Raw genomic sequence first — 57,671 nt, 5'->3', positions numbered from 1 at the left:
ATTTCTCGGAGTTTCCGAGACCATCCCCAGTTGAGCAAGTGCGTTCATCAACGTACCCCTAAACCAGTAGATAGCCTGTTGGGCTTTACGCCCCCTTGGGCCAAAAGAATTCGAAAAATTAGAATATATTTACTGTGATCAAAAAAATATCTAACATTACGAAAAACCAATTTTTTTAAATCACTCTATATTCCATGGAACAAATGACTAGCGTCATACTTGGGTTACTATATGACCCGTTCTCTAATGAATCACAAGTTTTTTTTTATTATTTTGATATTTTTTTTGTAAATTTATAAAAAAACACAATATTATATTATCTTATTTTTTTCGTATATTATTTTTTTTTCTTTAAAAATACATTTTTTTCTTGGCGTAAAGGTCAGTTAATATTATAACCCTTTAAAATCAAGTAGTAAGGATAGTTTATTTACATCAATCGTTTTTTTACTATATGCAAAAGTAGGTACAGAATATATGGATACGTTTTCATTTGACAATGACTACAAACCTTCTGATGACGAAGATTTTATGAACCCTCGTCAACAAGCATACTTTAAGGCGAAATTAGAAGCATGGCGCGATTCGATTCTTGAAAACTCCACAGAGGCTTTAACACACCTCTCACAAGATCGTACCACTGACATTGACCTTAATGACCGCGCCAGTTCAGAAACAGATCGTGCTTTAGAATTGCGCACACATGATCGTGCAAGAAAATTATTATCAAAAATTGAACAAGCATTACGAAAAATAGAAGATGGCAGTTACGGATATTGTGAAGTCACTGGTGAGCCCATCAGCTTAAAACGTTTAGAGGCCCGCCCTGTTGCAACATTATCAATTGAAGCTCAAGAGCAACATGAAAGAAAAGAAAAAGTCTATCGAGATGACCTCCCTGTAGATTAATTTGATCGTTTCTTCAAAAACCTTGTTACCCCATAGTAACAAGGTTTTTTTATAAATCACATATTATCTAATAAACGCACGGATCCTAATTTAGATGCCGTAATTAGCCGTGCATTCTGCTGCCATTCTGATATTTTACATAAAGAAGCACCATCAACTAAATTAAAATAATCAACCTCAAATCCATGATGAGATAAATTTTCAACAGCATCTTTTAATACCATAGAAACAGCATCTCCATTTAAGAGTCTTCGATGGCTTTCTTTTAATACTTGATATAATAAAGCTGACTTTTGATGCTCTTCTGGCGATAAAAAACGATTTCTGGAAGATTTCGCCAAACCATCTGTCTCACGAACAATGGGAACACCAAAAATTGAGATCGGGATGTTTAAATCTTCAACCATCCTACGAATTACTTGTAATTGTTGCCAATCTTTTTCACCAAAACAAGCAATTTGTGGTTTAATTAACGAAAATAAACGATAAACAACGGTTGCTACTCCTGAAAAATGTCCAGGTCTTTTTTCACCTTCCCACAATAAAGATGGTCCATCCACTGTAATATGTGTTGCAAAACCTTTTGGATAAATATCTCCAACACGTGGCAACCAAACAAGATCAACGCCATGTTGTTCTAATAACTTAATATCATGCTCCTCAGTCTTAGGATAACGAGCAAAGTCCTCATTCTGATCAAACTGAAGTTGATTCACAAAGATAGTTACAATACAATAATGAGATAATTCTTTGGCACGCTTTACCAAAGCCATATGCCCCTCATGCAGAGCCCCCATCGTTGGAACCAACGCAATCGAGTAATCTTTAAAACTTGCTCTAGCTTGTAAAAATTCTTGTAATGTACGCGCTACAATCATAAAAAAACCTTCATGATAAAATAATAAAAACCAACAAATTATTTATGTGCTGTTAGTAAAAATATCCTTCTACTCATACCACAAAAAAAGTGCTTAAAAGCAACAACATCGTTGTAATACGATTCCACTATAAACAAAAATGATTTCAAAAAAGTAAAAATTATCTTACACAATAATATACTAATTAATTTTACTTAAATATATTTTTAACATTTTCCTTTAGGATGGTTGATTATAAAATGCTTCGCAAACTATCCCCTTTCCTTTTATTAGGACTCCTCACCGCTTGTGGCGGCCCTCCTGCTGGTCAAGTTCGCCCAGTACAAGGAGGATCAATATACTCTCAACAACAGCAACAACAGGCAAATTCATACTATGATGATCGTGTGCCTGATTTTGCTACTAAAAATTTTGAACCTTTTGCTCGACAAGAAGTTGTCGCAATTGCAATGCGCGAATGGCGTTTATTTGGTCAACCTGTTGTAGATTATGATCCTTCACAACATCCCGACCCAACCATTCCAGATTTCAAGGCAGAACGTATGCCTGGATTATGGGAACGCGTTGGTGAATATTGGTGGATCGGTATGGACCCTGGTATGGCTGAAGGTAGCTATACTGGTAAACATAATTCTAATGGTAGCGTTTTTGACTTTCGCAATGACGGACATTACGCTTGGTCTGCCGCCTTTATTTCTTATGTGATGAGAATTGCTGGGGCTAATAATCGCTTCCCTTACTCTCCTAACCACTCAACCTATATTAATGCAGCAGCCTCTGGAGATTCTCCAATTTTGCGTGCACAAGACCCCGGGGCTTATGCTCCTAAATTAGGTGATATGATTTGTACAGCAAGAGGAAAAAATCGAGATAGTATTCGCTTCTCTAGCCTCCCAACAAGTTATGGTTTCCCTGCACATTGTGGAATTGTTGTAGCCGTTGACGAATCAGGACAACCTTTTGGACGTCAAATCAGCATTATTGGCGGGAATGTCGATGATTCTGTTGCGTTAACTCATGTTCCTGTTGATACAACAGGAAAAATTGCTGCTCCAGATGGAACTAGCTATGATACACGTTATCCATGGTGTGTTGTACTAGAAGTTCTTTATGATGCTGAAGCAGTAACAAACAAATAAAAATTATATTGGCTGAATTGCAGGTAGCTTTTCAGCCAACCACCCAGCAATAGTTCCTGTATTACCTGTTTGATCTGCTGGCCCTTCAAAACCATCAGTCACATTAATTACATTATGAAAACCAGCTTGCTGCGCTAGATCTGCAGCCAACAAACTACGCTTACCTGATCGACAGATAAAATAAAGCTTTTGTTCTGGCTGAATTCCTGCCGCTTTTAAATCTAGAACAAATTTATCGTTTCTTTCTCCAACAATATTTTGAACGCTCACTCGAACAACATCTTTTCCCAAAGAGAGTAAATCAGGATATCCAATTCTATCCCATTCTTGTGGTGTTCTCACATCAATTAAAATGGCATTCACATCACTTTTCAACTGTAACCACGTTTCCTGAGGCGTTTTTTCATCAATCATTTTTTATCTTTCACTTAATAATACTTTATACAACATAATAGATAGAACATTACTATATATTACTATAAAAACACTTAAAGTGTATGATAATACCTATCACTATTTTTCGATCAATATTCACTCAATAAAAAATAATTAACAAAATAGACATTATCTTATTTTATATTTAATTTATACCTATCAAAAGTAAATCTCTTTACCCTTTGAATATATAGTACGGAATACGGCAGATTAAATATGGAACATCCTGCACATTTATTAATTGTTGATGATGATCGTGAAATTGTTGAGCTTCTTTCTCAATTTCTAAAACGCCATCATTTCGAGATTAGCACTGCTTATAATGGCGAACAAACACGTCAAATATGGAAAAAGAATACATATGACCTTGTTATTTTAGATCTTATGCTGCCAGGAGAAAGCGGTTTTGAAATTGCACATTGGTTAAGACAGCAAGACGATGTTCCGATTATTATGCTAACTGCTATGGGGGAGGAGGCTGATAGAATTATTGGGCTGGAATTAGGAGCTGACGATTATTTAGCCAAACCCTTTAATCCTAGAGAATTACTTGCACGTATCCATTCAGTCTTGCATCGCTCTCGCCGTAGAAATCAAGCAAATAAAATTCAAGATAAAAAATCCATTCAATTTGGAGAATGGATTTTAAATACAACATCACGCCAGTTACTACGACTTGATAAAACAGAAGTGCCACTCACCGGAAAAGAATATGACTTACTCCTTGCTTTATTAGAGCATGCCCCTCAAATCGTTACAAGAGACCGTCTTTCTGATATTCTCTATGGACATGAGCTTCCTCCAACAGATCGTACTATTGACGTTACCCTCAGTCGCCTAAGACGTAAACTACAAGACGACGGACGACAATCTCAAATCATCAAAACCGTTCACAGAGGCGGTTACCTTATTGCAGTGCCTGTTCGCCATGTCTAAAAAAAAACATAAACCATGGCGTTTTTGGCCATACTCTCTTGCTGCCAGAACTGGCCTTCTCTTAATCATTGGGATTGGATTAGTCGAGGCATGCGGGTTAATGATTCATACATTAGATCGACTTGATTTTGATCGTATTACTCAAGAACAAGAAGCGGCTAACCGTGCAACTGCTATTTATAGAGACATTTCGGAAGTTGATAGTGTCGATCGTATTGATGAAATCAATGATCTAGATCCTATGCATGGATTTACTATTTTTCTTTCAAATCAACCTGATTTGCAAAAAATCTATCCTCGTTCACAAAAATTAGAACAAACCGTCTCTCATCTTTTAACCACGGTTCTTTTTCCACCTGAACTCCGTCCCGCACAAATTATTGCCGCTTCTGACCGTAATACCCACCGTAGTGCAATCGCTTTTCAATTACCTGATGATAAAAAATGGTTGAATATCAGCTATACGCTTACTTCACCTAACCCTTTTACTTCCGCAACTTTTCCGATTGCCTTTTTCGTCATGGCGACTGCTACAGGACTCTTAACCTTATGGGGCGTTCGTCGATTAATCGCTCCTGTTGGCACATTGGCCGCTGCTGCTGAACGATTAGGACAAGATGTAAACGCCCCCCCTCTACCCGAAGCAGGTCCATTAGAAGTTGCCCGTGCAGCACGTGCTTTTAATAATATGGCTCATCGAATTAATCGCTTTGTAAATGATCGTACACAACTCCTATTATCCATTGGACATGACCTACGCACCCCTATTACCCGATTAAAACTACGCTCTGAATTTATTGAAGATCCAGCTTTACAAACAAAATTCATCAAAGATCTAGACGAGTTAGAAGCCATGATTAAAGCCACTCTTGATTTTGGCAGAGACAATACACGTCATGAACCAATTGCTTCTTTGGATATAACAAAACTGTTAAAAACGCTTATCTATGAATTGCAAGAAACACACCCAGACAAAAAAGAAGCTATTCTTTTATGCGAACCAATCCCTCACCTTACCATTAAAGCACGCCCTATCAGTTTAAAAAGAGCGCTACAAAATCTTATGGAAAATGCTTTACATTACGCAGGCAATGTGTCTGTTACCCTGAAAATAGAACATCTTTCAACAGCTAAAGATCCGCATCATGATCAACGAGTTGTGATTTTAATTGAGGATAATGGCACAGGTATCGATGAAGACTCCTTAGATCAAGTATTTGAGCCTTTTGTTCGTATGGAAACCAGCCGTAACCGTGCAACAGGTGGAACAGGTTTAGGGCTATCAATTACACGTAATATTATTCATGGACAAGGTGGAGATATTACCCTAAGCAATCGACAACCTCATGGTTTATGCGCAAAAGTGACATTAATGGCATAAGCCTTATTCTATTCATATAAAACCTTGCAGATCCAAGATAAACATGGCAGAGCTATAACCATTCTTTGATAATCAGGAATAATTTTTCATGCTGAACCGTCTCTATCAACGAGCTATCCAATTAGCTGGAAGTCGTTATGCAACCATATGGCTTGCTTGCATTGCTTTTGCTGAAGCAAGTTTTTTCCCTATCCCTCCCGATGTCTTATTGTGCCCCATGATCTTAGCTAAAAGACATAAAGCATGGTTTTATGCGACAATTTGCACTATTTTTAGTGTTTTTGGAGGATTATTAGGTTGGATAATCGGTGCATTTTTATTGCAGTATTTAGCAATGCCTATTGTGCATTTTTATCATGCAGAGCAACAACTACTAAATCTTCAAGAAAAATTTAACCACTATGGTGTGTGGATTATCCTTATAAAAGGATTAACCCCTATTCCTTATAAATTTGTAACAATTGCTTCTGGTGCAGCACATTTTTCAATTATACCTTTTATGATTGCAAGTTTAGCGACACGTGGAATACGTTTTTTTGCAGAGGCTGCACTCTTATATAAATTTGGCCCACCTATTCAAGATTTCATAGAAAAACGTATGATTTGGGTTGCAACAGCATTTTGTATTTTATTAGCAGGCGGTGTCCTCGCCTTTAAATATATCTAATCGTTTTTGATATAAAATAAAAAAGCCTGTTTTAAGCAAGCAGGCTTTTTTGTAACATTAACCTTTTATCGGAGATCTCTTTACGCGCATACTTTTTTGTAATGCTTTTGTGTATTCTTTTATTTGCTGCTCAGATAAAACAAATCCCACAGCACCATAACCAGGATGTTGAAAAGCAAGCAATGTGCCAGCAGAATCTTTATCTTTTTGTATAGCCCAGTTGGTTTGATAAGCAGGCTTTATTTTTGCCCCTTTAATTTCAGGGATTGCCTTTCCTTCAGCCATAGACCAATGTAAAATTCCCAAAACGCGAATTAGATCCTCTAATTCAGCTTGTGTTAAATCAATCTTAGATGGTGCGTCCTCACCACCAGTAAAAGTCAACGTTGTATTCTGACGATCCTCTGAAAGCTTAATATTAATATCAATAGCCATCTTATTTCCCCACCTCTTATGATTACTCTAAAATTGATATCGTTTTTATGAAAAATATACAATAGCAAGAATAATAAGCTATGACTATTTTACATTTCCATTACCGCCCCAAATCCACCAAGGATATCGTTGCTTTAATAAAATAGCAGCCTCATTAGCTTGCTCTGCAGTTTCAAACAGACCAAAACAAGTCGCTCCAGAGCCACTCATTCGAGATAAACGACAGAATGGTAAACCCTCTATTGCTTGTAATACTGATGTGATTTTAGGATTTAACAAACAAGCTGGAGGCTGCAAATCATTGGTCAAATAAGATAATTGTTGAATAAATTCTTCAAAAGAATTTAAATTTTCACCTAATATAGCTCGTTCAGAGAAATCTGCTTTACGGTTACGGAAAATATCAGGTGTTGAAACTGCCTCACCATGATTGACCAATAACATCCCAAAATCAGGAAGATTTGGAAAAAAAGAAAGCCCTTCACCAATCCCTTCCATCCGTTGCGAAACAGGATGAAGACAAACAGGCACATCCGCACCTAATTGCAAAGCTATTTTTGCTAAATCTTGTGAAGATATTTTTAGCCCCCAATAACGAATTAACAAACGTAATGTCGCCGCAGCATCCGTAGATCCTCCACCAATTCCAGAAGAAACAGGTAAATTCTTTTCAAGACATAAACAAACTGGAGACAACTTTTTATCTTGTGCATACGCAACCAATTGATAGGCTGCTTTGATAATTAAGTTATTCTTTAAATCTTCACTATGTAATGAAGCAGAAAAAGGCCCTACGATTTGCAAGGTCACCAAATCTACTTGACCTGCTTCAGCAGGAATAATCGTCAAATGATCCCCAACATCAGGAAACACCACAAGACTATCTAGCAAATGATATCCATCAGCTCTTTTTCCTGTTACATGCAAATGTAAATTAATTTTTGCATATGCTTTCTCTTCCATACTCAGGAATATCCTCTATTTCTCGGTATTAATAACTGCAATATCTTTATTGTCTTTAGCATTTTGCAATGCTTTTAAAATCAACTCTTTTTCTTCAGGAGTAGGCTTACAAGTCAAAGCGACATTCCATTGGTTAATCGCTTCTTGATGACGTCCAGTTTTCCAATAAGCAACCCCTAAATGATAATTTAATTCTGGATCTTGAGGAATTGTTTGTGCAGCGAGCTCAAGTTGCTTCACAGCATCTGCATATTGATCATTTGCCATCATTGCCCAACCCAGACTATCACGAATAGCACCCTCATCAGGAGCAATATCGACTGCCTTTTGTAAAATCTCTTGTGCTTCTTGAAGATTTTTACCTTTTAATACCCAAGAATATCCTAAATAATTTAACAACATCGGTTCATTAGGAGCAAATACTAACGCCTGCTTTAAGTCTTTCTCTGCCTTATCCCATTCCCCTAACTTCTCATAAGAGACCGCTCTTGCAAAGAAAACAGGCCAAATACTACTATCCATTAACTGCGTTAAATCAATGACCTTACTATAGGTTTCCACGGCTTCTTTGAATTGCTTTTGATCGAAATAAATATCTCCCAAAGCTTGTCTTATATCTGCGGATAAAGGATATGCCTGAATAAGCGCTTTAATTTCCTGTTCAGCTTCTTTGTTATGATCTAGCAATGCATTTAACCGTGCTACTCTTAGTCGAATCACCGTTTTTAACGGATCATTTTCAGCAATCGGTAATAAAACATCTTTTGCTGCCTCATAATGTTTCTCTTGTGCTAATATCCCAGAAAGCATCATTTTCGCAGATGATAAGTTTGGGTTTAATTTTAATGCTAGCCGTAAAAAGATCTGTTCTGTATGCAATGCGACCTTATTTGCCACTTTTTGATCAACATCACTATCATCTTGCTGAGAAGAAAGCTCTTGCTGCAGTAAAGAAGCCATTGCTAAATAGACTTGTGCAACAGCTTGTTGTGCATTCTGCAATGGAAAATGTTGCAAGTTATTTTCCAAATCTTGTGTAGACACAGCTAAAAACGGTAAGTTCTTGACTAAATTACTAACCATTGCCTCTGCTTTACCCGCTCTATGATTGCGAATCAACCAATTCCCATAGGTCTCAGTTAAGAGCAAATCTTCACCAGGGAATAGCTTATTTGCTTTTTCGAAATAAACACCAGCATTGACTTCATCTTTCGCTAAACTATACATAATTCCCGCATGCAACGCATATAAAGCAGATAAAGGCTTTCCTTGGCTATTCTTCGTTAAAAGAGCTATTGCTTGATCTTTCTTCCCTTCACCGTACAAACACCATGCCTGTAACAAAGGATAAGTAATTTGACTAAACACATCCATTGGAGGATGAGAAACATAACGATATGCATCTTGCCATTGCCCTTTTACAATCGCATCATTTGCCAAAACTAAATCTGAGATGGGATCTTTTTGACCTTTAGCAAGCTGAACCGCAATATCATTTCCAGCAAGCACGCCATGATAAAACGTGATTCGACGTAAATCCGTATTATTTGGATTTAATGCTAACACATTATTATAAAGACGAGAGGCAACATCGCTATCATCTGTTCTAGCAGCGAATACTGCTGCTAAATAGTCACCATATCCCCCTTTTTTATGCTCGAAAGCTATCACAGGATCAGGATCTTGCGCTACAGCAAGGGCTTTTGAAGCCAAAGGAAATTCAACAACTATAGAAATAGATAAAAATATAGTGCATAACAAGCGCGGACATTGCATAATGTATATCTTTTCAATAAGCAGGATCTTTAACAATCTTAAGATTGATCGTCACCCAATATGTTTGATCATGTATCTCTTTTAAATCTTTATTCAGAATGGGGCGTTGATGAAACCCTTACCTCCTTATGTACAAACCATTTGGATAATGTAAAGTCAACACCTATTAATCCTGTTATAAAAACCTCTTCTCCTCATAGCAAGCCTCTTTTAAACCATCAAAATTATTCCTTACAAGCAAAAAACATAGACGAAATTTGCCAAGCCATTGCTTCTTTTAAAGAGTATCCATTACATCATACGGCAATGCACTCTGTTTTACCAAAGGGAAATCCACAAGCACCTATTTTTATCATTGGTGAAGTTCCTGATGCAGATGAGGATCGTAGCGGACAAGTTTTCTTTGGTCAGTCAGAATTCTGGTTAACTCAAATGCTTAACAGCATTAAAATTCCTCTAGAACAATGCTTTCGCATGCCGATTATTCCTTGGCGTCCACCAGGAGGAAGACAACTCTCTAATTCAGAGCTGAATACATGCTTACCTTTTTTATATAAAGCTTTAGAACTCTACAAACCTAAATTCGTTCTCAGCATTGGAACACTACCAGCACGGACGTTAACGCAAACTTCAACACCACTCAGCCAACTACAAGGAAAATGGCATACGATTCATCTACCTAATAGCCATATTACCCTACAATTATTTCCGTTGCGACATCCTTCACAAATCCAAGCTAGCGCTAAATTTAGACAAGAAACTTGGCTGGATCTTTTACGCATCCGTAATGCATTCAATGAAGCTAATATAAATTTCACCTAGTTAAGTCTTTGATTCATTAGCCATATCTTAAAAATGTTACTCATCTATTCAAATAAAAACTTGATTTCTTTGATTAACAGTTTAGATTCAAGCCATTATGCAAGAGATACATTCTATCTCCCCTGCGGTTGTGCGGGCTTTAGTAGTCAGTGCAACTTTGTTTGTCGGTGTTTCGATCTCTACTCGAGCACAAACACCTAAACAACAAGATCAATATGAAGAAGCAACTGTTTCAACTTCTCGTCCTTCATCGAGCGGGAATGGCAGTTCGCTTCGGCTTCCTCGCCCATTAGATGCGTTGGATGCTCGGCGTGTTCGCCACATATTTGACTTGCAACGTCAAGGGGACTTCACAACAGCTCAGTCTGAAACGGTTAACCTTTCAGACAACTTGTTGCTTGGCGATATTCTAGCCGAGCGTTATCTTAACCCTCTTTTCACCCCAAATAAGGGGCAACTTAGTCTATGGTTAAAGAACTTTCCAACTTATGCTGACTCTCCTGAGATCATCAAAAAATTGTCAAGTTTAACTCCCACTAGCACAACAACAGTGCCTGCCGATCATGCATTTCCTGTCTTAAAAACAAATGTTTCACAAGCATCTTTGCCAATACCCACAGAAGCAGATCCTATTAACTCCCCATTTAAAAGAAATCCTTTACTAGATCGAACCATTTATACTAGAAGCACTTTAGGTCTCAAAGGCGCACAAAGTGCTCTACATCTTATTGATAAAACACCTGGCATGACTGATTTATATGCCGCACAATTACAAGCAGAAATTGCACAACAACTCTTTGCCATCGGTCAAGATAATGGCGCCTTGCAAATTGCACAAAAAGCCTTTTCGCTTTCTAAAGGTCGCGTTGCTCTAGCAGGCTATATCGCTGGTTTGGTCGCATGGAAACAAAATAATAATGACTTGGCTTTTTACCTTTTTTCAAAAGCCTCTCATTCAGATATAACCTCATCCCACATTCAATCAGGATGCTTTTTCTGGGCTGCGCGCACACGTTTACAAGCACATGACTCCCGTGGTTATCAGGCATGGCTACATAAGGCTGCAAATACACCGTTAACATTTTATGGTATTTTAGCCCAAGAAACCCTACAAGAGAATAAACAAAACCTATCCGCGCAACCTTCTCCCTCTGATACGGCGAGTAATGTTGATATCAGTACGGTTGAAGATACACCGCTAGGAAAACGTTTTTTCGCTCTATTACAAGTTGGAGAAAACGATAGAGCTGAAACTGTTCTCAGACAATTATGGATGCAAAGCAATCATAATTTAGCCCTATCACGTTCAATACAGCTTGTTGCAAAAGCCACTCATTTCAATGGATTATCTGACCAATTACAGACAATCCTTACCCATCATGATGAAACCATTAAAAGCAACGTTGCTTTACCTATTCCTAATCTAAAGCCTAGACATGGCTTCAAAATGAATCCTGCACTTGTTTATGCGTTAACCCGATTAGAATCTAATTTTAACAGCAAAGCAACCTCTCAAAATGGTGCTATGGGTTTAATGCAAATTATGCCTGTCACGGCTCGATATATTGTCAAAGATCAAGATAATGTAACGTTAACACAGCCTACAGACCTTAAAAATGCAGCACTGAATTTGGAAATCGGTCAACTCTATTTACTTCATCTAGATGATCTTACCCATAAAACAGATGCTAAAAATGGCAACTTACTTCATATGCTTGCCAGCTATAATGCTGGGCCATCAATGATTGGCAAATGGCTAGAAATAACAGATCATCAAGGTGACCCTCTGTTATTTATGGAATCAATTCCATTACCAGAAACCAGAAACTATCTTCATCGTGCCTTAACTTACTTATGGATTTACTCGAACGAACTTCATCTTCCCAGACCATCATTACACACTCTCGCACAAAATGAGTGGCCTTGTTTTGATGATGAACAAAACGTTATGAAAGCAGTAACGATCCACTAAATCAAAAGGCTTTCCTTTTAAACCAAAGGAAAGCCTTTTTTTTATCATCATAAGACCTAATCTATTTAATTTTGTGCAACAGCCTGTCTACTGGCTTTAACCCTTGTTACTCGTCGTCCTTCCATTTCCATGACCTCAAATAACCAACCAGAAAAAACCACTTTATCTCCTGTTACTGGAACTCGACGTAATAGAGCAAGAATTAATCCACCTAATGTATGATAACTGCCCTCACCAGGAAGATCATCTAAATTAAGCTGATCCTTTACGCCATCAACCAAAGTTGTACCATCTAGCACATACTCATTAAGCATCCCAGATTCTAAACGAGGCGCATCCAAAGGCTGATTCACTTCGCCAACGATTGCTTTGAAAATATCGGATGCGGTAATAATCCCCTCAAAAGAACCATACTCATCCAATACCAAGACAACCCCTAGAACATCTGCTCTCAAGCGTTCCAAGGCATCCAACGCAGACATACTATCTGGAACCACCAACGGAAGCTGTAAGCATGCATCAATAGAAAGCTCTTTACCTTGTAACAACATAGTTAAAACATCGTTGGCTGAAATAATCCCCAACGGATTATCAATACCGCCTTCACAAACAACCAAACGCGTATGTTGCACATTTAATAAAATCTTTTTCAGCTCTTGCGCGGAAGTCGAACGATCAACCCATACGATCTCATTTCTCGGTCTCATTAACGCTCTGACTGGACGATCTGCCAAACGCAGCAAGCGTTCAATCATATTTCGTTCTTCAACTTCTAAAATCCCAGCCTGAGCACCTTCAGCAATATAAGCACGCAACTCTTCTTCACTGACTGCCATACGAACATTTTTATGACGACGTAGTAGTTTTAAAATGGCCTCTGAACATTTACCCAAGATCCACACACCTGGTGCTGCAATCTTAGACATAATTTCAAACGTTCTGGCTAATTTAACCGCAATAGCTTCAGGATCTTGTAAAGCCAATTGTTTTGGCACTAATTCACCGAAAACTAACATAAAAAACGTAATGGCTAAGACAACAATAAAAATAGACAAATCATCAGCAAATGGCCCGACCACAGGCACTGTACTTAGCCAATGACTTAAAGATGCTTCAATCCTTGCCCCTCCGAAAGCCCCTTCAAAGATAGAAACAATCGTAATTCCTATTTGAATCGTGGGTAGGAAACTTTGAGGATCGTCCATCAAACGGATCGCACGATCAGCCCCACGCACTCCTTGACGTTGCATCGTGACCAAACGTGTTTTTCGGCTAGAAATTAATGCTAACTCCCCCATGGCAAACATACCATTCAGAAAAATTAAACATAAAATAATAACAATAGAGATAATCATAAATTGATACTAACCTGATCCAAAAAACAGCAATAAGGAACTATATACATAGTTTCCTTATAAAATATAACTTTTATCAAAACATATCGATAAAAAACAGATATCTATCCCTTACTTTGACTAGTTTACAAAACAAAGGATAGAATGGACAGATTATATCATAAATCTCAATTTTAGTGTTTGGATAAATCAGATAGCTCCAAATGTGGAGCAATCATATTTTCAGGTTTTAAGATTTTTTCGAGTTCACTTTCGCTCAATAATTTTTCTTCACGAACCAGCTCTAACACCCCCTTACCTGTCTCTAATGCAATACGCGCAATACGGGTTGCGTTCTCATAACCAATATAAGGATTCAACGCTGTTACCAAACCAATAGAATGTTCAACAAGATTTTTACAATGCTCTACATTGGCGGTAATCCCATCAATACAAAGCTCTCTTAACATATCCATCGCACGCATTAATAAGGTAATAGAGCTCATCGTTTTATAAGCAATCAACGGTTCCATTACGTTCAACTGTAATTGTCCACCTTCTGCAGCTAACGTTAATGCCAGATCATTACCAATCACCGTAAAAGCCACTTGATTCACAGCCTCTGGAATCACAGGATTGACTTTACCTGGCATAATAGAGCTTCCAGGTTGTCTGGCAGGAAGATTAATTTCATTAATCCCAGCTCTTGGGCCACTGGATAACAATCTTAAATCATTACAAATTTTAGATAATTTAACCGCAGTACGCTTTAACATTCCAGAAAGCAATACAAACGCCCCCATATCAGAGGTTGCCTCAATCAAATCTGTTGCTGGTATTAATTTATGCCCAGAAATTTGCGTCAAATGTTCAACAGCAATGGCTTGATAATGTGGATCGGCATTAATCCCCGTGCCAATCGCTGTGCCTCCCAAATTGACTTCACAAAGCACATCTGGGAACAACGCACGCATACGTTCTAAATCTTCGGTAATTGTCGTGGCAAAAGCACGAAATTCTTGCCCTAATGTCATTGGAACCGCATCTTGTAATTGCGTGCGTCCCATTTTGATCACATGCGCAAATTCTTCACCTTTTTTAGCAAAAGCATCTCTTAATTGAGAAACAGAAACCAATAAAGCATCATATCCCAACAATAATCCAACACGAATAGCCGTAGGATAAGCATCATTGGTTGATTGCGCCATATTCACATCATTATTTGGATGAAGATGTTTATATTCACCTTTTTTATATCCCATTTCTTCTAAAGCAATATTCGCAATGACTTCATTCGCATTCATATTCGTCGAAGTCCCAGCCCCACCTTGAATCATATCCACTTGGAATTGATCATGGAACTCGCCTTGAATAATACGCTGACAAGCTTTTTCAATGGCGTGATATTTTTGGTCTGATAAATAACCCAACTTGTGATTAGCAGCCGCAGCAGCCCATTTTACCATTGCCAACCCATTCACAAGATGTGCAAAATGGGACAGAGGAACACCTGTTAATTGAAAGTTATTAATCGCTCTTAATGTTTGAATACCATAATATGCGTCACTTGGCACATCCAATGACCCCAAAAGATCTTTTTCCGTACGAAATGTTAACTCTGACATAAAGATGCCCTTTATAAAATTAAAACGAAATTAGCCCTTAATGGTAAAAAGAAATAAGGAATAGGCAAGTAAATTTAAAGTCAGGTAAGATCTCATTTACGATTAAAATAAATAAAAATATGAAAACACTTCCCATTAATAAATAACAATCGCACAACTCTCTTGCACGATTTCACGACATATATAACAGCACTGACAATTAAGAGCCTTTTTTGGGGCTGTCTGGTTCAACACGGATGACTTCAGGATGGGGTTGGCTATAGAGAAACACTTGATATTTCCCCATCATGTTAGGATAATCATGCCAAACCGCCGTTGTAATGTGATCTAGAATATATGCTGCATTATTTGCATCTGTACTCATTGATCCTGTTCCTGTAAAAATAACTTCATAATTATCAGGATGTTCAGGAGCAATGCATAAATTGGTGCTGAGTTCTGTATTGTTACAAATAAATAAAGGATTATTTTTGCCATTCGGTCTGATCAAGGTAACTTTATAATCAATATGTTTCATGGTATAGGCCACAGCTTTGGTATCCCATGCCGTTGGATTGCCCATTGTGTCCGTATAGCTGGGTTCCGTCCATGTTCGAATTACATTATGCGCCTTGCTGGGGTCTTCCGCAGACTCAACTAATGCAATCACATTCGGATGACCTACACCTCCAGCTTTGGAACCCGTATCAACAACATGATACCCTAATGCTTGTAAGCGATCCTCCGTGTATTCTCTCGCTGATAAAATGTACATAGCTGATTTATAAGATAATAACCAATCTTTCCCTTGCTCTCGTGCTTTTTTAATTAATTCAGGAAGATTATTTGATACAACCACTCTAACCGTGTCAGATGTTTTCGATAAAAATTGTGCATTCCCAACCTGGTTATTGACTGGCACATAATACTCATTTGGCCCACACGCAGTTAATACAGAACATAAACCAAATAAAGTTAATAACTTATTTCTTAGGTGCATTGGATTCTCCTGTCGTTGTTGTATTGAGGTCTATTTCTTTGCGTTAACACAATAAAAAACGAGCCTTCATCATAAAGGCTCGTTTCCAAAATCAATAGTAACTTCAAGACACTTAAGAGTTTTCAGTCGCTTCTTCTTTTTTTACCGTTTTTACACGACGAATGGTTGTCATCCGTTTACTTGGCGCATTCGCAGTAATTTTTTGCATCAAACCTTCAACTTGCTCAGTATAAGCATATTCAGCAGGACGCTGCTTTGAAAAATCAATCTCTGGTGCCATTGGCCCTTCGGTTTTTGGCCCCATCAATGCAACTTGTGCAATATGCCATGGGCGTTGAATTGCATCTTTTACTGCTGTTGATTCATATCCTGAATGCACCATACAATCCGCACATTTAGCATAATTGCCAGTACCGTATAAATCCCAGTTCGTATCATTAACCAGTTCTGCATAAGACGCTGCATAACCCTCACCCAAAAGATAGCAAGGACGTTGCCAACCAAACACTGTTTTTAACGGTTTTCCCCAAGGCGTACAATGATATGATTCATTCCCTGCAAGAAAGTTCAAAAAGAGTGGTGATTGTGTAAAGCGCCATTTATGCCCTTTACCCAAACGGAAAATATCACGGAACAATTTTTTCGTTTTTTGACGATTCAAGAAATGCTCTTGATCTGGTGCACGTTCATACGCATAACCAGGTGCCGTCATAATGCCATCAACACCCAAAGCCATTACTTCGTCAAAAAACGCCGCAACACGATGCGGATCTGTGCCATCAAATAAGGTACAGTTAATTGAAACTCTGAATCCTTTGGATTTTGCTAATTTAATCGCAGCAATCGCTCTGTCATAAACACCTTCTTGGCAAACAGAAGCGTCATGCATTAATTGATCACCATCCAAATGAATATCCCAAGAAAAGAATGGAGATGGTTTATAATCATCGATTTTCTTTTCTAATAACAACCCATTTGTACATAGATAAACATACCGTTTACGAGCGATTAACCCTTGGATAATTTTAGGCATGTCTTTGTGTAGCAATGGTTCCCCACCAGCCACAGCAACCACAGGTGCACCACATTCAGCATCTGCATCCAAGCATTCTTGTACACTTAACCGTTGATTCAAGATCTCTGCAGGATAATCAATTTTTCCACAACCAGAACAAGCCAAGTTACAACGCAATAGTGGTTCCAACATCAAAACCAGCGGATATTTCTGGCGGCCTTTTAAATGTTGTTTCACAACATAACTTCCGACTCGAACCGCCTGCATCAGAGGAACAGCCATTTTTCAGCTCCCAAACCGGAAAACCGGCATTAAAATACAACAAACTTGATATTCAATTAAGATGAATAAAAATATCATAATAAGAATGAATTAAGCTCTCAATTGCTTTTCTAGCATTAAAAGAATAATTCTTTTAAAGTACACCAGTACTTAAGTTGGGGCACACAATAATGTATTTCTATAAAAAAAGGAGGTTTTTACACAAAAAACTTGTCTTATCTTATCATAGTGATAATTATGCTACACAATAATAGCCTGATTTCAAAAAATATTTAGCAAAAACATCAAAAATGCTGTTTATTAAATAAAGATTCGTATAATTAGAAGTTTCAATCTACTATTAAACAGTTTAAATACGATCTATAATATACAAATGTTCCGCTCATTTGTATCCTTGTATAACAAAACGGATGAGATAAAACATGGGTGAACCAACCGAAACTCCTAAGCAACAAGATAATGTTCCTGGAAATGAATCGGATAACTTCATTAAATCTATTCCTACTTATGGGCGTTTTCCATTGCTGGACCATATTCGCTTTCCAGCAGATTTAAATAATCTATCTATTGAACAGCTCGAACAAGTTGCTCGTGAACTGCGAGCAGAAACAATTGATGCTGTCTCAACAACCGGCGGACATTTAGGCGCTTCTTTAGGCGTTGTTGAACTCACAGTAGCTTTACACGCTGTATTTGACACACCCAATGATTCCTTAATTTGGGATGTCGGACATCAAGCATATCCTCATAAAATTCTTACAGGACGTAGAGAGTTAATCCGTACGTTACGCCAACCTGGTGGGTTATCTGGTTTTACCAAACGTTCAGAAAGTATCTATGATCCGTTTGGTGCAGCACACTCATCCACATCTATTTCTGCTGCTTTAGGCATTGCGGTTGCCAATCATTATAAAGCAAAACATGACCCTAGCTACAAAGAACGCAATTCAATTGCTGTTATTGGCGATGGTTCAATTACTGCAGGCATGGCTTACGAAGCAATGAATAATGCCGCTGTTGCTGGACCTGGCGCAGAAAAATTAATCGTTATTTTAAATGATAATGAAATGTCTATTTCCCAACCTGTTGGGTCAATGTCTGTTTACTTATCACAACTTTTGTCTTCTCGTCATTTCTTAGGGTTACGTGATCTCGCAGCAAGGGTAGCAAAAAAACTTCCTGAAAGCATCGAGAAAAAAGCAAAAAGAGCTGAAGAATATGCTCGCTCTATGATGACTGGCGGCACTTTATTCGAAGAGCTTGGTTTTTATTATGTCGGGCCTATCGATGGACATAACTTACAACAACTGGTTCCAGTTTTACGAAATTTACGAGATGCAGACCAAATCGGGCCCATTTTACTTCATATCGTAACACAAAAAGGGCATGGATATAAACCAGCAGAAAGTTCTGGAGATAAATATCATGCTGTATCTAAATTTAATGTTATTACTGGTGAACAAACCAAAGCCCCTCCAGGCCCCCCATCTTACACTTCCGTTTTTAGCAAAGAATTACTGAAACGCGCAAAAGAAGATGAAAAGATTATTGCTATTACTGCTGCTATGCCTTCTGGTACAGGATTGGATAAATTCCAAGAGACATTCCCTGATCGTTATTTTGACGTAGGTATTGCAGAACAACACGCTGTAACTTTCGCTGCAGGCCTAGCAACAGAAGGCATGCGTCCATTCTGTGCAATTTATTCCTCTTTCTTACAACGTGGGTATGACCAAGTCATGCATGATGTTGTTTTACAAAAATTACCTGTTCGTTTTGCTATTGATCGCGCTGGACTGGTAGGTGCTGATGGTGCAACACATGCAGGAACCTATGATATTGCTTACCTTGGATGTTTGCCTGATATCGTATTAATGGCACCAAGTGACGAAGTCGAATTGATGCACATGACTGCAACCGCAGCTGCATTTGATGAAGGTCCTATTGCGTTTAGATTCCCTAGAGGGCCAGGATTAGGGCTACAACTTCCTAATCAAGCAGAAATTCTTGAAATCGGTAAAGGTCGCATTGTCCAAGAAATGGGCAATCAAACAGGTAAAGAAAAAGGTGGAATCGCTATTCTTTCATTCGGAGCACGCTTGACTGAATGTTTAAAAGCTGCTGAAACATTAACAGAACAAGGCTATTCACCTACGATTATCGATGCACGCTTTGCAAAACCTTTAGATACTGATTTAATTAACCAATTAGCACGTAACCACAAAGTATTAATTACGATTGAAGAGGGATCTCGTGGTGGTTTTGGTGCTTACGTGATGGAACATTTAGCTAACAATGGTTTACTAGATAATGTACGGTTTAGACCTATGGTTATTCCAGATTTTTTCATTCATCATAACACACAAGCTGCACAATATACCGAAGCAGGCTTAGATTCTGCATCAATCGTTAAAGTAGCTTTAAAAGCTATGGGGGGTTGATAATGAGCCCTCTTAGGCTAATATCACTTTATAATAATAAGTTTTAATTAGAGTAAATATAACAATGAAATTACAACATGTCTTCCTTTTGTGTGGTTTTACAGTCCTTAGCGGCGTTACCATTCAAGCTCATGCGCAGACCCAGCGTGAGCAACCTGTTGGCAGCACTTCTGCACCAGATATGCAAAGTGCTGTAAAAGAACCTGTTGTAAAGCTTTATCAAGCACTAAGTGCTATTCAACAATCATCGAAAGAGACGATTGCACAGCATTCTGCACTCTTAAATCAAGCGTTGGATAACAGTTATGATTTTTCTGCGATTATCGCAAAAACTGTAGGATATCGTTACAACTCTTTTACACCACAAGAAAAAGCTGCTGTTCTAGCTGCTTTTAAAGAATATACCGTTGCTAGATATCTCTCTAGCTTTGCAGACGATACCGATACACAATTTAAAATTTCTGCGACTACAAAAGCAGGAAATGTAGCAAATCAGCAAATTGTCACTACCACTGTCGGTTCAGGCAGCGATGCAACACAAATTGATTATATCATTCATAATACCCCTCAAGGGTGGAGAATTGTTGACGTCTTACTAAATGGAAACATCAGCCAAACTGCTATACAACGTGGCGATTTCAGCTCTACTTTAGCAAAAGGTGGCAGCCAATCTTTAGTGGAAATGCTTAATCAAAAAACGCAATCTTTTCATAAAAATAAGTAATCTTTAAGAAATTTATGTCTTTGTCATTATTCAAGCTTTCTAAATCAAATAAGTTTTTACTAAGTTGTGCCGCTTTAGGCTGTGTTCAAGCATCTATTGGTTCTTTATTAGTGAACTACTTTAAAAAAAGTAAACAAACTAGTATTACACCTATAGATAGCTTACCCAAAGTCACCATTTTTAAGCCTTTGTCTGGTAAAGAGCCTATGCTCTTTGAAGCATTAAAAAGTTTTTGTGAACAAGACTATCCTAATCTACAGATTATCTTTGGATTACATCATAAGCATGATCGGGCTTTAAATGTCGTAAAAGACCTCAAAAGCAATTATCCAACTTTAGATATTGATATTGTTATTAACGCTGATATTCACGGATGTAATCGTAAAGTTTCTAACTTAATCAATATGCGCTCTGTTGCCAAAAATGAAGTGTTTATCATTTCCGATTCAGACATTCATGCTCCTGATAAAAATTATATAAAAGAAGTCGTGCTAGAACTACAAAAACCAAATGTTGGTATGGTGACTTCTTTATATAGTGGCCTCCCCTCTTTTGAGTCTAAAGTGCAGTATATGGCTAGCGCGCATATCAACTATAATTTCTTGCCTGGAGTTCTTTTATCCCGTCATTTAGGTCGCCAAGATTGCCTTGGGGCTGTCATAGCAATCAAACAAAATCTACTAGATAAAGTCGGTGGCTTTCAAAGTTTAGTCAAATATGTCGCTGACGACGCTGTATTAGGTAGAAAAGTCAAAGCGCAACAGCTAGATATCGCCCTTGCCCCAAATATTGTTCAAACAACAATTACAGAAAAAGATTTATTTTCATTATATGAACATGAATTACGCTGGAATCGCACAACATTTATCCTAGAACCTGTTGGATTTACGCTCTCTTTTCTACAATTGCCATTGTTTTGGGCATCTTTAGCAATTTTGTTTAATCCACTAACCTGGGCATCTTGGATGTTTTTTATGCTCTGTTGGGGTTTCAAAGCACTATGCTGTCATTCTATCAATAAACGACTAAACTACTCATTTTCTCCTACCTTGCCCTTACTTCCTTATAGAGACTGGTTTTCTGCATTAGTGATGTTTAACAGTTTTTTTGGTACTAAAGTGACATGGCGTGGACAAAAAATGACGATAAAAAAACATCCAGAGTTCCAAACGACATCAGATAATGATATATAACCTGATCGTTTAATCTATTCAAAACTATATCTTTCGAACTTGAAGAGTAAAATTCAAAGGACAACTGCCATTATGATGAAGACGCTATTCCTACAACCCCCCTCTTTTGAAGGTTTTGATGGTGGTGCTGGTTCTCGTTACCAAGCAAAACGTGAAATCAAATCTTTTTGGTATCCAACTTGGCTTGCTCAACCTGCTGCTTTAATTCCTAATAGCCGTCTTATTGATGCGCCTCCTGCACGGATGGGAATGGAACCGATTTTAGCTGATGTTAAAAATCGTGACTTAGTCATTATGCATACTTCAACCCCATCTTTTTCATCTGACATTAAAGTCGCAAAAATGTTAAAAGATGCTAATCCATCTGTTAAAATCGGTATGGTCGGTGCAAAAGTAGCGGTTCAACCTCAAGAAAGTCTTGAAAAAAGCGACGTTATTGATTTTGTTGCTCGTAATGAATTTGATTTTACCATCAAAGATATTGCCGAAGGAATGGATTTAAAAAGCGTTGATGGGATTTCATGGCGTGACGCAAATGGTCAAATCGTTCATAATAAAGACCGTGCGATCATTGAAGATATGGATTCACTTCCATTCGTTACCGAAGTCTATAAAAGAGACCTCCGTATTGAAGATTATTTCATTGGGTATTTAAAACACCCATATCTTTCTTTATATACAGGTCGTGGATGTAAATCTCATTGTACTTTCTGTTTATGGCCACAAACAGTTGGTGGGCATAAATATCGTACCCGTAGCCCAGAACATGTTGCTGCTGAAATCAGACTTGCACAACAATATTTTCCACAAGTCCAAGAGTATTTCTTTGACGATGATACCTTCACCGATGATCTTCCTCGTGCAGAAGCAATCGCAAGAGAATTAGGTAAATTAGGAGTTACATGGTCTTGTAACGCAAAAGCCAATGTTCCTCGCAGTACTTTAAAAGTATTACGTGATAACGGCTTACGCCTATTATTGGTCGGTTATGAAAGCGGCAATCAACAAATCCTTCATAATATTAAAAAAGGAATGCGTGTTGAAGTTGCTCGTGAATTTACCAAAAACTGTCATGAACTAGGCATTAAAATCCACGGGACCTTTATTTTGGGTCTTCCTGGAGAAACAAAAGAAACCATCCAAGAAACCATTAAATTTGCAACAGAGATTAACCCTCATACATTGCAAGTTTCTTTGGCTGCACCATATCCTGGAACTTTCTTGTATAAACAAGCAATGGAAAATGGTTGGTTAGATAAAGATCATGCTGAGTTAATTGATGAACATGGTGTTCAAATCGCACCATTACATTACCCTCATCTCTCTCATACAGAAATCTTTGATAGCGTTGAAACATTCTATAAAAAATTCTACTTCCGCGCACCAAAGATTGCTTCAATTGTTGGAGAAATGATTACCAGCCCACAAATGATGAAACGTCGTTTACGTGAAGGTGTTGAGTTCTTCCAATTCTTACGTGATAGACACACTTAATTTTATAACTCAAAGGAATTTTGTGACTAAACAAGTTTTAATCTCGGCTGATGATTTCGGACTTTCAGTCGAGGTCAACGAAGCAATAGAGCAAGCACATCGTCAAGGGGTTTTAAGTACCGCCAACTTGATGATTGCTGGAGACGCTGCAGAAGATGCTATTCAACGAGCGAAAAGATTACCTTTGCTTAAAGTTGGATTACATCTTGTAGTAATCGAAGGCCCCTCTGCTCTACCGCACTCTGAAATTCCTTTATTAGTAAATCAAAATAATCTATTCCCTTCTGAACAATTACGGATGGGAATAGATTATTTCTTTAAAAAACCAATACAACATCAACTGCGTAAAGAGATCAGAGCTCAATTACAGGCTTTTACGAATACGGGTCTCCCTTTGGATCATGTTGACGTGCATAAGCATATGCATTTACATCCCAGTGTCGGAAAAATGTTGATTGAAATTGCCAAAGAATTTCATGTCCGAAATATTCGTGTGCCACACGAGCCCGTTAAAACACTCATGAAAGTGGATCAAACCACTTATAAGAACAATATTCCTAACTTATTAGTGCAATATTGGACGAATATTCTTAAATATCAACTGCGACGTGCAAATATGCGTTATTTAGACTGGTGTTTTGGATTATCTTGGTGTGGGCATATGACATTTGATAAGATTTCAAAATTACTGGAAAACCTTCCTAAAGGGCGATCAGAAATCTTTTTTCACCCATCGGTCAGCCACTCTGGCTTATATCAAGATTTAATGCCTGAATATGAACCTACAAAAGAGCTGGAAACATTATGTCATCCAGACTTTTCTAGGATTTTAAAAGAGCATAACATTACCCCAATTACTTGGGATAATGTTCATTAATTCAATTTGCTTCTTATAAAGCAGATTCAATCCATGCTTTTAATTTTTCTTTAGGTAAAGCACCAACTTTTGTTGCAACTGGCGCACCATCTTTAAATAGAATCATCGTTGGAATACCACGCACACCAAAATTAGTTGGTGTTTCTGGATTTTCTTCAACATTCACTTTGGCAATGGTTATTGTATCCCCTAATTCTTTAGCTAACTCTTCCAATACGGGGGCAATCATTTTACAAGGCCCACACCATTCAGCCCAAAAATCAACCAATACAGGTTTAGAAGATTTTAAAACATCTGCTTCAAACGATGCATCTGTAACTGCTTTTGTAAATTCACCCATGTTTAATTCCTTTGTAACTAAATCGAATAATAATTCATTAACATATACATAATACCGACTATTTCGAAATCAAGAAAGATTATCTTTCGCACTTGGAATATAATTCACTAATAATTCCTCAGGTAAGAACATAATTCGCGCAGCATCAGTCCAAACAATCAGAGGTTTAATCTGATGATGAGGATATAATAATTTTAATAATGCCCAATAAGCTGACATCTGTTTTAAATAAATAACAGGCACATCTTCTGGTTGATCTGGAATTTTACGACCTGATTTAAAATCACATAACAAAATCTGATCTGGTAATATACGCATCCGATCAATTTGACCTGTTACAACAACACTATTGACCGTTCCAACTAAAGGCTGCTCCACCAAGCTCTCTGCATCAAATAAAGCACATAACAAAGGATGCTCTATAATCTGCAATACTTGCTTAACTAAATACTGTATTTCTTTAGACGAAAATTGTCCTTCAAGAGGTGTTAACCAATGCAAAGCAATATCTGCACGTTTTTCTTGTTGGCAATCAGGTAAATACTGCAAAAGCTGATGCACTAAACGCCCTCGGTATAAAGGATCTCTTTTTGCTTTGGTTTGTAAAGGGGAAATAACCGTCGGAACATCTCCCATTTCTATTCCTTCTGGACGACTGGGGGCTAAATGTGTTGCTGGTAATTTTTCTGATGCAAGTGGTTTTGCAACCCAACCTTCTTCTTGTCCCATCCATACTGGCAAAGCAACTGTAGGTTTTGTTTTGTGTGACTCTTGCTTCGCTTTATCCTCTTTGTGGGAAGCAACTAATTTTTGCTCAATCCAGAGATGCTCGCCTTCCCATCCCCCAGAAAAATCCCGCGAATACGCTCTTAATTCACGCAATGCAGATACACTATGTTTATACCAATTCCCTATGGGAAGATCTTCCACCCCTTTATGCTCGCCTGTTGGTTTTTGCCAACCACAAATCAATAACCACTCACTGGCTCTGGTTAAGGCCACATACAGTAAACGATTATTTTCCGCTTCATCGCTTTGTTTTTTTGCTTCTTTATCCAATTGGCTTTCCGCAATATCAAACTGCTTTTGTGGAATATATAAAGGCACAGTTAATCCTAAAGAAGGATCTTTTTTCCAAATCAATACCTTGTCTGATTGAAACCCTCCTTGTTTTGAGGCAGCATTCATCGTGTCAGGCAGGATTACCAAACGTCCTTGTAATCCCTTTGCTCCATGCACTGTCATAATCCGAACCATATCCACCGTAGATTCGGCTTCATTTTTAATCATTCGTTCGGATTGCTTTAACCAATATAAAAAACCTTGCAAAGAGGGGGTATGCAGCGTTTCATATTGTAAGGCTTGAGATAATAACTCATCAATCGCCTCAATTGCTTCACCACCTAATCGTGCCAATAATCTTGTTCGACCTTGATGCTCCCCTAAAATCTCTACCAACAAAGCATAAGGCGTTACATAATCAATCCTTAAAAATAAACTGGACAACATTTTCCATGACGCTGTCCAATCTGGTCTTTCTTTGTGCCTGATAAACAAAGCTCCCCAAAGGCTTTGACCATTTTTCCTTGGTGCAGCAAGCTCCATCAAACTTTCTTCATTCAACCCACATAACGGAGATTTTAATACACAAGCGAGCGACAGATCATCTTGAGGCAATAGCAAAACCTCACATAAAACCAACAAATCTTGAACCGCCAATTGATCCAATAGTTGTGTTTTAACCAAATTCGCCAAAGGAATATTTTTTGATTTTAATGAACGAATCAAAGCCTTAGAAAACACCGATCTTTTTCGAATTAAAATTAAAATATCTCCAGCGTGAATAGGCTTTCCACCATAAGGAGGCACTTTACCAATTTGTTTAGAAATCCAATCCGCTAATGTTTCAGCTAAAATGAGCTCTGCGCTTTGATGCTTTTGATTTTCTTTCAGAGGTTGCCATAACACCATTTCCTCTTCTTTATCCAACGCATCAATACGCGTTAACGGCCAAATGTCAACTCGTCCAGGTGCTTCCATTCTTGCAGAACGGTGTGCTGAAAATTGATTTTCTGCACCACCGCCAGATAACCCTTTCAGATCTTGTTTAGGATCAAAAACATGATCTACAAAATCTAAAATGATTTGGCTGGATCGAAAGGATACACGTAATTGGGGATCTTCCCATAATTGATCAGCGTGTAATACGGTTTGTTTAAATACTTTATGCCAATGCAAGAACTCTTGAGGTTTCGCACCTTGGAAAGAATAAATAGATTGCTTGTAATCCCCCACCGCAAAAACGGTTCTGGGGTGTGGTTGATCTTCATCTCGCCCGATACCAGAGAAAAACTCTGTCGATAAATCCGCAGCGATTTTCCATTGTTCCGCAGAGTTATCCTGCACTTCATCCAATAAGATATGATCTAACCCACCATCAAGTTTATATAACACCCAAGCAGAGCCAGGGTCATCCAATAACGTCAATGTATAAGCAATCAAATCATTATAATATAAAGCACCTTGAGTTCGTTTAATCTCTTGATAACGTTGCCAAATCGGTGCAAAGACATTCATTAATGCCATTGTATATTCATAAACCGTATAAATATTTAATCGACCGATGACATCCAAAACATATTGCCCTTGCTCAATCAAATAAGGCGCGATATCTGGATTATCTGTTTTATTTCCTTTAATCGATTTCAGTTCATTTTTTTGCGTCAAAAAACAACCCGTAAAAACTTCCCATGTCTCAATCCGTTGTTTTGTAGGATAAGACAGCCATTCTAATACAGCTTTACCAATATCTTGTAATTTCTTAGAGTTTGCCTCAACTGCTTGTTGTAAATACGCTTTAAACCCCGTTTCATCTCGCCATTCTTGACAAACAGAGTGTAAATATTCCTCTCTACTCGAACAGGATAGTTGCAAGAGCTGACGCAAATATAACGAAAAATCTCCCTCTTCTATTAATCGAAACACAGGCGGTAAAAAACGTTGATTTTGTTGTAACTCTTGTAAAATCTCTAAGAAATTCTGACTACTTACAATGGGACTTAACAGTTGAATATCTTGTTCTGACGCAAGATGAATTTTTTCATCAAACGCACGTTTAAACGCAAGAATATTGTCCCCCTCCTCAATAATTTTAAACTGAGGACTAATCGAAGCTTCTAAAGGAAAACGCTGTAAGATCGATTGACAAAAGGCATGATTGGTTTCAATTCGCATACCCCCTGGTAAATCTAAGACTTGAGCAAACAAAGCACGTGCTGCTTTACGCATTGCTTCGTTGGGTTCGATCTCCAAATCAAGTAAAGCTTGATCGAGTTCTTGCTCTGAATATCCAACCCATTCACTTAATTTACGCTGTAAACGAATAGCCATTTCCGCAGCTGCTGCTTTGGAATAAGTCAAACATTGGATTTTTTGTGGGTGTGTTCCTGGCTGCAACTGACCATCTCGCCCTTTTCTGGGCAGCATCAGGCGTAATAAACGGTCAACCAATAATTTTGTTTTACCACTCCCCGCCGAAGCAGACACAAAGACGGAAATCGTGGGTGTTGATGCCAATCGTTGTTGGGCATTCGCTTCATCAACAGGAGTATTCATTAACAATTCTAATTGCATTACTCTTCCCCCGCCATAGAGCTCCACTCCAATACTCTAGCCAGATGTGCATAATCACCAAATCTTGGAATGCCACCGCTTGCAGATTTATCAAATAAATGAGGGCGAGGACGAGATAAATAAGGCTGTTTCGGATCATTATATTGTTTAATCAAACGAATCAAAGATTCCCAATAAAGTTGAGATAAAAAATAAATCTCATTTTCCATTGTTACTTCGGAAGTTTTCTTGGCAATTTTAATTTGCTCATCATTGTCCAATCCCCCTTTCAGCTTCCAATAATAAAGCTGAGTAATAATTCGATCAGAAAGATTTTGACCAAAAGCACCACGATAAATCATCGCAGCTTCTAAGGGTAATTGGGGAGCAGAACCATTTTTTACACTAGTAATAGAAGGTGCTTGACCTGTTTTATAATCAAATATTTCAATCGTGCCATCATAATTAAAATCAATACGATCTGCAATTCCACGCAACGTAAATGGAATTCCTGCCTCTTGTGAAAAATCATAAGAACCAGAGATTTCCGAATAAACACGGCCAAAATTCTTTTGATCCCGTCTTATTTGCTCTTCTACATATACCCATTCTGCGATCTTCAACACTCTGGATCGCCACCATTCACACATAGAAGGAATAATATCACGACGCTCTTCCAGCGCTTGGATCATACAATCCTTGATAACTTGTTCATCCCAGCCAATTTGTTGATACGCTTTTTTTAAACCTTCGTGAACCACATTCCCAAAAATACTGGCAGAGCGATCTTCTTCAAGTCCTACAATTTTCCTAAGCTTTAAAATCCGTTTTGCATAAATCTCGTAAGGGTCTTTTAACCAATATTCAACATCAGTAATCGAAATCGTTTTAGGTCGCCATTTCAAAGGCGGCGTGGGCCGTGGTGCAGGAACAGGTTGTGCTGCCCCCTTGGGTTGATCTAATAATTTTGCCCATTGGAGGGCTGGATGTGCAGCAATAGTTCCTTGTCGCCCTTTTAACCATGCCTTTAATCGCGTAATCCAACGAGAAGGTACAACAGGGGCATTATCCCTTTGCAAAGGCACAGACAATATAATTTCTGAAACCGAGCAACAAATTAACATAAAGTCATAAGCAGAACGTCCAACTTCTGCATCTGGCAAGGGAATACCTATTTTACTACGCATTGGTCGACTAATCCAAGGACCAGAATCAATTACAGGTGGCCATACCCCTTCGGATAATCCCCCTAAAATAACCATGTCAACGACTTGCAAGCGTGCTTCAATCAATCCCCAAATATAAACTCTGGGATGAAGTTCTTTATCTTTACGCCCACGTAAAACACGACGTGTATGCACAATCATCCCTGTATAAGATGCGTTTAAAATCCCTTCGAATTCTTGTAACGTAATATCTGTCAGGATTTGTGCTTCAGCGATTAAATTCCGCAAATGCTCAGCCAGAGCATTCCCCTCTTCGGCTGTCCATAACACATCTTCGCCTGCCTGTTCACTATTCGAAGTTAAAGATTCAACAACTTCGACTAATGCAATGGCCCACTGATCCAGAGGACGTTTATAATTGCCCACTAATAAAGGCGCAATTAATTTTTCGAGTAAATGGATGAGATTCAGAATTTCATAAGCATGCGATATAAATTGTACTGACTGTTCGCCTAAATGTTCTGGATGTGTGAGCTCAAGCTCTGCAATTCTCTGACGAGTGGCATATCCAATTGTTTCCAAACCTGAAGCTGCAAATTGTCGTAAAATATTCACTTCTAATAAACGTGTATATTCACGACAAGTTCTATGCGCATACCCACAACAAACAAAAGGATGTTTTAACAAAGCAAGTAACGAAACTGGCGTGAATTTCTCTATACATGCCCTGACGACCAGACTTAACAGAATTGCTGCTGGTGTTTTATATAAAGGCTCCCCCGCACTGTCATCTGCAATAATCCCCCAACGTCCTAGCTCTAATGCAACGCGCATTGCTAGGTTTCGATCAGGCGTTACCAATGCTACTCTTTTTTCAGGTTGCTCCAAAGCATCACGAATCATTAATGCAATAGAAACTGCTTCTTGCTGTTGATCGGTGGGTTCAGATAAATAACAATCGGGCAAAGTAACCGAATCTTGTCCTATGAGCCACTGATCAAGTAACTCCGCAGGCAATAAGGTTTGTTGAAAAGCCTCCACTCGTTCATGTGGCACAAGGAACTGTTCTTCTGACCAATACTGAATCTTAGAGCGTTGAATCCCCAGAGCTACGAACATTTTTGCCATTTCGGCATAAGGATGCGTTAATGCGAGATTATTCCAAATCTCTTCAGGCAAATCCTCTTGTACTCCCGTCACAATCAATTTTCCATTAGGAAGATTGATAATAGAAGAAAGCAATTCCACCACCGCAGGACGAGCATCAATAAATCCAACAGCCCATATCGATGCAGCAACCCCAAATTCTTGCCAATATTTTGCTTGTATACGCAGTAATGCTACTTTACGAGCAACAGGATTCATCACTTGATTATCCAGTAACCACTGCGGCCAGATTTCTGTAATAATACTTAAAAATTGCAGAATGTTTTGCCAATGCTGTGCATATTCTCCCTCAACTGCTTTTGGCAAAGCCTCTTTTAAAGAACAATCAGCCCATTCTGCCTCATCCATTAACTCCGTCAAAGAACATGCCAACTTCCATATTTCTCCGGCTTGTTCTTTATGTTCCAAAGACTGATCCATTTTCATAATCAGCTTGGTTAATACAGAAGTGCGCAAAATAGGATCAACTGCAGGAGGCAGTGCAAAAGCATGATCGCCTTTTAAAATCAAAGCCGATTCATCAATTGCCCCAATCGATATAATTCGAGGAAGTAAAATAGGTTTTCCTTTGGTAATCCTTAAAAAAGTATCAATTAAAGCTTTCACGGTTCTTTGGTTAGGAACCAGAATCATACCTTGACGGATCATATCCGGTTGATCTTGTGCTGCATTGATCCAGCGCTTTGCCAAGATTTCTAAAAATGGCATATTAAACGGTATAGAGATTACATTCATGCTGCTATTTTTTCCCTATTTTACCAAAAACCAAAAATTCTTATATTGTCATGGCAACAAAGATAAACGATCTTTCCAACCGATTAATTTTGCTTGTCGCATTGTCTCTGACTGAATCGAAAGATGAATTTGCAAGCTATCTTCTGGTAATAAGCTGCCTAATCTTTCTGGCCACTCGACCAAGGTCACTCCTTCTCTGGCATCATCCCAATCAAGCTCTATTAACTCTTCCTCATCTTGCAAACGCCATAAGTCATAATGATACAAAGAAAAGTCAGAGATGTCATATTGCTGTACTAACGTAAAAGAAGGACTAGGCACTTCCATGTCTGGATCTTTACACACCGCTCTTAATAATGCACGCGCCAAAGAAGTTTTTCCAACGCCTAAAGGGCCAAATAATAAGATAGAATCTTGTTTGCGAATATGTTGTGCAATTTTTTGCGCTAATGCCTCTGTTGCCTCTAAATCTGGCAATGCATAGAGTAACTCTTCCATCTTTTAAATCCCTTTATCCAGCAGCTTACTTTAATCCGATGCTATAATTTTCTTTATCTTTTAGCATATAGAGTTGCTTATTCTTTATAAAATGGTGTTATACATATTATATTACAAAGGGAAGTTATTTATAAAACCATTATGATACAGTATATTGCGCTTTTAAAAATAAATACCAAAACCACAATATTTTTACGGTGAATCATTAAGGGTCAAAAGCTATGACAAAATCATCCATCTCTACCGATGTTGCCATTATTGGTGCAGGTCCCACAGGGTTATTTGCTGCATTTGAATGCAGTATGTTAAAAATGACTTGTGTCCTGATTGATACATTGGAACATGTAGGAGGACAATGTTCAGCTTTATACCCAGAAAAACCTATTTATGACATTCCTGCACATCCTTCAATTACCGCACAAGCCTTAATTGATTCTCTCGAGAAGCAAATCGAGCCATTTTCTGTGCCTCGTCTCCTTTCAAAAACAGTCACTACCCTTAAAGGAGAAAAAGGTAATTTTACTCTGATTACCCACAAAGGGGATGAAATCCATACAAAAGCAGTCATTATTGCTGCAGGTGCCGGCTCATTTGGTCCTAATCGTCCCCCTTTAGAAAATATCGAACAATTTGAACAGGCTGGAAATATTCATTATTATGTTCGATATAGTGATCAATTCATTGGCAAAGATATCGTCATTGCAGGCGGTGGTGACTCTGCTGTTGATTGGGCTTTAGCATTAAAAGACAAAGCGAATTCTATTTCCCTCGTTCATCGCAGAGATCGTTTCCGTGCTGCTCCAGAAAGCCTATGTCGTTTGGATGCTGCCATTGCTGAGCAAAAAATCAAAAAACTCGTCCCTTATCAACTTCATCAACTCCATGGCGAGCAAGGTAGCTTAAGCCACGTGGATGTAATCTCTTTAGATGGTGAAGTGCAACACTTAAAAGCAGATCATCTCTTGGCTTTCTTTGGTTTAACAACAGATCTGGGCCCATTACAATCTTGGGGTATTGAAACCAATCAAGGTCGTATTCCTGTACATCAAGCAACATTACAAACCAGCAAAGAAGGCATTTACGCCATTGGCGATATTGCACAATATCCTGGCAAATTAAAACTAATCCTTCAAGGATTCAGCGAATGTGCAATGGCTGCACATGCTGCACATGCTGTTGTTTATCCAGATATGGCACTTCATTTTGAACATTCCACCACGCAAGGAATTCCTGGCCAATAACCTAAATTAAAGGCGTTTGCATGTCACAACCATATCCTTTTGTTGATCCCACTTTATTTACAAAACATGCCGGGGCTGAACTACATATTGATCTTTCTGCAATTGTACAGAATTATCATTATTTACAAAAAAAGGTTGCCCCCGCACAATGCGGAGCAGTTGTTAAAGCAGACGCCTATTCTTTAGGAATGATCCCTGTTGCCAAAGCATTAGCCAAAGCAGGATGCAAGGAGTTTTTTGTCGCGCATCTTGATGAAGGAATCGCACTAAGAAGTATTTTAGGAAAAGAATATCCTATCTATGTATTACATGGCCTTCCACACCAAACAGAATCGCTTTTCCTAGAACACCACCTAACCCCGATTCTAAATGATATCAATCAATTACAAAGATGGTCTTCATTATGTAAAGATCATCAGGTTTCTTATTCTGCTGGCATACAATTTGATACAGGCATGTCCAGATTTGGAATCGGCCACGACGAAATCGATCAACTCCAACATATCAATTGGGATATTTTCCAACCAACACTCGTCATGAGTCACTTAGCTTGCGGAGATACACCGAATCATCCTGCAAATCAGCATCAATTAAAACAATTTCAAACTTTGAAACAGTTAGTCCCCAACACTCGTTCGAGTCTAGCAGCTTCTAGTGGTATTTTCTTAGGGAATGATTGGCATTTTGATATCGTACGACCAGGAGTAGCCCTCTATGGTGGCAACCCAACAGCAAACCAGCCCAATCCTATGCAAAATGTTATTTCTCTACGAGGGAAAATTATTCAAACACGTCACGTTCCTAAAGGAGCATTTATTGGATATGGAGCAACCTTTACAACACCCAAAGCGATGAGACTGGCTTTAATCTCTATTGGTTATGCTGATGGTTTCTTTCGTGCTTTTAGCCATAAAATATCTGCAATTAGTCCAGATTTTCCTAATATTCCTCTTGCCTTACTCGGGCGCGTATCAATGGATTCTCTATGTATTGATATTACAGATTTACCAGAATCTGCAATTCAAGTCGGCGATAGTATTGAAATGATCGGGGATCGCTGCCCTATTGATCAAATTGCACCACAAGCAGAAACTATTGGATACGAAATCTTAACCGCTTTAGGGAATCGCTATCATCGTATTTATAAAGGTTTTTAAAGCATTACAAAGACGCTTATTCTATATTTACTAAAATAGAATAAATATAACCTAACAAAAATGATATGCATTTTATAAAGCATCTGCATTTCTATTTTTTATATACCATTCCATAAAAAAAGAGAGATAGTGAAACCACTATCTCTCTCTCTCTGAAAACTACTTATGAGAAGCTAGAATTAGTTTGCTTCTGGAGCTGGAGCTTGTTCAGCACCTGGGCCTTTTTTACCATGATGAGCTGGTTTACCATGGTGAGCTTTTTTACCTTGGTGAGCTTTTTTACCATGATGAGCTGGTTTACCATGATGTTCACCTGCTGCTGGACCTTGTGGACCATGACCTTCTGGAGCTGGAGCACCTTGTGCTGGAGCTGCTGGAGGAGCTGAAGGAGCTTCTTGAGCGAATGCAGGAGCAGCGAAAGCTAAAACAGCTACAGTTGAAAGAACTGTTGAAAGAGTAGAAAATAATTTCATTTTATATCACCATAATTTAGAAATAACAGGATCGAAAACGTATGTTGTTTCGACATGAGTAAAAGCTAACACAATGTTTTTGACATGTCTTATATTTAAATTTTGATTTTGTTACAATTTTTTACATAATCGCCATATTTTGGTCTGATTATATCTTTCACTGCCACCTTTAAAAGATAGAAAATGGCATATTTCGGTCACAATGTATAAAAAACCAGTAAAAGCATAGAGTTAGTATTATACAATTTGTTACAAAAAAGGCCACCTTAAAATGAATTAAGGTGGCCTTTTTACATTTAGTTACAAGAATTAAGCACTTTTTTGGCGAGAATTCTTTTTACGATCATGTGGATTCAAATAAAGCTTACGAATACGTACTGCTGATGGAGTCACTTCAACCAACTCATCATCTTCAATATAAGCAATTGCTTGTTCCAAAGACATTTTACGAGGTGGAACTAACAATAAAGCTTCATCTTTACCTGCGGCACGGATATTAGTTAATTTCTTTTCTCTAACTGGATTAACATCCAAATCATTTTCACGAGAATGCTCACCCAAAATCATACCAACATAAACTTTTTCACCATTACTGACGAATAAAGTCCCACGGTCTTGTAAAGAGAATAAAGAATACTGAACCGCAACACCATCTTCAGCAGAAATTAATGATCCATTACGACGACCAGGAATTGCACCTGCCCATGGACCGTATCCTGAGAATAGACGGTTCATAATCCCAGTACCACGAGTATCTGTTAAGAACTCATTATGATATCCAATTAATCCTCGTGATGGAATCGAAAATGTCAATCGAACTTTACCACCACCGGATGGATTCATGTCTTGCATGACCCCTTTACGCACTGATAATTTTTCAACAACAACGCCAGAATAAGGCTCATCAACATCAACCAACACTTCTTCGTATGGTTCTTCTTTTTCACCAGTTTCTTCGTTAATACGTGTTAATACTTTTGGACGACCAATTGTTAACTCAAACCCTTCGCGACGCATGGTTTCAATTAACACACCCAATTGTAATTCCCCACGACCTGCGACTTCAAACGCATCAGTTTCATTACTATCAGTTACTTTAATCGCAACGTTACTTTCAACTTCACGGAATAAACGTTCACGAATCTGACGAGACGTCACTTTCTTTCCTTCACGACCGCCCAAAGGACCATCATTAATACGGAAAGTCATAGACAATGTTGGTGGATCGATTGGATCTGCGTGTAATGCTTCTGTTACTTCAGGAGAAGCAATAGTTTCAGAAACGGTTGCATCGGAAAGACCAGCAATCGCAACGATATCCCCAGCTTGAACTTCATCAACAGGAACGCGTTCCAAGCCACGGAATGCCAACAATTTACTAATACGACCGGTTTCAACAATGGTTCCATCGGTACGTAATACACGAACTGGCATATTTACTTTTGCTGTTCCATGCTCTACGCGACCAGTCAAAATACGACCTAAGAAGTTGTCATATTCTAGAATACTAGCAACCATTGCAAAAGGAGCATCTTTATTTACATTTGGAGCAGGCACATGCTTAACAATCAAATCAAATAAAGAGCTTAAATCTTCTTTATGACCTTCAACAACGTAATCTGCCCATCCTTGACGACCAGATGCATAAAGCATTGGGAAATCAAGTTGCTCATCATTTGCACCTTGAGCAGCAAACAAATCGAATACTTCATCATGCACTTCATCAGCACGTGCATCAGAACGATCCACTTTATTCACAACAACGATTGGACGTAATCCACGTTTTAATGCTTTAGCAACCACGAATTTTGTTTGTGGCAATGCACCTTCAGCAGCATCGACCAATACAACAGCACCATCCACCATTGACAAAATACGTTCAACTTCACCACCGAAGTCAGCATGGCCTGGGGTATCAATAATATTAATCCGTACATCATTCCAAACAACAGATGTACATTTTGCCAAAATTGTAATACCACGTTCACGTTCTAAATCATTACTATCCATCGCACGTTCAACAACATGTTGATTCTCACGAAAAGTTCCAGATTGTTGTAGTAACTGATCTACTAGTGTTGTCTTGCCATGGTCAACGTGTGCAATAATGGCAATGTTACGGATTTTCATAATACTCTATTTTCTCCAAATAAATTAAATCTCTATACCGATCAACAGCATAGAGTTATCTTAGAAGTTATCTTTATCGACTATCTCTCGATAGGACAAGCTAACTTTATCTTTTAAAAGTTCATTACTTCTTTTAATTCAGGTAATGGTCTAGCACCAAAGTGAGAAATAACTTCAGAAGCAATCACACTTCCCAAACGTCCACACTCTGCATAAGTGCGATCTGTTGTCCAGCCTGCCAAGAATCCAGCAACATACGCATCCCCCGCTCCCGTAGTATCTACAACAACCGTAGGAACACAAGCAACCTCTATTCGCTCATTATCAGCAATAATCACACTTCCTTTTTCTCCGCGTGTTACAACGACAATAGGCGCATCCTTAGCAGCTTTCGTAATCGCTATTTCAAAGTCTTCTGTTTCATATAAAGCACAAATTTCAGCTTCATTCGCAAAAACCATATCTACACGTGTCGATACAAAGTCTTTAAATGCTTCCAAGTGACGCTTCACACAAAAAGGATCAGATAAGCTCAATGCAACCGTTTTATTTGCATTATGCGCGATATCAGCCGCTTGATAAAATGCTTTTTGAGCTAACTCACCATCAAATAAATATCCTTCTAAGAAGGTTACTTTTGATGCACTAATGACTTCTGCAATCACATCTTCAGGTTTAAACTGAGTACAAGCGCCTAAATACGTATTCATCGTACGTTGTGCATCAGGCGTTACAAAGATCACTGAACATGCAGTATATAAGTCAGAATGCCCTTTTAAAGGCTGTGATGGAAAATGTACGCCGCCTTGCCTAATATCTTCTGCAAACCTTTTTCCAAGAGCATCATCAGCTACCTTACCCAAATACGCAGCTTTTGCCCCCATCAACGCTGCCACAAAACACGTATTCGCTACAGAGCCACCACTCATTTCTTTTTCTGGCTTAACTAATGCTTTTAATTCTTTAACACGCTTGGCATCAATCAATGCCATTGTGCCGGGAACCATATTTTGTTTTTCTAAAAAGCTCGAATCGACTTGCACAAGAACATCAACAATCGCATTACCAATACCTGCAATATCAAACTCTGCATCATTTGCTTTTTTACGGGTTAAAATTTCTCTAAAACTTCTCATTTTCTCTTTATTAGTCCTTACTCTATAATCCTAATATGCCGTACATTCTTGACATAAACTAATTTTTCTTGTTCAAAACAGTAAAAATTTGACAACTTTTCTTTGCTATCATTACGAAAGCCAACACAAATCATATCCATTGATATATATATTTATTAATTATGATTTACAATTTTAACATTGATCTACTATATGAAAGTTAGTGTTTTAAAAAAACAGCTTTATCATCATACAATATTTATTTTATTCCCAATCACAATAAAGGCCTTATCCTGATGAAAAATAACTTACCCCCAACATTGGAGAAAAAATTAATTAATCGCAATACACTTCTCCCAAATACGGAGAGATCTTATAGTAGCACTAGCCATCACGATACAGCATCCCATCGTCGGAGCTTAGTGATTGGACAAGGTATTCGTATCCAAGGGACACTAGAAGATGTTGAAACATTAATTGTTGAAGGGACTCTTGAAACCCAAACAATTAAAACTAAAAAAATTATCATCCAAAAAAACGGTATTTTAAACGGCGAAGTAGATACTCAAGATATCGAAATTACAGGAACTCTTGAAGGTAACATTACCGCTCAAGGAAATTTAATTGTGACTGCAACTGGTCGTTTAATTGGCCAAGCAAAATGTCGCCGTCTAAAAGTAGAAGATGGTGGGCAAATCACAGGTCAAATTGAAATGATTACCTCAGACAAACTTAAAACAACACATCCTGTTTCAGAACAGGAAATAAAAAATATCCAAGAGAATTCTATTGCTGAAGAACTTCTTAAAACAACTGATAAACCAATAGACTAATCATTATTATTTTTGTCTCTCTGAAACTCATCACTCAAAGAGACAAAAACAATATATTACTTAAGCTGCGTTCCCTTTACGATCCCTTAGTTTTACGTAAGCAATTTGCACATGTTCTAAGCAATAAGGTTTACCTGGAATTGCTTTCGCACCACAAAAATGAAAATCTTTTGTACCAGGATCACCAATAGGCCAACAACAATCAGACAAAGAACGTCGTTTGGGTAGCTCAACTGGTGTTGAGAACTCAATTTTTGCTTTCTTAACAGGTTTAGCTTCTTTTTTAACAGCCGCAGCCATCATGTCCAACTGCTTAACTTCTATAGTTTTGCTAGAACCAGCAATAGGTGCAACTTTTACTTTTTCGACTTTATCCAATTTATCAGCTTTAGGTTTCGCGACAGCTTTTTCAGTCCTTACAACCTTCTCTACAGGCTTGGTTTCTTCTTTCACCTCTACTTTTGCAGATACTACCTTTTCTTTTTTCACTACAGCTCTGCGAATCGGTGAAGGTCTACCTTCTAACCCTAAACGATGTGCCTTACCCACAACTGCATTCTTTGTAACATTTAAATGTCGTCCAATTTCAGCAGTAGATAATCCTTGTGTCCATAACTCACGCAGCTTGGCTACAATTTCTTCCGTCCACTCCATAAATCTTACTATCCCTTTATTATCAATATCGTTTTATACAATTAACTATTCTATATCTGCAACTCAATTAGCGTTTTATTAATTCTATTTTTTGATCTTGAACCCCTAAAATGAGCTTTCCATTACACAGATCAATCGCATCTTGCCCAAATACGTCACGCCTCCATCCTGTTAATACAGGCAAGTCGGTTTTTCCTAGCGCTAAATTTTCTATATCTTTACTATCAATAACTAACTTAGGAGCTACTTGATATAGCTCACATTTCGCTTGTAACAAGACCTTTAACAAAGAAACTATTGCTTCTGAAGGCTTTTTCTTTGGTTGATCCGCTGAAATCGGTAATGGTAATAAATCAACCTCTGTATTCTTAACTGCTTTTATAACCGTTAATAATGCCCCCCCCTCTTTACCATCAGCAAATCCTTGAGAAACACCACGAATACGTGATAGCGCCTTTACACTGTCAGGTAATGCTGCTGCAATCGCCAACAAACTTTCATCCCTAACCAAATGTTGTCTTGGAATATTTAATTTTTGTGCTTCTTCTTCACGCCATTGAATAATTGCATATAAGCAACCTAAAACACGACGATTATTTGTTTTCGGACGTAGTCTTTTCCATATTTTATCTAAAGGTGGTAAAAAGAAATTAGGATCTGACAAAACTTCTATTTCTGAAGCAACCCAACTAAAACGCTTGGTCTGATGCAGTTTATTTAATAAAACCTGATAAACATCCCATAAATAAGTCACATCCGCTGCTGCGTAGTGTTGTTGTGCAGCAGTCAAAGGACGCATCGCCCAATCACTAAAACGATGAGACTTATCAATAGCAACACCTAATAACGAATCGACTAAACTATCATAACCTATTTGATTACCAAATCCGGCCACCATTGCAGCGACCTGCGTATCAAATACAGGTGTTGGTAATTTTCCAAATAAATGTAAAAAAATTTCTAAATCTTGTTGCGCAGCATGAAAAATCTTTGTCACCGATGGTGCTGATAATAAAGGAAGTAACAAAGATAAATCAATATCTTTTGCTAAGGCATCTAATAAATAAACATTACCTTTTCCTGCGATTTGTATCAAACACAACTCTGGCCAATAGGTCTTTTCTCGAACGAATTCAGTATCCATCGTTACGAACGCTTCACTCAACAAAGAGGCAACCATTTGTTGTAATGATCTATTATCTATAATCATCACAGGCTTAGAAAATTTTTGCAAATTGCTCATATATTTATTGTATAACTCTCTCTAAAAAAAGAAAAATATCATATTTTTCTTTTCTTCAATACTCTTTTTTATCCTATAATTGATATAATTGACGTGGAAAATGAAAAGAACGCCAATTTCCTGCTGCAGTTTTTTTATATTCCATCTCTACGTGACCATAAGCACGTTTTGCTAAATCATGACACACAAGCAACAATCCACCTAATGGACTTTTTTCTTCATTATCAGATAAAATTTTTTGCATTAATAACTCTAACACTGCCATTGACACAGCACCAGGACCTGTACATTCCCAAACGCTAGAAAAACTACGCTCTATTGTTAAATTTTCTCTTATTTTTTCGATACTTGCTAAAATAATCGGATTATTTGGCTGACAAACAATAAAATCATTATCAATACAACAAGGTTTTCCTCTAGAAAAAAACAAAAAACAATCAAAAGAATAAGTATTAAAAATTTCTTTTAAAGAATGATGACAGTTAATATCGATATCAACATAGACCCCACCATTCAGTGCTAAATAGCACATACGGAACAAATCCGATTTCATTGAAGGATGTACACAACGACGCTCATATAAACGATAAAGATCTTGCCCGTAATGTCGTTGAATAAACTCACCTGCTGACTGCTCATTAAATAGTATGACTTGATAACCATCATTATATTGACGGATTTTATCAATGGATTTTTGAACCTCACCCGAAGGTATTGCATCATGCCAAAATAATAAAATCTGTTTAGGAATCATCGTTTGCAAGATTTTCGTGTTATTTAAAGAAGTATCCTGATCAATTACAGACAAAAAACGAGGTTTTAGAAAATATTCTAATTCCTCTAAAGGATGTAAAGAAAATTTAAAATATTGCGCTTTTTCTTTTTCTTCTTTTGTAAACATCTTCTGATTCTTTTCCTTTGATCGACCTATATTAAGATAGAATATTTTTAAAGTTCAATTTATACTAGCAATTGAATAATAACCTTACCTTAACAATGAATATAAGATTATGTCTGAACCATCTGATTTAAAAAAACATCTGACCCAATTGGGACAAAACAGCCCTTTACCACAATCTCCAGAAGAAGCAAAACTGGAACGTGTTCCTGCGCCTTATCAAGAATATGATTATACTATTCGCTTCACTGCGCCAGAATTCACATCTCTTTGCCCGATTACAGGACAACCAGACTTTGCACATCTTGTAATTGATTATATTCCTGGAAAGTGGATTGTTGAAAGCAAATCTTTAAAATTATACTTATCAAGCTTTCGTAACCATGGTTCTTTTCACGAAGCATGCACAATAGAAATTGCATCAACAATCGTAAAATTATTAAAACCTAAATGGTTAAGAATTGGTGGATATTGGTATCCAAGAGGTGGAATGCCGATTGATGTTTTCTGGCAAACAGATACGCCACCTAAAAAAGTATGGATCCCAGAGCAAGAGGTTCCATCATATAGAGGAAGATAATTTCTTACCTTCCTCAATTGATCAGTTTGGCTACTTCTTTACGGAGGTAGCTAACTCTAGCATAACCCGAGCATTTTGCATTTCGTCAGTCAGCTCACGTTGTTTCTCAGCATCATTACCCTTCGCAGCTTCTTGGAAGCTTGCTTCTAAATCAGCCAAACGTTTCGTCGCTACCTCTTCAGATAACTCATCCAACTTTTTGACTTCTTTAGCAAGAACTGTGCATTGCGTTTCTTTCATTTCAGCAAATCCGCTTTCCACAAAGAAACTATCTATTATTTTATTGCCTTCATAAAGATGAATAACACCTCCACGAAGAAGGAAGATCATAGGAACATGACCTTCCATTGCAGCAATATCACCTTCTAAACCGGGCAAAACAGCCATATCGACTTGTTGAGACACAACAACTTTTTCTGGACTAACAATTTCAAGTTGTATCGACATTACTGCCTTCCTTTACAGCTATACAAAACGACTTATTTAGCGTCTTGTTTCATTTTTTCTGCCTTTGCAACAGCTTCATCAATGGTTCCTACCATATAGAAAGCGCCTTCTGGCAAATCATCATGCTTACCATCTATGATCTCTTTAAATGAACGCACGGTATCTTTAACTGGAACCAGTTTACCAGACATCCCTGTAAAGACTTCAGCAACATGGAAAGGCTGAGAAAGAAAGCGTTGAATACGACGTGCGCGTGCAACAACTTTTTTATCTTCTTCTGAGAGCTCATCCATACCCAAAATCGCAATAATATCTTGCAATGATTTGTAATTTTGAAGAATTTGTTGAACTTTACGAGCAACTTCATAATGTTCTTCACCCACAATATTAGGATCCAAAGAACGAGAAGTTGAATCCAAAGGATCAACCGCAGGATAAATTCCCAATTCAGAAATTGCACGGTTCAACACCGTTGTTGCATCCAAATGGGCAAACGTTGTTGCAGGTGCAGGATCGGTCAAATCATCAGCAGGCACATAAATCGCTTGCACAGAAGTAATAGACCCTTTTTTCGTAGAGGTAATACGTTCTTGCAAGTTACCCATTTCAGTCGCCAATGTTGGCTGATATCCCACAGCTGAAGGGATACGACCCAACAACGCAGATACTTCGGAACCAGCTTGAGTAAAACGGAAAATATTATCCACGAAGAACAATACGTCTTGCCCAGCTTCGTCACGGAAATGTTCAGCAACCGTCAAGCCAGATAAAGCAACACGAGCACGAGCCCCAGGAGGTTCATTCATTTGCCCATAAACCAAAGCAACTTTTGAACCTTCTGTGTTATTACCGTCAACTTTAATAACGCCAGCATCAATCATTTCATGATACAAATCGTTACCTTCACGAGTTCTTTCACCAACACCAGCAAACACAGACACACCACCATGCCCCATTGCAATATTGTTAATCAACTCTTGAATCAAAACGGTTTTACCAACACCCGCACCACCGAACAAACCGATTTTACCACCACGCAAATATGGGCAGAGTAAATCAACAACTTTAATCCCTGTTTCAAGGATTTCTGTTGCATCGCCTTGTTCTTCAAAAGAAGGTGCTTCACGATGAATTGGAGAGTAATGTTTTGCGTTTACTGGGCCTTTTTCATCAATAGGTTCACCAATAACATTCAAAATACGACCCAATGTTTCGTTACCTACAGGCATACGAATTTGATGTCCTGTATCAGCAACTTCCATTCCACGAACCATACCGTCTGTAGAATCCATTGCAATACAACGAACTTGGTTATCACCAATTTCTTGTGCAACTTCTAAGACCAGATTACGATCGCCAACTTTACAAGTTAATGCGTTCAAAATATAAGGCAATTCACCTGTAAATTGTACGTCAACCACAGCACCTTTAACTTCGGTGATGCGACCTACAGAATTACTTTTTGAAGCAGCTTGATTCCCCGCAGATGAATCAGTTGTTGCTGCGTTTTTTTCTTCAATTGCGGTTTCCGACATAATAAGGTCAGCTCCTAGCAGAATAATTATAACAATCAGGCAGCATTTGCACCTGATATAACCTCGGTAAGTTCATTCGTAATATTCGCTTGACGAGTACGGTTGTAATACAAGCTTAACTTATCAATTGCTTTACCTGCATTACGCGTTGCACTATCCATAGCAGTCATACGAGCACCTTGCTCTCCAGCATTGGTTTCCAACATTGCTGAAAATAGCTGAACCCGTAAATTTTGAGGAAGCAAGCGATGCAATACTTCTTCTGGTTCTGGTTCAAACAGATATTCAGCTTGTGATTGCTCTTGACGAACTGCTAATTTATCGTCCAGCGTTTCATCTTTCTTTTCACTAACGGCAATACTCAAAGGAATTAACTGTAATTCTGTTGGAACTTGCAACATTACATTCTTAAACTGGTTGTAAATCACAGTACAAACATCACATTGTTGATCTTGTAACAATTTTTCAACATAACTGGCAATCTGCTCAGCAGTGTCAAAAGTCACATTACCCAAACGATGATCTCCACCTTCTGGCCCAACAACTAAATCAGGATATTCACCACGGAAATAAACATAAGTTTTAAATCCAACTGGACATATCTTTACGTTTTTTCCTTCTTTAAGAAGTTTTTCAACAAAGTTACGTGTTGTACGATTAATATTCCCGTTAAATCCACCTGCTAAACCACGATCACTGCTCATCGGAATAACCAAATGAAGATCTTGCTTTCCTGTGCCTGACAACAAGGTTGGCAAACCAGGACGATCACCAAGAGATTCTTTTAAGTTAACCAAAATACGTTGCATAGTTGTTGCAAAAGGCTTTGATTCACGTGAACGCTTTTCCGCACGATGCATCTTTGCCGCAGCAACCATTTTCATAGCACTGGTAATTTTTTTGGTTGATTTGACGCTGCTAATTCGTGCACGCAATTCCTTTAAAGAAGCCATAATGACGCTCCCTTAAACTTGCTTGAACTTAAGAACGAAATCTTTTAAGAACGCTACCAATTTTTCTTCCAACTCTTTGGAAATTTGAGCAGCATCACGGATCCCATTTAAAATTTCAGCACCAGAAGAACGTATTACTTCGATAAATTGTTTTTCGAAGCTAGCAATTTTCTCTACTGGAATCTCATCGGTATATCCACGAGTTCCTGCATATAGAATGACTACTTCTTCTTCCATCGTATATGGAGAATTTTGAGGTTGCTTTAACAATTCTGTTAAACGTGCACCACGTTCCAAAAGCTTTCTGGTTGATGCATCAAGATCAGAAGAGAACTGAGAAAATGCTTCCATTTCACGATATTGTGCTAAGTCTAGCTTAATACTTCCAGCAACTTGTTTCATTGCTTTACTTTGTGCAGCAGAACCCACACGAGACACAGAAGTACCAACGTTAACAGCAGGACGAATACCACGATAGAATAATTCAGTTTCCAAGAAAACTTGACCATCAGTAATCGAAATCGCATTGGTTGGAATATAAGCAGAAACGTCACCCGCTTGGGTTTCAATAACTGGAAGTGCCGTTAATGAGCCACCACCATGTTCATCTGACATTTTTGCAGAACGTTCCAACAAACGTGAATGCAAATAGAATACATCCCCAGGATATGCTTCACGTCCAGGCGGACGACGAAGTAACAAGGACATTTGACGATATGCAACAGCTTGTTTTGATAAATCATCATAGCTGATTAATGCATGCATACCGTTATCACGGAAATATTCACCCATAGCAGTTGCTGCATAAGGTGCAATATATTGCATAGGAGCCGCATCAGAAGCTGTTGCAGCAACAACAATACAATATTCCATAACCCCTTGAGCTTCTAGGGTACGAACGACTTGTGCAACTGTAGAGCGTTTTTGCCCAATAGCAACATAAATACAATAGAGGCTTTTCTTTGGATCATTCAGCGCATTCATTTTCTTTTGCGCAATCATGGTATCAATCAATACAGTTGATTTTCCTGTTTGACGATCTCCAATGATCAACTCACGTTGTCCACGCCCAATAGGAACCAACGCATCAATTGCTTTGATCCCTGTAAGCATAGATTCGCAAACTGATTGACGAGGCATAATCCCTGGGGCTTTAACATCAGCCAAACGACGTTCAACGTCTTTTAATGGACCTTTACCATCGATTGGATTACCAAGACCATCAACAACACGGCCCAATAATCCTTTACCAACAGGCACATCAATCACTCGATTCGTACGAGAAACAGTATCCCCTTCACGAACCTGACTGTCATTTCCAAAAATAACAACCCCAACGTGATCGCTGGAAAGGTTCAATGCCATCCCTGTTAAATCACCATTCGCGAAGGAAACTAGCTCACCCGCCATGACGTTTTGCAGGCCATAAACCAATGCAATACCGTCACCAACAGACAAAACAATTCCTGTTTCCTCAACGTTAGACTCTTTATCAAAGGACGCAATTTGTTTTTTAAGGATGTCCGAAATCTCTGCGGGACGGATTTCCATCACGCGGCTCCCTTCATAACATTATGTAGACGATTAAGACGAGTTTTAAGGCTAGCATCAAAAAGCTGAGCCCCAATGCGTATAACAAAGCCGCCTAGTATCTTTGTATCAATACGCTCTTGTATATTTACTTTATTATACCCTGCTTGAGCCAAACGATCTTTTAACTGAGCATGTTGCTTGTCCGTCAAAGGATGCGCTGTAACTACTTCAGCCGTTACCAATCCACGACGAAGATTAACCAAAGCAAGAAACGATAATAAAATAGCTTTTAAATTACCAAGCCTGCGATTATTCGCAACCACACCAGCAAAATTCTGAAGTAATTGACTAAAACCAGCTTGTTTTAAGGTGCCAACAACGATCTCACGGCTTTGCGCTGTATCAAAAGATGGATTATTTAAAACCCCTCTTAATAAATCGCTTTCATTGATGGTGTTCAATAAATTTTCAACTTCATCAATGACTTCATTCAAAACTCGCTCTTCTTCAGCCAACTCATAAAGAGCAGTAGCATAGCGACCTTTGAGATCATTCGCTGTAAAGGTTGATGCTGCACTAGCAGCCATTGTTGTATCGGTACTCACTTCGCTTATTCTTTCATTTCTCTTCTAGAATATAGTAACAAAGCTATACAGCTTTCTCTACCTTCCCAACAATTAGGGTATAGACGTTCATAAAATGTACTTTATACCAAATCAAATCAAAAACAAAAATTAAAAAAGCACTTCACTCATAGTTTAATTCAAAACTGTTGCAAGTCTGTTCAACTTCACAAACATATTCCAACAAAAAAACCACAAAACTGTAACTTTAAACTTGTGAGATAGATAAAAGATTTTTAAAAAAAAGAAAAGCCCCAGAACACGCAAAAAAACAAACAGATTAAGCATAAACACCAAAATATTTTTATACTTTGCCTTAAAGTAACAGAAGAAAGTTATATAAGCCCAACACAATCCTAGTAATCCATAATAAAACAAACAATATCAAAACGAATTTTTATTAGATTTTATTATTACTAATACCAATTAATTGATCATAAAAAACATTAATATCTGTAATCTCTTTAACGTTTGTCTCTAAAATATTTTTTTCCACCCTCTTCTTAAGAGCACTTGAATATTCATAAACAAATACTTTTAAGTGACCATCCCATGACAAACGAAGCATATAACGCCCACTCAATACATCCTCTGGGGTCTCATCATCATTTGACTCCTCTGTAGTCAACTCGCGCAGAATCACCACTTTATCATTATCAGGTAACAACTTCAGCTGTGCTTCTAACCAATCCCAATCATTATCATCCAAAAATTCTGATTCTTTAAAATCTCTTGAGATAAAAGGAGCATCAAATGAACTTCTAACCTCGACTAAAGAACCATTATAATCGCCGAGAAGTTTACCAAACAAAGTCGGCAACTCTTTTAAATTCGATTTATAGGCCATGATAATATAACGCACACTTATTGGATGCGTAGATTCTTTAAGAGCTTTTTTTAATTTATCAATATTATTCAAAAAGATATGCTGCCTAGCCCCTTTACGCAATCTTTCATAAATTTCAGAATCTAACGATTCAAGAGAAACATTAAGGTGATGCAACCCTGAGTTAACGACCCATTCAAAAAAGAATCTGGCAGCTTTTTAGCCAAATTCGTCGTGAAAAATATCTTTTTTCTGTATTCTTCGGGCACTTTAGCAAGATAATCAATTAACTGTGGATGCAATGTTGGTTCATGCAAACATGAAAACCAAAAATCTCCATCAGGGAGAAATGGAAGAAAACGTAAAGCAGCATTAATTGTGTCATCATCCATAAAAAATGTTTTTTTAGTTGACGAATAATCATACAAACAAAATGGACAACGCAAGTTGCAGTTATTAACAATATCCATTGCCATATGTAAAAAAGGCTGAAAATCTGTTTTTAAATTAGGCGCAAAAGGAACTGTATACTCGGTATTTTTAACACGTATAAAGACCTCTTTCTGCTCAGCCGAGTTCAATATCCGTGGAAATTTAATAAAAAAAGCATAACAACAACTTGTATCACCAATAGACTTGATCGTCTCATAATGTAATTTATTGGCTATAGAAGAAATCAGCACCTCACCCGCACTTGATAAAACCGCCTCACACACCAAACGATCCTGCGGCAACGCTTGATTACAGACCCAACCACATACATAAGAACAATTTAACTCATCAACAAACCCTATAAAGTCATCTTTGACTACCTCAGAAACAACTTCCACTTCTGGAATATTTTTCCTACGAATGATCTTTTTTAAAAAATTATACAACATGAAAATTAAGGGCTTATCAATATAAAACAGATTACTTCCAACATTTTACAAATAAATGTTAACAAGATTGAATATCAACAACAAAGAATAATTAACATATAATTGAAAGAACAAATTACACATAACAGCAAAATTACTAACGTAAAAGCCAAACAAAACATATTCACATGAGTTGTTGCAACACTATTAGTTAACTTATAATATTTTAAGAGGAAATTTAATCATTTGGAGCGGGCGAAGGGAATCGAACCCTCCTCAGAAGCTTGGAAGGCTACTGCATTACCACTATGCTACGCCCGCTAAACCAAGGAATTGAAGCGCAAACTCATACGTTCAATTAATGTAATACTCTTTTAGCAAACTTTCCGATCCAATCAAGTCTTTTTTTTAATTTTTTATATATTTTAGAAAAAATGTTTTTTAATCATTTTTTCTCTTGACTTTCTTCCCATTTCATTGCTTTTTCTCTTACTATGATTTTAAGAGATCGTCCTTGCAAAAGGATTGATTTTAGTTTAAAGTCACACAGTGATCATGCAGGGGTGTAGCTCAATTGGCTAGAGTGCCGGTCTCCAAAACCGGAGGTTGCGGGTTCGAGACCCTCCACCCCTGCCAATAGACACGTTATAGTATGTCATGAATGTAACCACATTCATCTTGTCCTTTAACCAGGCATATATATTAAATTAATATATGGTGCTATTTTGAGTAGGAAAGGTGTTTCGTGTCGGTCAATCCCACGAAATTTCTGCGTGATGTTCGTAGTGAAGCCAAGAAAGTAACTTGGCCAACGCGTCGCACGACATTAGTCACAACAGCCGCCGTGCTTGCAATGGCCGCTGGGGCTTCCGCATTCTTTTTTATTGTAGACCAAGCCATCGGCTTCGGTATCCAAACTTTGTTTGGCTTATAGGAGATTTAGGTCTGTCATGGCAAAAAGATGGTATGTCATTCATGTCTATTCTGGATTTGAAAAAAAAGTTGTTCAGCAAATTAAAGAACAGGCTGAACAAAAAGGATTAGATGGTCAAATCGAAGAAATTTTAGTGCCTTCAGAAGAAGTCATCGAAGTTAAACGTGGTCAAAAAATTCATACGGAGCGTAAATTTTTTCCAGGATATGTTCTGGTAAAAATGGAAATGACTGATGAAGCTTGGCATTTAGTCAAAGACACACCTAAAGTCACAGGTTTCTTGGGCAATAGAATGCGTCCTTCTCCTATTTCTAACGCCGAAGCTGAGCAAATTATGAAACAAGCTCAAGAAGGTATGGATAGTCCTCGTCCTTCAGTTAATTTTGAAGTCGGTGAACAAATTAGAGTTTCAGATGGCCCATTTACTTCATTTAATGGTGTTGTCGAAGAAGTTGATACCGAAAAAGGTCGCTTAAAAGTTAGCGTTTCCATTTTTGGTCGCTCAACTCCTGTTGAGCTTGAGTATAATCAAGTCGAAAAATTATAAGTATTTATATCTCTTTTAAAAGCGCTTTATGATCAATGCGAATCATAAAGCGCTTTTTTTATGTCAAATTATTTTCAGAAACTATTAAAGTTAACCCCTTAACTCATACACAAGCTTAATAGATAAAAGCATATATAGATTTTTCTACTTAAAGAATTACATAACTTCCAAATACGAGATCAAAAACTTTCTAATTATAATATTAAAACTTCGTAAAACCTAATCCTTGTGCAAAATTACCTCAATAAAAAAGGGAGCATAAAGCTCCCTTCTCTTTTTAATATCTATAGATAACCTATAGAGTAGATGATGCTGGTAAATCCCTTAAATTTTCAGCCGCCGTATCAGAGACTTGACCAAGTAATTGACTTAATGCAACGACTAATGCTTGAGTGCCACTATCAGCAGGTGTTTTTTGCAAAGTTAACAAACGATTAAATTTAGCAGGTTTATCACCATTATACCGAATCACAAGATCAGCAGTAACAATTGCGTTTCCAGAAGAATCCTGATTAAATTTAGAAATATCCATTTCTACATAAACTTGAGGTGTTGTTTCTGTTGCTTGATTCTGCAGGAAAATGCGTGCATCTGGCAAACGCTGAGCAAGATTCAACATCATCACTCTCCCAATCATATTCGTAACATTATCTCCCCACGCATCAGAAGAAGACAAAGTCAGCTTATTATTACTAATTTCAGAAACAATTCGATCCTTATCCAAAAAACCAGCCAAAGAAGGAGTTCTCACCTCTATAATTGACGCACTACCACGATAAATCATTCCTGGAACAGAAGATAATGTATAATATGTCGGCCCAGCATTACCACAAGCTGTTAATACGCTTCCTGTTGTAGCTAAAACAGCCCCACCCATAACAGTTTTGAATAGATGGCGGCGTGATAACCCATTTTTAAAAGATAGATTCGTCATTATTTACGTCCTGTTATAAGAGCAGATGGATGTTGTGTCATAAAATCACTTAAGAAACGCAAAGATCTAGCAGTTTCACTTAACTGCACAATCATGCCTTGTAAATTACGATGGAAATCTGTATTCCCACCATAACTTGCCAATAATTTATTTGCATTTTTAAGCGTATCATCTAATTGACGGCTCATTTCTGGCAGTTGTTTTAATAACGGTGTTGCACCATTATTAAGTTTTTTACTAAGGTCACTCATGTTTTGCATAGTTTGACGCATAGCTTTTAACGTCTTCGCAACATCAGGGCTATTTAATTTATCATCCGTATGAGCTAATAAACTGTTCAAATTCTGCCCCATTTGATCCAATGGCATTGCAGCAATCTTTGATGCAACTGTTGACATAGAGGCCATAATACCATCCATACCACCAGCTTGACTTGGAATAACCAGTGTGTCCCCTTCCATTTGAGGAACAATTGGAGTCTTACTATCAACAAAATTCAAAGAAATTAAAGAACTACCAAATAAGAAATTATCACTAGCAACACTTGTCTTCATACCATTAGCAACTAAAGACTTGGTAATTAACGCTAATGTTGCAGAATCATACTTCTTACTAAAAGCAAATACACGATTAGGTTGAATATCCATCGTAATTTTTGCCCGAGTTTGCTTAGCTTTCCGATCGATAATCAAAGCAACATCTTTTACAGTACCGATTTGCAACCCAAACAATGTTACACGGCTACCTTTCCCTAGCCCCTTGACTGAAGAAGCCACATAAGTCACAAGAGGCACATTATCACGGAAACGCGCATTTTCAGCTGCGTCCCTATCTGAATATAAAGTAAATTTCGTATTTGTCGGAACAACAACTTTATTACTTGGCGCTTTATCTGTTACCGTAGGACGATCTAACTCATCAAACGCAACACCACCAGACATTAAAGCTTGAATCGATTGCAACTCAACATTTAAACCTGTTGCACCAAAACCAAATTTAATTCCAGAGACATTCCAAAAAGCACTATCTGGTCGCAAATAAGTATCATAAGGTTTTTTGATAAAAACATGCAATAAAATAGGGCCAACACCACCAGCAGGCATATCGTAACTGAGCACTTCCCCTGCCACGGTATCACGATAGAAAATAGGTGCACCTTCCCCAAGAGATCCTAAATTATCAGTTGCCAAAACATACGAAGTTCCTGGCTGGCCAGAGCGCACACCAGGAGGTGCTTCTAAACCGACAAAGTAACGTTGTCTTCTACCAACCTTATAATCACCTGGATCTAAAGTAATATAAGCACCACTAATTAAAGTTTCGAGACCTGAAATACTTGCACCATTAAAACGAGGTCTAACCACCCAAAAACGCGCATTACTGGTAATAATGGATGAAGCACGGCTGGTCATCGCGATCTGTACATCCACGTGACTCATATCTTTACTTAAAGAAACACTTTTAACAGTACCAAGAACAACAGATTTACTTTTAACCTGCGTCTGACCACTAACAATACCATCTGCAGTCTCGAAAGAAACTGTAATCGTAGGACCAGAATTAGCAATCGCTTTCCAACCTAGATAAATAGCTAAAATTGCTACAAGAATAGGCACAACCCAAACCAAGGAAAACTTGATTTTACGCGAAGTGGCAAACGGAGCCTGATTATTATTATTTTGAGACATATTTTTATTTACTTAATATTTATCCATTTGATTCATCTATAAAAGATGAATGTTCTATTTCTTTACTTTGGTAATCATACTCAGAATTATTCATCCCTGCATAATCCCACATTAATCGTGGATCAAAAAAATCTGCAGCAAAAATCGTTACCACAACTACTGCCGCGAACATCAGAATACCCACATGCGCATTGACCGTTGCAAGCGCATCAAAATGAATTAACGCAATCAAAATTGAAATCATAAAAACATCAATCATTGACCATCGACCAATAAAAGAAATAACTTCAAATAACTTTGATCTTGTAATTAATAACTTTTTTGATCGCATTAAGCTGGCACCAATCATAATACCAATACCAGATATTTTTAAAACAGGAACCGCAATACTGGCAACAAACACCAATAATGCCAATGGAACCATGTTACTTTGCCATAACTCAACAACACCACCAAAAATTCTATGGCTGCTAGTTAATCCCATCATAGTTGTACTCATAATAGGATATAAATTGGCTGGAATATAGAAAATAAAAGCAGCAAACAATAAGGCCAAAGAGCGATTAAGACTATTTGGTTTACGTTTATGTATTTTATTCCCACATCTTGGACATGAACCAATATGCCCATCCTCATGAACAGATTGATTTGTTGTCAGTACGATACCACAGCACTCACAAGATACAATACGATCATTACGTGGCAATTGAGGTAACTGATAATGTCCGACATCTACTTGTTTTTGGTGAAAAGTCGTTGTTGTTTTAATAGGACAACGCTCCCACAACCCTGCAAAATCAACACTAGCATCCGTAATACTCATCGATATCATCAGCAATACCATAGAATATAAAGAATAGTCTATTTCTACATAAGCCATACCAACTAGCTTTGTATAAGCAACAAAAACCCCTAGGATATACACTTCGACCATCGACCAAGGACGTAATACTTTATAAAAATGCAACAATTTTGGGAAAAAATAAGGTAGTTTTTGATATCTTGAGAAATGTAAAATCATTAACATTAAGCTAATAGCTATTATGGGAAAGACAACTACAGCTAAAGCAACCAAAAATCCAACAACACCTAAACCTTGATTCATAAACTCGATACTACCGCTTAAAACCCCTAAAGAGTTCGTCCGTCCATAAATATTCACAGATAATAACGAAAATGCAATCATCATCACATATAACATAGCAGATGATATCGCAAAAGAAAAAGGAACTGCCCTATAGCGGCTAATCGGATGGCGGAATAATTCACGCCCACACCGATGACAGGCAATAAGTTCGCCATGCTTTACTTCTGAATATTTTTGAACCAATCCACAAGAAAGGCACTCAACTGCCTCATCAACGACACACAATGTCTCGTTTAACTCTTTACACTCCAACACAAAGTTCTCTCTTACTCAAATATAGAAAGTCAGAATCTAATAAACAATAGATCTGTTTTTCCTTTGACGCTTAAATATTTTTATTTATAGAAAACAAAATATAGACTGTGATAAATCTATAGATATTTCAAAATAAAATATAGAAAAATACCCTATCACTCTTGCAGTCTATGCTCAGCTCCTATATAAAAGCACGATACAGAAGCCGACATAGCTCAGGGGTAGAGCAACTGATTCGTAATCAGTAGGTCCTCGGTTCAATTCCGAGTGTCGGCACCATTATTATTTTAAAATAAGTGCTTTTATTTATTAACTTCAAATAATACATATATTTGAATAGTTTCCAAGCATTTTATTTGTTTTACTCATTTTTTAACACTTCTATAAAACAAAAAATAGCTGAAAACAGCGTATTATTATAATAATACGCATTATTCCTTAAATGAATAAATATATCATTATATTAATTTGTATAAGCAATATTCGCCTGTTCAGCTTGTTTTTGCAAATCTAACGCACCCTTTAATTGTAATGGCAAAGGAGCACCATGATCATCTTTTTGACATGTATTAGCAGCTGCTTGAAATGTCGGATGTATATCTGAAGATAATTGATTACGCAAACAACTAACATCACTTTCAAAAGGAAGACGTCCCATTTCTGGATTACATCCTGCTACTGATAAAAGTGTAAATCCTAATAAAAATACTTTTTTAATCACTTTAATTCATACCACTTGTTCATTTTATAGGATCGTATTCACCCTGAAATACGATCTTAATTCAACGAATTAATAGCTATAATTTATACATGATATTTTTTAAAAAGTAACGTTTGTTTTTAAACCAAATAAAACTGCATCTTTATATGTATTTTGTGTTGCTGCAACATTATGAAAATATTCAAAAATAGGCATAATCATTACACCACGATAAGCTGCAACACCATAATTGGCTTCAAGAAGTAAACTGTTACTCTGCACCCCAGGAGCACCATTTAATAAGCCACCAAAAATACCATTAGCTCCCCCCGTCGCCAATCCATTATTAATTTGATATTCTTGGGCCCTGCTCAACCCTTTTGGTACGGTATAATATGTTAACATCACACCGATTTGATCATAAGATCTAGCTTGCCAAAACCCACGATCCAAAAATCCAATATTGTAAAAATCTTTAAAGGTAGAAGTTGTTGCAGCATCATGCCCATAATTTGCAATAACATATAATCCATGATCTTCAATCGGATCATTACGATAAATCATTTGATCTGATTGAATCCAAAACTGGAAACGATTATCTTTCTTACCTGAACCTGTTACTTGTGCTGACCATGTTTTAAATCGACTACTATCAATTCCTGCGCCAACATGAATATGACCAACCAAATGATTCTTGCCAATATCAGGATTATATCCTAATTCAACGGGCACAAATGCACCAGTTGTCTCCGAAGTCCCCCAAGTCCAACCAGTTCTACCACCTTGAGGCCAAGGCGTACTTTGATAAGCCCCAACCTGTATATAACTTTGAGAAGTTATTTTATAAAGAATACGCCCCCCCCACACAGCACCAGGCCAATCAGAAAACCCTTGTTGAGATTGCGTACTTCGTGGATGCCCACAGGTTGTTAGCAACATAAATTGACATGCGATTGCACTATGCGCATAATCATCACCAACACTCATACGACCAATTTTAATATCGATTTTATCACGCCATAATTTTTGCTCTGCATATAAATCATACATACGAAGCAAACGCGCATAACCACCACCATAAACTTCTTGTGCTTGGATCTGCGAATCACCAACATAATCAGCACTCGCATTACGACCAGAACGGTTCATAATAATTGCATGAGTTGAAAAGCCTTTCCAACCAATTATTTTTTCCCAATCAACATCCACTGAAAATGCTATTTGTTGAGTAAAATCAGCACCTTTTCGACGACCACCACTGACAACTCCAGCGGTTTCAGTCACCCAATTTAAACCTAACTGAATACCATATTGGTTTAAGTATTGATTTAACCCACTAAAGAATAATTCTTTTGAAGGATCTCCGTCAGAAGAGGGCTGTGCAACAGGTTGAAGCGACTCACTCTTTTTGACTTGCAAAGCTTGCTGAGCTTTAGCTGTATTCATGTAAGCCATCGACAGAAAAGTAGTTAAAACAAATAATGTAGATATTTTATAATTACTTTTCTGAGACATTTTCACCAAACCTTAATAATTAACGCACAATCAGCAAAAACACAAAAAAGAGTTTATTGTCAAATAAAGATGTTGTGAAAAATAAATGAATAAATCAATGTATACCTATTGCCACATCAAGAGAGCCATTAATAATAAATTGAACGCCCATACAAACAAGCAAAAATCCCATTAATCTTGATATTGCTTGTACGCCACTATTACCAATAAAATTCATAATAACAGTAGAACTACGCAATGAAACCCATAGTAAAAGACTAATAATCAAAAAAACTACAATAGGAGCAACAATTAATACCCATTGAGAAACATGTACGCCTCCACCTTGATTTACAGCGGATGCATTACTAATAATCATTGCAATAGTACCAGGTCCAGCTGTACCAGGCATTGCCAAAGGCACAAATGAAATATTTGTATCAGGTTCTTTTTGCAACTCTGCCGTCACAGAATGTACTTCAGGTACCTCATGTAGTTTTTTTACAGGAAACAACATTTGAAAACCTATGAAACAAACGATTAACCCACCAGCGATTCTTAACCCTGGAACTGATATTCCAAAAGTATTCATAACGATCTGACCTGCGTACCAAGTCACAATCATAATCAAAAAAACATATACCCCAGCCATAAAAGCTTGCTGTTTACGCGTCTCTTTACTCATTTCCTCAGTTAAACTAAGGAACAACGCAACTGCAGTTAAAGGATTAGCCAAAGGCAAAAGAGTTACTAACCCAATACCTATAATTTCAAAAAATTCTATCATCTTAACTATATATTATAAATAAAAACCAAACTCAAATGTTATCAATAAGCATATGATCATGCAAATAGAAGATTTCTATCTACACAACCATTGTCATAAGAACAATATTGCAACAAAATAGTAATAAAATCAAAACTGTAACAATATTTTCTTTACAACCTGTAGATGTATGATACTACTATACACATCTACTAGCTTTTAACTTCTTCAGACTTATATATATATTAGCCCATAAGCAATTATGGGTTTTTTTATGTTATGCACACACTATATATAATTTTATTTATGT

Annotated in this window: 51 protein-coding genes and 3 tRNA genes (1 of these 54 running past the window's edge); 20 read left to right on the top strand and 34 right to left on the bottom strand. The window is 37.6% G+C overall.

Going from position 1 to position 57,671, the window contains the following annotated elements; genetic code table 11:
* Positions 1-48, bottom strand: partial view of an adenosylmethionine decarboxylase gene (speD, locus tag CIN_RS00270; RefSeq protein ID WP_008853042.1) — the start only. 417 nt of this gene lie to the left of the window's left edge; 48 of the gene's 465 nt are visible here — the first part of the coding sequence; its start codon is at positions 46-48; its stop codon lies beyond the left edge, outside the window.
* A gap of 429 nt (positions 49-477) precedes the next feature.
* Here speD and dksA point away from each other — a divergent pair, with 429 nt between their 5' ends.
* A complete protein-coding gene (gene dksA / locus CIN_RS00265; protein WP_008853041.1) occupies positions 478-909 on the top strand; it encodes an RNA polymerase-binding protein DksA in 432 nt (143 codons plus the stop codon).
* 56 nt (positions 910-965) lie between these two features.
* Here the strand turns inward: dksA and panC are convergent, their stop codons facing one another.
* The gene (panC, locus tag CIN_RS00260; protein ID WP_008853040.1) at positions 966-1,787 is read right to left on the bottom strand and encodes a pantoate--beta-alanine ligase; all 822 of its coding nucleotides are present in this window, start codon (positions 1,785-1,787) and stop codon (positions 966-968) included.
* A gap of 239 nt (positions 1,788-2,026) precedes the next feature.
* Here panC and CIN_RS00255 point away from each other — a divergent pair, with 239 nt between their 5' ends.
* Positions 2,027-2,926: a DUF2272 domain-containing protein gene (locus CIN_RS00255; protein WP_040363610.1), complete on the top strand. Its 900-nt coding sequence runs from the start codon at positions 2,027-2,029 to the stop codon at positions 2,924-2,926.
* A 3-nt stretch (positions 2,927-2,929) separates the two neighbouring features.
* Here the strand turns inward: CIN_RS00255 and CIN_RS00250 are convergent, their stop codons facing one another.
* Positions 2,930-3,340: a rhodanese-like domain-containing protein gene (locus CIN_RS00250; RefSeq protein ID WP_008853038.1), complete on the bottom strand. Its 411-nt coding sequence runs from the start codon at positions 3,338-3,340 to the stop codon at positions 2,930-2,932.
* Positions 3,341-3,577: 237 nt separating this feature from the next.
* Between CIN_RS00250 and CIN_RS00245 the strand changes: the two genes are divergently transcribed.
* The 3 genes from CIN_RS00245 (at position 3,578) to CIN_RS00235 (ending at position 6,345) form a co-directional block, all read left to right on the top strand.
* Positions 3,578-4,297 (top strand): response regulator, encoded by a 720-nt coding sequence (locus CIN_RS00245; protein WP_008853037.1) that lies wholly within the window; start codon positions 3,578-3,580, stop codon positions 4,295-4,297.
* Positions 4,290-5,678, top strand: a complete 1,389-nt coding sequence (locus CIN_RS00240) for an ATP-binding protein (protein WP_008853036.1) — start codon at positions 4,290-4,292, stop codon at positions 5,676-5,678. Before CIN_RS00245 ends, CIN_RS00240 begins: the two co-directional genes overlap by 8 nt.
* 88 nt (positions 5,679-5,766) lie before the next feature.
* On the top strand, positions 5,767-6,345 hold the full coding sequence (locus CIN_RS00235) for a YqaA family protein (RefSeq protein ID WP_008853035.1): 579 nt from the start codon (positions 5,767-5,769) through the stop codon (positions 6,343-6,345).
* A 57-nt stretch (positions 6,346-6,402) separates the two neighbouring features.
* On the opposite strand, the gene CIN_RS00230 is transcribed toward CIN_RS00235, so the two are convergent.
* From CIN_RS00230 to CIN_RS00220, 3 genes are all read right to left on the bottom strand, one after another.
* A complete protein-coding gene (locus CIN_RS00230) occupies positions 6,403-6,780 on the bottom strand; it encodes a hypothetical protein (RefSeq protein WP_008853034.1) in 378 nt (125 codons plus the stop codon).
* A gap of 84 nt (positions 6,781-6,864) precedes the next feature.
* The gene (locus tag CIN_RS00225; RefSeq protein WP_008853033.1) at positions 6,865-7,743 is read right to left on the bottom strand and encodes a 4-(cytidine 5'-diphospho)-2-C-methyl-D-erythritol kinase; all 879 of its coding nucleotides are present in this window, start codon (positions 7,741-7,743) and stop codon (positions 6,865-6,867) included.
* Positions 7,744-7,758: 15 nt separating this feature from the next.
* Positions 7,759-9,519 (bottom strand): tetratricopeptide repeat protein, encoded by a 1,761-nt coding sequence (locus CIN_RS00220; RefSeq protein ID WP_008853032.1) that lies wholly within the window; start codon positions 9,517-9,519, stop codon positions 7,759-7,761.
* 60 nt (positions 9,520-9,579) lie between these two features.
* Here CIN_RS00220 and CIN_RS00215 point away from each other — a divergent pair, with 60 nt between their 5' ends.
* Both CIN_RS00215 and CIN_RS00210 read left to right on the top strand, forming a co-directional pair.
* Positions 9,580-10,341 carry a uracil-DNA glycosylase gene (locus CIN_RS00215; protein WP_008853031.1) on the top strand — a complete coding sequence of 254 codons (762 nt, stop codon included), beginning with the start codon at positions 9,580-9,582 and terminating at the stop codon, positions 10,339-10,341.
* Positions 10,342-10,438: 97 nt separating this feature from the next.
* The gene (locus CIN_RS00210; RefSeq protein WP_008853030.1) at positions 10,439-12,313 is read left to right on the top strand and encodes a lytic transglycosylase domain-containing protein; all 1,875 of its coding nucleotides are present in this window, start codon (positions 10,439-10,441) and stop codon (positions 12,311-12,313) included.
* 65 nt (positions 12,314-12,378) lie between these two features.
* On the opposite strand, the gene CIN_RS00205 is transcribed toward CIN_RS00210, so the two are convergent.
* From CIN_RS00205 to hpnH, 4 genes are all read right to left on the bottom strand, one after another.
* Entirely contained in the window at positions 12,379-13,668 is a 1,290-nt protein-coding gene (locus CIN_RS00205; protein WP_008853029.1) for a hemolysin family protein, read from the bottom strand.
* Positions 13,669-13,841: 173 nt separating this feature from the next.
* Positions 13,842-15,272 carry an aspartate ammonia-lyase gene (aspA, locus tag CIN_RS00200; RefSeq protein ID WP_008853028.1) on the bottom strand — a complete coding sequence of 477 codons (1,431 nt, stop codon included), beginning with the start codon at positions 15,270-15,272 and terminating at the stop codon, positions 13,842-13,844.
* Between the two features lie 199 nt (positions 15,273-15,471).
* Positions 15,472-16,251, bottom strand: a complete 780-nt coding sequence (locus CIN_RS00195; protein WP_008853027.1) for a hypothetical protein — start codon at positions 16,249-16,251, stop codon at positions 15,472-15,474.
* A 112-nt stretch (positions 16,252-16,363) separates the two neighbouring features.
* Positions 16,364-17,548: an adenosyl-hopene transferase HpnH gene (hpnH, locus tag CIN_RS00190; protein ID WP_008853026.1), complete on the bottom strand. Its 1,185-nt coding sequence runs from the start codon at positions 17,546-17,548 to the stop codon at positions 16,364-16,366.
* 422 nt (positions 17,549-17,970) lie between these two features.
* On the opposite strand from hpnH, the gene dxs reads away from it, so the two are divergent.
* From dxs to hpnK, 5 genes are all read left to right on the top strand, one after another.
* Complete coding sequence (dxs, locus tag CIN_RS00185) at positions 17,971-19,989, top strand: 1-deoxy-D-xylulose-5-phosphate synthase (protein WP_008853025.1); 2,019 nt, start codon at positions 17,971-17,973, stop codon at positions 19,987-19,989.
* 64 nt (positions 19,990-20,053) lie between these two features.
* The gene (locus CIN_RS00180) at positions 20,054-20,713 is read left to right on the top strand and encodes an MlaC/ttg2D family ABC transporter substrate-binding protein (RefSeq protein ID WP_008853024.1); all 660 of its coding nucleotides are present in this window, start codon (positions 20,054-20,056) and stop codon (positions 20,711-20,713) included.
* Between the two features lie 14 nt (positions 20,714-20,727).
* Entirely contained in the window at positions 20,728-21,906 is a 1,179-nt protein-coding gene (gene hpnI, locus CIN_RS00175) for a bacteriohopanetetrol glucosamine biosynthesis glycosyltransferase HpnI (protein ID WP_008853023.1), read from the top strand.
* Between the two features lie 72 nt (positions 21,907-21,978).
* Positions 21,979-23,400, top strand: coding sequence for a hopanoid biosynthesis associated radical SAM protein HpnJ (hpnJ, locus tag CIN_RS00170; protein ID WP_008853022.1), 1,422 nt, complete (start codon positions 21,979-21,981; stop codon positions 23,398-23,400).
* 22 nt (positions 23,401-23,422) lie between these two features.
* Complete coding sequence (gene hpnK / locus CIN_RS00165; protein WP_008853021.1) at positions 23,423-24,277, top strand: hopanoid biosynthesis-associated protein HpnK; 855 nt, start codon at positions 23,423-23,425, stop codon at positions 24,275-24,277.
* 13 nt (positions 24,278-24,290) lie between these two features.
* Here hpnK and trxA read toward each other — a convergent pair whose 3' ends face one another.
* The 4 genes from trxA to tsaE all read right to left on the bottom strand — a co-directional run bounded on the left by trxA (position 24,291) and on the right by tsaE (position 31,795).
* Positions 24,291-24,617, bottom strand: a complete 327-nt coding sequence (gene trxA / locus CIN_RS00160; RefSeq protein ID WP_008853020.1) for a thioredoxin — start codon at positions 24,615-24,617, stop codon at positions 24,291-24,293.
* Positions 24,618-24,686: 69 nt separating this feature from the next.
* Entirely contained in the window at positions 24,687-28,250 is a 3,564-nt protein-coding gene (addA, locus tag CIN_RS00155; protein WP_008853019.1) for a double-strand break repair helicase AddA, read from the bottom strand.
* Positions 28,250-31,297, bottom strand: coding sequence for a double-strand break repair protein AddB (addB, locus tag CIN_RS00150; protein ID WP_040363609.1), 3,048 nt, complete (start codon positions 31,295-31,297; stop codon positions 28,250-28,252). Before addB ends, addA begins: the two co-directional genes overlap by 1 nt.
* Positions 31,298-31,345: 48 nt before the next feature.
* Positions 31,346-31,795 carry a tRNA (adenosine(37)-N6)-threonylcarbamoyltransferase complex ATPase subunit type 1 TsaE gene (tsaE, locus tag CIN_RS00145; protein WP_008853017.1) on the bottom strand — a complete coding sequence of 150 codons (450 nt, stop codon included), beginning with the start codon at positions 31,793-31,795 and terminating at the stop codon, positions 31,346-31,348.
* 221 nt (positions 31,796-32,016) lie between these two features.
* On the opposite strand from tsaE, the gene CIN_RS00140 reads away from it, so the two are divergent.
* Positions 32,017-33,036: an NAD(P)/FAD-dependent oxidoreductase gene (locus CIN_RS00140; RefSeq protein WP_008853016.1), complete on the top strand. Its 1,020-nt coding sequence runs from the start codon at positions 32,017-32,019 to the stop codon at positions 33,034-33,036.
* A gap of 20 nt (positions 33,037-33,056) precedes the next feature.
* Positions 33,057-34,193 (top strand): alanine racemase, encoded by a 1,137-nt coding sequence (gene alr / locus CIN_RS00135; protein WP_008853015.1) that lies wholly within the window; start codon positions 33,057-33,059, stop codon positions 34,191-34,193.
* Positions 34,194-34,372: 179 nt separating this feature from the next.
* Here the strand turns inward: alr and CIN_RS00130 are convergent, their stop codons facing one another.
* From CIN_RS00130 to CIN_RS00120, 3 genes are all read right to left on the bottom strand, one after another.
* The gene (locus CIN_RS00130; protein WP_008853014.1) at positions 34,373-34,666 is read right to left on the bottom strand and encodes a hypothetical protein; all 294 of its coding nucleotides are present in this window, start codon (positions 34,664-34,666) and stop codon (positions 34,373-34,375) included.
* A gap of 309 nt (positions 34,667-34,975) precedes the next feature.
* Positions 34,976-36,796, bottom strand: coding sequence for a translational GTPase TypA (gene typA / locus CIN_RS00125; protein ID WP_008853013.1), 1,821 nt, complete (start codon positions 36,794-36,796; stop codon positions 34,976-34,978).
* A 113-nt stretch (positions 36,797-36,909) separates the two neighbouring features.
* A complete protein-coding gene (locus CIN_RS00120; RefSeq protein WP_008853012.1) occupies positions 36,910-37,932 on the bottom strand; it encodes an adenosine kinase in 1,023 nt (340 codons plus the stop codon).
* Between the two features lie 275 nt (positions 37,933-38,207).
* On the opposite strand from CIN_RS00120, the gene CIN_RS11240 reads away from it, so the two are divergent.
* Positions 38,208-38,744: a bactofilin family protein gene (locus tag CIN_RS11240; RefSeq protein WP_008853011.1), complete on the top strand. Its 537-nt coding sequence runs from the start codon at positions 38,208-38,210 to the stop codon at positions 38,742-38,744.
* A 60-nt stretch (positions 38,745-38,804) separates the two neighbouring features.
* Here the strand turns inward: CIN_RS11240 and CIN_RS00110 are convergent, their stop codons facing one another.
* The 3 genes from CIN_RS00110 to CIN_RS11235 all read right to left on the bottom strand — a co-directional run bounded on the left by CIN_RS00110 (position 38,805) and on the right by CIN_RS11235 (position 41,542).
* Positions 38,805-39,398: a GcrA family cell cycle regulator gene (locus tag CIN_RS00110; protein WP_008853010.1), complete on the bottom strand. Its 594-nt coding sequence runs from the start codon at positions 39,396-39,398 to the stop codon at positions 38,805-38,807.
* Positions 39,399-39,465: 67 nt separating this feature from the next.
* Positions 39,466-40,641, bottom strand: a complete 1,176-nt coding sequence (rnd, locus tag CIN_RS00105; RefSeq protein WP_008853009.1) for a ribonuclease D — start codon at positions 40,639-40,641, stop codon at positions 39,466-39,468.
* 73 nt (positions 40,642-40,714) lie between these two features.
* Positions 40,715-41,542, bottom strand: a complete 828-nt coding sequence (locus CIN_RS11235) for a glycosyltransferase family 32 protein (RefSeq protein ID WP_008853008.1) — start codon at positions 41,540-41,542, stop codon at positions 40,715-40,717.
* A 109-nt stretch (positions 41,543-41,651) separates the two neighbouring features.
* Here CIN_RS11235 and queF point away from each other — a divergent pair, with 109 nt between their 5' ends.
* Positions 41,652-42,119: a preQ(1) synthase gene (gene queF, locus CIN_RS00095; RefSeq protein WP_008853007.1), complete on the top strand. Its 468-nt coding sequence runs from the start codon at positions 41,652-41,654 to the stop codon at positions 42,117-42,119.
* Between the two features lie 30 nt (positions 42,120-42,149).
* Here the strand turns inward: queF and atpC are convergent, their stop codons facing one another.
* The 8 genes from atpC to CIN_RS00055 form a co-directional block, all read right to left on the bottom strand.
* The gene (atpC, locus tag CIN_RS00090; protein ID WP_008853006.1) at positions 42,150-42,566 is read right to left on the bottom strand and encodes an ATP synthase F1 subunit epsilon; all 417 of its coding nucleotides are present in this window, start codon (positions 42,564-42,566) and stop codon (positions 42,150-42,152) included.
* 32 nt (positions 42,567-42,598) lie between these two features.
* Positions 42,599-44,101, bottom strand: coding sequence for a F0F1 ATP synthase subunit beta (gene atpD, locus CIN_RS00085; protein WP_008853005.1), 1,503 nt, complete (start codon positions 44,099-44,101; stop codon positions 42,599-42,601).
* 35 nt (positions 44,102-44,136) lie between these two features.
* On the bottom strand, positions 44,137-45,054 hold the full coding sequence (locus CIN_RS00080; protein ID WP_008853004.1) for a F0F1 ATP synthase subunit gamma: 918 nt from the start codon (positions 45,052-45,054) through the stop codon (positions 44,137-44,139).
* Positions 45,055-45,066: 12 nt separating this feature from the next.
* A complete protein-coding gene (gene atpA, locus CIN_RS00075) occupies positions 45,067-46,605 on the bottom strand; it encodes a F0F1 ATP synthase subunit alpha (RefSeq protein WP_008853003.1) in 1,539 nt (512 codons plus the stop codon).
* Positions 46,605-47,192 (bottom strand): ATP synthase F1 subunit delta, encoded by a 588-nt coding sequence (atpH, locus tag CIN_RS00070; protein WP_008853002.1) that lies wholly within the window; start codon positions 47,190-47,192, stop codon positions 46,605-46,607. Before atpH ends, atpA begins: the two co-directional genes overlap by 1 nt.
* Positions 47,193-47,610: 418 nt before the next feature.
* Positions 47,611-48,129 carry a hypothetical protein gene (locus CIN_RS00065; protein WP_139016908.1) on the bottom strand — a complete coding sequence of 173 codons (519 nt, stop codon included), beginning with the start codon at positions 48,127-48,129 and terminating at the stop codon, positions 47,611-47,613.
* Between the two features lie 50 nt (positions 48,130-48,179).
* Positions 48,180-48,917 carry a radical SAM family protein gene (locus CIN_RS00060; RefSeq protein ID WP_008853000.1) on the bottom strand — a complete coding sequence of 246 codons (738 nt, stop codon included), beginning with the start codon at positions 48,915-48,917 and terminating at the stop codon, positions 48,180-48,182.
* Positions 48,918-49,143: 226 nt separating this feature from the next.
* Positions 49,144-49,217: transfer RNA gene (locus tag CIN_RS00055), tRNA-Gly, on the bottom strand.
* Positions 49,218-49,455: 238 nt separating this feature from the next.
* Here CIN_RS00055 and CIN_RS00050 point away from each other — a divergent pair.
* From CIN_RS00050 to nusG, 3 genes are all read left to right on the top strand, one after another.
* Positions 49,456-49,532, top strand: a tRNA-Trp gene (locus CIN_RS00050).
* Positions 49,533-49,641: 109 nt separating this feature from the next.
* Positions 49,642-49,830 (top strand): preprotein translocase subunit SecE, encoded by a 189-nt coding sequence (secE, locus tag CIN_RS00045; RefSeq protein ID WP_008852999.1) that lies wholly within the window; start codon positions 49,642-49,644, stop codon positions 49,828-49,830.
* A 16-nt stretch (positions 49,831-49,846) separates the two neighbouring features.
* Positions 49,847-50,377, top strand: coding sequence for a transcription termination/antitermination protein NusG (nusG, locus tag CIN_RS00040; protein ID WP_008852998.1), 531 nt, complete (start codon positions 49,847-49,849; stop codon positions 50,375-50,377).
* 295 nt (positions 50,378-50,672) lie between these two features.
* On the opposite strand, the gene CIN_RS00035 is transcribed toward nusG, so the two are convergent.
* The 3 genes from CIN_RS00035 to CIN_RS00025 are packed head-to-tail and all read right to left on the bottom strand — an operon-like array spanning position 50,673 to position 54,401.
* Complete coding sequence (locus CIN_RS00035; protein WP_040363608.1) at positions 50,673-51,311, bottom strand: PqiC family protein; 639 nt, start codon at positions 51,309-51,311, stop codon at positions 50,673-50,675.
* The gene (locus CIN_RS00030) at positions 51,311-52,999 is read right to left on the bottom strand and encodes a PqiB family protein (protein WP_008852996.1); all 1,689 of its coding nucleotides are present in this window, start codon (positions 52,997-52,999) and stop codon (positions 51,311-51,313) included. The genes CIN_RS00035 and CIN_RS00030 overlap by 1 nt, the downstream gene beginning before the upstream one ends.
* Before the next feature lie 19 nt (positions 53,000-53,018).
* Positions 53,019-54,401, bottom strand: coding sequence for a paraquat-inducible protein A (locus tag CIN_RS00025; protein WP_008852995.1), 1,383 nt, complete (start codon positions 54,399-54,401; stop codon positions 53,019-53,021).
* Positions 54,402-54,605: 204 nt separating this feature from the next.
* Here CIN_RS00025 and CIN_RS00020 point away from each other — a divergent pair.
* Positions 54,606-54,680, top strand: a tRNA-Thr gene (locus tag CIN_RS00020).
* A gap of 184 nt (positions 54,681-54,864) precedes the next feature.
* On the opposite strand, the gene CIN_RS00015 is transcribed toward CIN_RS00020, so the two are convergent.
* From CIN_RS00015 to CIN_RS00005, 3 genes are all read right to left on the bottom strand, one after another.
* Positions 54,865-55,122, bottom strand: a complete 258-nt coding sequence (locus tag CIN_RS00015; protein ID WP_008852994.1) for a hypothetical protein — start codon at positions 55,120-55,122, stop codon at positions 54,865-54,867.
* A 99-nt stretch (positions 55,123-55,221) separates the two neighbouring features.
* Positions 55,222-56,616, bottom strand: a complete 1,395-nt coding sequence (locus tag CIN_RS00010) for a carbohydrate porin (RefSeq protein ID WP_040363607.1) — start codon at positions 56,614-56,616, stop codon at positions 55,222-55,224.
* Between the two features lie 94 nt (positions 56,617-56,710).
* Positions 56,711-57,382: a MarC family NAAT transporter gene (locus CIN_RS00005; RefSeq protein ID WP_008852992.1), complete on the bottom strand. Its 672-nt coding sequence runs from the start codon at positions 57,380-57,382 to the stop codon at positions 56,711-56,713.
* Positions 57,383-57,671: the final 289 nt, after the last annotated feature.

This window comes from Commensalibacter intestini A911, assembly GCF_000231445.1.
GTDB classification, from domain to species: domain Bacteria; phylum Pseudomonadota; class Alphaproteobacteria; order Acetobacterales; family Acetobacteraceae; genus Commensalibacter; species Commensalibacter intestini.
This window is presented reverse-complemented; position numbering and strand designations above follow the sequence as displayed.

Coding starts and splice junctions, on each gene's coding strand:
- rnd (WP_008853009.1), bottom strand. CDS start 40,641: ATGAGCAATTTGCAAAAATTTTCTAAGCCTGTGATGATTATAGATAAT.
- CIN_RS11240 (WP_008853011.1), top strand. CDS start 38,208: ATGAAAAATAACTTACCCCCAACATTGGAGAAAAAATTAATTAATCGC.
- hpnH (WP_008853026.1), bottom strand. CDS start 17,548: ATGGCTGTTCCTCTGATGCAGGCGGTTCGAGTCGGAAGTTATGTTGTG.
- CIN_RS00235 (WP_008853035.1), top strand. CDS start 5,767: ATGCTGAACCGTCTCTATCAACGAGCTATCCAATTAGCTGGAAGTCGT.
- CIN_RS00210 (WP_008853030.1), top strand. CDS start 10,439: ATGCAAGAGATACATTCTATCTCCCCTGCGGTTGTGCGGGCTTTAGTA.
- CIN_RS00140 (WP_008853016.1), top strand. CDS start 32,017: ATGACAAAATCATCCATCTCTACCGATGTTGCCATTATTGGTGCAGGT.
- CIN_RS11235 (WP_008853008.1), bottom strand. CDS start 41,542: ATGTTTACAAAAGAAGAAAAAGAAAAAGCGCAATATTTTAAATTTTCT.
- typA (WP_008853013.1), bottom strand. CDS start 36,796: ATGAAAATCCGTAACATTGCCATTATTGCACACGTTGACCATGGCAAG.
- CIN_RS00120 (WP_008853012.1), bottom strand. CDS start 37,932: ATGAGAAGTTTTAGAGAAATTTTAACCCGTAAAAAAGCAAATGATGCA.
- CIN_RS00130 (WP_008853014.1), bottom strand. CDS start 34,666: ATGAAATTATTTTCTACTCTTTCAACAGTTCTTTCAACTGTAGCTGTT.
- addA (WP_008853019.1), bottom strand. CDS start 28,250: ATGCAATTAGAATTGTTAATGAATACTCCTGTTGATGAAGCGAATGCC.
- trxA (WP_008853020.1), bottom strand. CDS start 24,617: ATGGGTGAATTTACAAAAGCAGTTACAGATGCATCGTTTGAAGCAGAT.
- aspA (WP_008853028.1), bottom strand. CDS start 15,272: ATGTCAGAGTTAACATTTCGTACGGAAAAAGATCTTTTGGGGTCATTG.
- hpnJ (WP_008853022.1), top strand. CDS start 21,979: ATGATGAAGACGCTATTCCTACAACCCCCCTCTTTTGAAGGTTTTGAT.
- alr (WP_008853015.1), top strand. CDS start 33,057: ATGTCACAACCATATCCTTTTGTTGATCCCACTTTATTTACAAAACAT.
- CIN_RS00010 (WP_040363607.1), bottom strand. CDS start 56,616: ATGTCTCAGAAAAGTAATTATAAAATATCTACATTATTTGTTTTAACT.
- nusG (WP_008852998.1), top strand. CDS start 49,847: ATGGCAAAAAGATGGTATGTCATTCATGTCTATTCTGGATTTGAAAAA.
- CIN_RS00240 (WP_008853036.1), top strand. CDS start 4,290: ATGTCTAAAAAAAAACATAAACCATGGCGTTTTTGGCCATACTCTCTT.
- CIN_RS00195 (WP_008853027.1), bottom strand. CDS start 16,251: ATGCACCTAAGAAATAAGTTATTAACTTTATTTGGTTTATGTTCTGTA.
- atpC (WP_008853006.1), bottom strand. CDS start 42,566: ATGTCGATACAACTTGAAATTGTTAGTCCAGAAAAAGTTGTTGTGTCT.
- CIN_RS00180 (WP_008853024.1), top strand. CDS start 20,054: ATGAAATTACAACATGTCTTCCTTTTGTGTGGTTTTACAGTCCTTAGC.
- CIN_RS00110 (WP_008853010.1), bottom strand. CDS start 39,398: ATGGAGTGGACGGAAGAAATTGTAGCCAAGCTGCGTGAGTTATGGACA.
- atpD (WP_008853005.1), bottom strand. CDS start 44,101: ATGTCGGAAACCGCAATTGAAGAAAAAAACGCAGCAACAACTGATTCA.
- CIN_RS00255 (WP_040363610.1), top strand. CDS start 2,027: ATGCTTCGCAAACTATCCCCTTTCCTTTTATTAGGACTCCTCACCGCT.
- dxs (WP_008853025.1), top strand. CDS start 17,971: ATGGGTGAACCAACCGAAACTCCTAAGCAACAAGATAATGTTCCTGGA.
- CIN_RS00080 (WP_008853004.1), bottom strand. CDS start 45,054: ATGGCTTCTTTAAAGGAATTGCGTGCACGAATTAGCAGCGTCAAATCA.
- CIN_RS00215 (WP_008853031.1), top strand. CDS start 9,580: ATGTTTGATCATGTATCTCTTTTAAATCTTTATTCAGAATGGGGCGTT.
- hpnI (WP_008853023.1), top strand. CDS start 20,728: ATGTCTTTGTCATTATTCAAGCTTTCTAAATCAAATAAGTTTTTACTA.
- CIN_RS00005 (WP_008852992.1), bottom strand. CDS start 57,382: ATGATAGAATTTTTTGAAATTATAGGTATTGGGTTAGTAACTCTTTTG.
- tsaE (WP_008853017.1), bottom strand. CDS start 31,795: ATGGAAGAGTTACTCTATGCATTGCCAGATTTAGAGGCAACAGAGGCA.
- CIN_RS00245 (WP_008853037.1), top strand. CDS start 3,578: ATGGAACATCCTGCACATTTATTAATTGTTGATGATGATCGTGAAATT.
- CIN_RS00035 (WP_040363608.1), bottom strand. CDS start 51,311: ATGACGAATCTATCTTTTAAAAATGGGTTATCACGCCGCCATCTATTC.
- CIN_RS00030 (WP_008852996.1), bottom strand. CDS start 52,999: ATGTCTCAAAATAATAATAATCAGGCTCCGTTTGCCACTTCGCGTAAA.
- CIN_RS00220 (WP_008853032.1), bottom strand. CDS start 9,519: ATGCAATGTCCGCGCTTGTTATGCACTATATTTTTATCTATTTCTATA.
- panC (WP_008853040.1), bottom strand. CDS start 1,787: ATGATTGTAGCGCGTACATTACAAGAATTTTTACAAGCTAGAGCAAGT.
- addB (WP_040363609.1), bottom strand. CDS start 31,297: ATGAATGTAATCTCTATACCGTTTAATATGCCATTTTTAGAAATCTTG.
- CIN_RS00060 (WP_008853000.1), bottom strand. CDS start 48,917: ATGTTGTATAATTTTTTAAAAAAGATCATTCGTAGGAAAAATATTCCA.
- dksA (WP_008853041.1), top strand. CDS start 478: ATGGATACGTTTTCATTTGACAATGACTACAAACCTTCTGATGACGAA.
- queF (WP_008853007.1), top strand. CDS start 41,652: ATGTCTGAACCATCTGATTTAAAAAAACATCTGACCCAATTGGGACAA.
- CIN_RS00230 (WP_008853034.1), bottom strand. CDS start 6,780: ATGGCTATTGATATTAATATTAAGCTTTCAGAGGATCGTCAGAATACA.
- CIN_RS00205 (WP_008853029.1), bottom strand. CDS start 13,668: ATGATTATCTCTATTGTTATTATTTTATGTTTAATTTTTCTGAATGGT.
- CIN_RS00225 (WP_008853033.1), bottom strand. CDS start 7,743: ATGGAAGAGAAAGCATATGCAAAAATTAATTTACATTTGCATGTAACA.
- atpA (WP_008853003.1), bottom strand. CDS start 46,605: ATGGAAATCCGTCCCGCAGAGATTTCGGACATCCTTAAAAAACAAATT.
- CIN_RS00250 (WP_008853038.1), bottom strand. CDS start 3,340: ATGATTGATGAAAAAACGCCTCAGGAAACGTGGTTACAGTTGAAAAGT.